Here is a 57671-nt window from a genome sequence, read left to right as displayed (position 1 = left end):
TAATTTATTAATTTTAATGGTGCGTACAGAGGATGATTTGTTATCAAAACGAATCGAGCATTTTCTGCATGCCTATCATTTTGAACAGGATTACGCCGTTCTTGAAAAGATGCTGTATTCCCTTCTCCGTTATATTGATCATGCCACAGAACTAACTTACGAAGATCAATTAGCCTTGCTCACATAAACAAATCCCGGCGTTCAGACGCCGGGATTTCCTGCTTTTGCGAACATGCTAAGTTCTTCGACAAGCTCCTTTATGCTGACCTTTATATTTTCCATCACTGCAGCATTTTCAACATCAATGTGCACCGGATCAAGCACGAGCTGCTTCGGAATGACATTGGCGTAAACACCCCGCATTACAGTTCTCATATTGTTCAGCGCGTTGATGCCGCCTTTTCCGCCTCCCGCCACTGCCAATAATGCTACAGGCTTATATTTGAATTGTTCGCTGCTTAGAAAATCCAGTGCATTTTTTAAAGCGCCGCTCATGCCGCTGTGATATTCAGGAGATAATAAGACAATCGCATCCGCTTTAGTGACGCGCTGCTTAAGCTCCTGTACCTGCAAAAGTTCGGATTGCTCCGCTTCACCGTTAAAAATCGGCAATATAAACTCGCTTAGATCAATTAGGTCTGTGTGATACAGCGCTGAAATATAGGATGCGGCAATTCTTGTTCTGCCATGTTTTCTGGGCGTACCATTTATGACTAACATATTCATTTTGTGATCTCTCCATTCAAGTTATATTTCACTGCGAAAAGCGCTGCTTGTGTGCGGTCGGCCACTTCAAGCTTTGCCAAAAGATTCGACACATGGGTTTTCACTGTTTTTTCTGAGATAAACAAGGCTGCCGCAATCTCTTTATTGCTTTTTCCGTTCGCAATTTCGTTCAGAACGTCCTTTTCCCTGCGTGTTAATTGATAAAATTTTTCTTTTTCCGGATCGTGCTGATTTCTCATATGTGTCAGCACATGGGGCATAATAGCTGAAGAAAGCCTGTATTCGCCGGCATGCACTTGTCTTAGTGTTTTCACCAATTCCTCGGGCTCTGTATCCTTTAATTGATACGCTTTCGCACCTGCCTGAAGCGCAGGGATGACATGCTCCTGATCGGAATAGCTCGTCAGCACAATGATATTGATCCCCGGAAAATGCTGTACTGCTTTTTTTATGGCTTGAATGCCGTCCATCTCAGGCATAGAAAGATCCATTAGCACAAGATCAGGTTTTGTCTCTTCGATGACACGAAGAGCTTCTGTTCCAGTTGCTGCCTCGCCGGCAACTTCAATGTCATCCTGGGTGGCAAAGAAAAAACGAAGCCCCTTTCTGACAACATGGTGGTCATCCGCAATTACAATTTTCATTGTACTGTCCTTCCTTTCTGATTGGTAAGCGGAAGCCTAATGGACAGCTTTGTTCCCGCTCCAAGCTCTGACTCAACCAAAAACTCCGCGCCGGCTTTTTCTGCCCGTTCTTTCATACCCATGATGCCGAGTGAAGGCAGGCCTTCATGCACTTCATAACAAAACCCTGCCCCATGATCGATTATATCCAGCTCCGCACAGCACGAAGAAGCCGTCAGACTGACATACGCCGTATCAGTTCCGGCGTGCTTTTTGCAGTTATTTAAAGCTTCCTGTACGACACGCCACAGCATATGCTCCTGCTCATCAGTAAAAACAGGACAGCCTTTTTGTGTAAAAATGACATTCAATCCAATGAGCGCGCCATAGCTTTTAATAGCTTCAGACAGCCCTTTTTCCAATCCTCCGGGGCGAAGCTGCCATATTAACGCTTTCATTTCTGCGAGCGCGTCCTGTGATAGATTTTGAATGAAATCAATCATCTGCTGCAGATTCTCATCTTTTGTTAGTGTCTTTGCCGCTCTAGCTGTTAAACTGACGGAAAAAAGCATTTGATTGACAGAATCGTGAAGCTCCTGAGCGAGGCGGTTACGTTCCATTAAAAGAGCATTTTTTTGTTTATATTCAGAAAGCTTCATGCGCTGGATCGCCGTTCCGATCTGAAAGGCGACAGATTCGAGTAAATGCAGCTCTTCCTCGTCAAACATGGTTTTTCCGGCCGCCGCTACATTTAACAATCCGAATCTCCTGTCCCCGTCTTCTAAAGGAACAGTTGCATGATGCGTAATCCCTTCTGTGTCAAAACAGTGCAGTTCCTCAGCTGATTCTATGCGCTTGCAGTTCATTATATTAGCCGCCCTTCTAAGCCCTCCGTTATTAAATTTCGTCAGGCAGTAGCACTCCCCTTCACACATCAATACTTTTTCCTTGCGGCATAAAGCTGGGGGAAGATAAGCGTCGGCCGCTAACGTATAGGACCCGTCTTCTTCGATCAGAAAAATCCAGCCGGATTGAAGGTTCGTCAGACTCAGCAATTCTTTTAAAACCTCATCCAGTGTTGCTTTGACATCGTGCCCTTGGTTTAAGGTTTCCGCAATCGTTTTCAGCGTTTTTAATTTTTCCATCCTCGTTTTGCTCACATTTCTCACTCCGGCATCGGTCTTGTTATTTAAGATTATACCAGTTTTTTGTATGTCGCTACTTCGCTTGAGGGAGGATTTTCTTTCAGACTTTTGGATGAGAAAAAGAAAAAAACCGGATCATTTATAATGATCCAGCTTAAACTCGAATTATTTTGCTGTAGCCTCTACAATGTCATCTACCGTCTTCATTACATCATCAGAAAGAGTGGAAAGACGCGTTTCACTGTCTTCTAAAGAGGTGCCTTTTACGGCGAAATAGAATTTGACCTTTGGCTCAGTTCCGGAAGGACGAAGGCAGAACCAAGACCCGTCTTCCAGGAAGTATTTCAGTACATTTGATTTTGGCAAGTCGATTGCTTCTTCTTTGTTTTCCGTCAGAAGCGTGCGTTTGCTTACAGCGTAATCTTCGGCTGTAACAACCTGTTTGCCGGCCATTTTTTGCGGCGGATTTTGTCTGAAGGAAGCAAGGATCGCTTCAATTTGCTCTGCTCCTTGTTTTCCTTTCAGCGTCAGGGATTTCAGCCCTTCACGGTAAAAACCGTACTCGTTAAAGAGATTGATGAGCGCTTCATACAATGACATTCCTTGTTTTTTATAGAACGCGCAAACTTCAACTGCCAAAAGCGCCGCCTGAATGGCGTCTTTGTCGCGGGCGAAGTCCCCAATTAAGTAACCGTAGCTCTCTTCATAACCGAATTGGAAGGTGTACTGGCCTGATGCCTCGTATTCCTTAATCTTTTCACCGATAAACTTAAAGCCTGTCAGCGTATCAATCGTATCAAGACCGAATGAAGAAGCGACGGCACGCCCGATTTCACTTGTGACGATTGTTTTAAGAACAACGCCATTATCAGGCAGGATGCCTTGTTTTTTCTTTTCAGAAAGCAAGTAATGAAGCAGCAGTGCACCAGTTTGGTTTCCTGTCAGCACTGTATATTTGCCTTGATCGTTTTTCACCGCAATGCCAAGGCGGTCAGCATCAGGGTCTGTTGCGATGAGAATATCTGCGTTCTGCTCCTCCCCAAGCTTAATGGCATATTCAAATGCCGCATGCTCTTCCGGGTTTGGAGAGCTAACAGTAGAGAAGTCTGAATCCGGCTGCTCCTGTTCTTTGACAACCGTTACATTTTTGTAGCCGAGTGCTTCAAGACCGCGTCTGACCGGTTTATTCGCAGTTCCATGCAGCGGTGTGAACACAACGTTTATATCTACTTCTCCAGATAATTCAGGATGAACGGAAATGGACGTCAATTTTTCTGTATAGACTTTATCAATGTCTTCACCGATGATCTTGATTAAGCCTTTTTCTTTTAACGCATTTTCATCGTCGACTGTGATCGTCAGCTCATTTTCAATCGCGTTTACCTGCTCAATGACAATGTCCGCTTCCTTTGGAGGCAGCTGGCCGCCGTCATCTCCGTATACTTTATAGCCGTTATATTCAGGCGGGTTATGGCTTGCCGTCACCACAATTCCCCCATAGGCGTTCAGCTGTCTGACAGCGAATGACAGCTCCGGCGTCGGGCGAAGCTCATCAAACACGTATGTTTGGATGCCTTGTGTCGCAAGTGTTTTAGCCGCTTCCATCGCGAACTCCGGCGATTTATGGCGGGAATCATAAGCAATGACAACGCCCCGCTTTTTCGCTTCCTCACCTTGCTGCGAGATATATGCCGCAAAACCTGCTGATGCTTTGCGAACAGTGTAAATATTCATCCGATTAGTCCCGGCGCCGATTTCTCCGCGCATTCCGCCGGTACCGAATTCAAGGTTTTTATAGAAGCAGTCCTCAAGAGCCTGTTCATTCCCCTCTAACTCAGTGAGGCGCTCTTTCAGTTCCGGATCTAAATTTTCAGTCTGTTTCCAGCGTTCATAGCTCTTTCTCCAAGTCATATTCGTCCTCCTATGTATCAGCTTATGCCATTATTTTATATGAAGCGGGTGCCTCTGTCACTTGATAACCTGAGGTCTGGCACTTTCGGCACGTAAAAAGAAATAACGGGCTGACAGACAGCCCGTTATGATTTATTGTTCGAGCGGTACAACCGCATCGTGTAAAAGCTTGTTGAGGTTTTCTGTATGTTTGTTTTTCGCTTGCTCATCCCATTGGAATCGCTCGCTCATAAAATCAATAACGGCATCTTTATATGTTCTTACCCAATTGATATCAAAAAATAAACGTCCCGTTCTGCGGACAAAGAAGTCAGCAGGTGTTGCCGTCATCTCTTCTTCTATACTGTATTCTGCCTCAGCAAGAATATGAACCGGAATGTGGCGTTTTGCGGCCTCATCTTTCAGCGCTTCCACTCGGTTATAGACTCGCTCTACGTTAGAGCCGTATCTGATCGCCAGCTGTTTTGCGTCTTTTTCTGATAAGCCGGCTGCGATTCCTTCTTTTGTTTTCGCAGTAACGAAGGACATAAGATTTTTAGAACCGCCGACGTGTCCTCCAGAGATTGGCATGTTTTTCGTTTTACATGGTCCGAAATCCTTTTCGCCTTCTTCTTTTAAGCGATCACGCACAAGATCGACGATGTGCTCTGCCATTTTTCTGTATCCGGTCAGTTTTCCGCCCGCGATGGTGATCAAGCCTGAGTCAGATGTCCAAATCTCGTCTTTCCGTGAAATTTCAGAAGGGTCTTTGCCTTCTTCATGAATCAGCGGACGCAGCCCCGCCCAGCTGGATTCGATGTCATTCGCAGTGATATTCAGTTCCGGGAACATGTAATTGATTGAATTGATGACATAATCACGATCCTCCGTTGTCATTCGAGGATGCTCCAGCGCCTCTTTGTAAACGGTGTCTGTTGTTCCCACGTATGTTTTGCCTTCTCGAGGAATCGCAAATACCATACGGCCGTCAGGTGTATCGAAATATACTGCCTGTTTCAGCGGAAAGACAGACTGGTCAAATACAAGGTGAATGCCTTTTGTATGCTGCAAATGCTTTCCGTTTTTGGAATGGTCTTTTTCTCTGAGCTGGTCTACCCAAGGGCCTGTCGCATTGACAATTTTTTTCGCGTACACTTTATATTCTTTTTTTGTCAGCATATCTTCAATTAATACGCCGACTGCTTTGCCTTTTTCGTAAAGGAGCTCCTTCACTTTGGAATAATTCACAGGCTCTGCACCGAATTTAACCGCTTCCTTCATGACCTCGATTGTCAGTCTTGCATCGTCAGTGCGGTACTCAACATAATAACCGCCGCCTTTTAAGCCGTCTTTTTTCACCAAAGGCTCTTTTTGCAGCGTTTCTTTTGCTGAAAGCATGCTTCTTCGTTCTGATTTTTTCACACCTGCTAAGAAGTCATAAACTCTTAAACCGATAGAAGTTGTGAATGAACCGAATGTGCCGCCTTTATGAAACGGAAGGAGCATCCATTCCGGTGTAGTAACATGCGGACCGTTTTCATAAACGATTGCCCGCTCTTTTCCTACTTCAGCGACCATTTTCACTTCAAATTGTTTTAAATAGCGCAAACCGCCATGCACAAGCTTCGTTGATCGGCTTGATGTTCCCGCCGCGAAATCCTGCATTTCGCTGAGCGCGACCTTCATTCCCCTTGATGCCGCGTCAAGAGCTGTTCCTGCTCCTGTAATTCCTCCTCCGATAATAAATAGATCATATGTTTTTTTCGTCATGTCTGTCAGCATGCGATCTCTTTCAAGACTTGAAAATTGATGTTTCATTATTGCTCCTCCTTGTTGTCACGGTGTGTAAATAGAAAAAGAGACCACAACAGCCAAAGTGCATGTTTACACTTTGGTGCTGTGGTCTCTCCTCATCTCAGGACCGTTCTTATTAACTTGTAACTATTATATCATACTTTTACTTTATTTAAAAGCCATAGCTGCTTTCACGGCTTTTTGCCAGCCTGTATACAGCTCATTTCGTTTTTCTTCTTCTAATTTCGGTTCAAACCGTTTATCCAGATTCCACTGGTTCGCGATTTCAGAACGGTCCTTCCAGAATCCCACAGCAATACCTGCCAAATAGGCCGCGCCAAGCGCAGTTGTTTCATTAATTTCAGGTCGTTCCACAGGAACATTCAGCAAATCGCCTTGGAACTGCATCAAGAAATTATTTTTCACAACTCCTCCGTCTACACGAAGCGTTTTTAATGAAATGTTTGAATCAGCTTCCATTGCGTCAAGCACATCTTTTGTCTGATAAGCCAATGACTCCAGTGTCGCACGGATAAAATGTTCTTTTGTTGTGCCTCTTGTCAAGCCGAAAACCGAACCGCGCACATCGCTGTCCCAGTAAGGTGTTCCTAAGCCGACAAATGCGGGAACAACGTATACGCCGTCAGTTGAATCCACTTTCTCCGCGTAAGATTCGCTTAGCGAGGAATCCTGGAACAATCTCAATCCGTCTCTGAGCCATTGGATGGCGGAGCCTGCGACAAAAATACTTCCTTCTAAAGCATATTCAACTTTTCCGTCAATGCCCCAAGCGATTGTCGTCAACAGCCCGTGTTCGGACTTAATTGCTTTTTCCCCTGTATTCATCAGCATGAAACATCCTGTGCCGTACGTGTTTTTTCCCATGCCTTCTTCAAAGCATGCCTGACCGAACAGTGCGGACTGCTGATCGCCTGCCGCTCCCGCAATCGGGATATTTTTTCCGAAGAAGTGGTAATCAACAGTTTCAGCATACACATGGGAAGATGGCTTCACCTCAGGCAGCATGGATTTCGGTACGCCTAAAATCTCAAGCAGTTCATCGTCCCATTTTAAATCATAAATATTAAACATCAGCGTTCTGGAGGCATTGGAGTAATCAGTCACATGCGCTTTTCCGCCTGACATTTTCCAGATGAGCCATGTATCAATCGTTCCAAACAGCAGCTCGCCTTTTTCCGCTTTTTCTCTCGCACCTTCCACATTGTCTAAAATCCATTTCACCTTCGTGCCGGAGAAATATGGATCGATTAATAGTCCTGTTTTTTCTCTGAATAGATCATTATGTCCTTTTTCACGAAGCTCCTCACAAACGCCAGACGTCTGTCTGGACTGCCAAACGATCGCATTATAGACAGGCTTTCCTGTATCCTTATCCCACACAACCGTCGTCTCGCGCTGGTTCGTGATACCGATGCCGGCAATTTGTGAAGCACTGATCCCAGATTCAGAAATGACTGATGCGATAACAGCGAGAACAGAACCCCAAATTTCATTCGCATTATGCTCAACCCAACCTGGATGCGGGAAGTATTGTGTAAATTCCTTTTGAGCGGAGTGAACAATTTTGCCTTCTTTATTAAACAGAATCGCTCTTGAACTTGTCGTCCCCTGATCTAAGGATAAAATGTACGTTTCCATAAGATGTCTCCCCTTTGATTAAATATATTTTGAATTTGATAATGTTTTAGCTGAATGTGATTTCGTATAAACATAGAGCCCTAACAATACCACAACCAATATAACGCTTACAATCCAGAAACTGCTCGTGATCTGCCCTTTAAATGCGGCGTTGTAAAATACGCCGCCAAACGATCCGCCCAAAATCGGGCCGACTACCGGAACCCATGCATATTTCCAGTTTGACGATCCCTTGCCCGGAATCGGAAGAAAAGCGTGCGCAATCCGCGGACCTAAGTCGCGGGCCGGATTAATCGCATAGCCTGTGGTGCCCCCAAGAGAGATACCGATCGCTACAATAAGAAAACCGACGATTAAAGGATTAAGCCCTTCTGTAAATTGATTTGCCCCAATGGCCAAGATTCCAAGCACAAGGACAAATGTCCCGATCACTTCACTTAAAACGTTTGCAAATATATGCGGAATGCTGGGACCTGTTGAGAAAACACCCAGCTTGGCAGCGGGATCATCCGTTGCCTTCCAATGCGGAAGGTAATGCAGATAGATAATCACTGCACCGATGATGGCTCCAATCATTTGCGCCGCAATATAAGCCGGAACCTCTTCCCATGGAAAATCTCCTACAAATGCAAGCGCTATTGTTAGCGCCGGATTCAAATGGGCTCCGCTGATGCCGCCAACTGCATAAGCCGCCATGGCAACACCCAATCCCCATCCAAATACAATAACAATCCAGCCAGACTGGAATGAAAGCGATTTCTTTAAATTGACACCTGCACAAACACCTGCCCCAAAAATAACAAGCAGCATCGTACCGATGACTTCTCCCCAAAATGCTGTCATAGCACATTCCTCCTAAAGTCACGATTAAGAAGTATGATAGAGAAGAAGGGTATAAAAAAACCACAACAAACCGCTTTACGGGTGCATAAACATTTACCGTAAAGAGCTGCTGTGGTCTCCGAGTTCTCCATCACAATGTATTAACCTAGTGCAATTGTATCAGTGGATGAAAGCGGTGTCAATCATTTTCCGTCAAAAAGTTTTCATATTTCTTCCATAATTTGGTATTTGACGTTGTGACAGCAACAGCCCCCGCTTTCAATGCCTGTTCCACATCCTCTTCCGTACGGATGAAACCGCCAGCAAAGATGGGAATCCCTGTTTTCTCTTTTATTTCCCGAATAAGTGACGGGACGATGCCAGGCAGCACTTCAATGAAGTCAGGTTTATGCTTGCCGACAAACTCCATGCTTTTCTCCATTGCGCTTGTATCAAGAAGAAACAGGCGCTGAATCGCATAAATTTTCTTTTGCTTCGCTTTGGCAATCACGTTCGATCTTGTTGAAATAATCCCGGCTGGCTTGATGTCCTGGCAAATAAACTCCGCTCCGTATTCATCATGCTTGATCCCTTGAATCAGATCGACGTGCACCATCATGTTCTTTCCGTGCTTTTGCGCTTCTCTGATCACGCCCTTTAGCTGGCCGAGATGAATATCAAGAATAACACCGTAGGAAAATGAACTGTTCAAAAACTCATCAAATTGCTTCATATTGCGAATAGCCGGTAAAATGGGCTGTTTGTGAAAACTCATCGTGTGCTCCTTTAACAAATCACTTTTATATTAAATCGTCTTAAAGCTATCTTTCACCGTTTTCACGATAAAGGAAAGGTCCTCTTCTGTCAGGCAAAATGGCGGTGCGAGCTGGATAACGTTGTTGTAGCCGGCGACTGTATCGCCGTTTTTGCCGATGATCAGGCCTTTTTCTTTGCACGCCGCAACCACTCGGTTTACTTTGTCGGCATCAGCTGGCTCTTTTGTCAATTTATCTTTGACGAGCTCGATTCCGATCAGCAGCCCTTTACCCCTCACATCTCCGACTGCCGGGTGTTCTCTTAAAGCCTGAAGCTCACCCAAAAGCGTTGCCCCAAGGTCGCGGGATCGCTGAATCAGCTGTTCGTCCTCCATAATTTGCAGGTTTTTCAACGCCAATGCACAGGCCGCCGGGCTTCCGCCGAACGTGTTCACGTGGCGAAAACGGTCATAAGGCGCTTCACCCTGGTACGCTTCGAAAATATCCCGTTTAACAGCAGTCGCTGACAATGGCAGATACGCGCTTGTGATTCCCTTTGCCATCGTAATGATATCAGGCTTCACGCCGTAATGCATAAACCCGAACGGCTCGCCTGTCCGTCCAAACCCGCAGATGACTTCATCGCAAATCAAAAGAGCTCCGTGGCGGCGGCAAATGTCCTCCACCTTCTTCATATATCCGTCCGGCGGCATTAAGATGCCTCCGCCTGTAATGATGGGCTCCATGATGACCCCGGCAATCGTTTCGCTTAACTCCCATGTCATGATGCGGTCAATTTCGGTTGCGCTCTCAAGCGTGTCGGCATCCTCAGGATTCCGGTATACATCTGGCGGAGCTGCATGCAGGAACCCTTGGCTTAAAGGCTCATATTTATATTTCCGCTGTGCCTGTCCGGTAGCTGAGAGCGCTCCCAATGTGTTGCCGTGGTATGCTCTGTATCTTGAGATGAATTTATAACGGCTGTGGTCACCGTTTTGCAGATGGTACTGGCGAGCGATTTTAAAAGCGGTTTCGTTTGCTTCCGATCCGCTGTTGGAAAAAAAGATGACATAATCGCCGCCAAGCCATTCATTCAGCTTTTCCGCCAGTTGAATCGCCGGTGCGTGACTTTGCGTTAACGGGTAGTAAGGCAGCTCCTTTAATTGCTCATAGGCAGCCTCCGCAAGCTCCTTTCTGCCGTAACCAATATTGACACACCACAAACCGGACATCGCATCCAAATAGCGTCGTCCGTCTATGTCGGTCACCCAGGCCCCTTCAGCCTTTTGGGCAATCAGGCTGTCAGCTTGATGCGCTCCCTTCATGGCATGCCACACAAATTGCTCATCTTTTTGCTTTAATCCCTGATTTTGCTGAATGTTTTCCATCCCCATCATCTCCATTTCATTAGCGTTCACTAAAGTGCCAATTCAATTGAAACAGACCTTCTTCTCTTATGTGATGTCTTGGTGATGATTTCCCTGCCTTCAATATAAAGCCAGACGGGGCTAGAGTCAATAAAGCCCGGAAATAATAAAACATCCTCTTTCTCAAGACGAAAGAGGATGCAGCATCCAAAGCAGAACAGGCAAGGTGACAATGCTCAGCATCGTGCTGATAAAGGTCGCGCTCGAAACGACTTCCGGTCTTGTATTAAACTGGACAGCCATTAAAGTCGTGTTGGCAGCGGTCGGCATAGCGGCCACGAGAATCATAATTTGTTTTGTCATGTCATCCACCGGCAATATCATTGTGAAGCCTAGCGCAATCATCGGAGATACCATCAGCTTCAAAAGCAATGAATAAGAAATTTTTCTATATTCAATATTTTTGAAAGAAATCAATGCAAGCTGCATGCCAAGAATGATCATAATCGTAGGAATGGCCGCATTTCCGACCAGCTCAATTCCCGTCATTAACTCTTTAGGGATTGAAATATCCATAAGCTGAAGTATTGCACCGAAAAGTGCCCCGTACGCAACAGGCATACGAATAACCCGGGTCATGACCATTGTAAATCCGCCTTCCTCCGAACCTCCTTTTGCCGCATAATACATGCCGATCGTACTCATGATTAATTACTGCAGCACCATTAACACAACGGCCGTGTCCAGTCCGGCTGTCCCAAACACCAGCAGAACAACAGGCGTGCCGTAATTGCCGTTATTCATAAAAGCGGATGACAGGATTATTGCACAGCGATCTTGGTTCGGGTACTTATGAAAAAAAGATAAAAAGTAGACAAATAGAACAAGGACCAGGCAAAGCCCCAGCACAAAAATAGAGAGATAGACATAATCCATCGTCAGCTTGTTAGTATAGAACGTATCAAATGCAAGAAAAGGAGACATTAAGTATAAGGACATTTTGGACAGTGTTTGAATATCAAAGCCGAGCGTTTTCTGTCCGATATAACCGATTGCGAAAATTCCGAAAACGGGGACTAAAACAAGCAGAAATTCCATAGGGCACCTTCTTTTCCGATATACAATTTACTTTTATTTTAAAGAAAGCGCGTAATCGTTTCAATTCCGTTTTTGATCAAAAAACCCGCCAATATCGGGCGGGTTTCGGGATTATTTTTTATATTGAATATGATAAACATCACGCCGTCTGTCCTTTAGCTGACGCACTGTACCATTTTGGCGCTGTCTTCTGAGTATTTCCAGGTCAACATCGCCGATAACGACCATTTCAATATTCGGGTTTGTTTCACCGACAATGCCGTCTCTTGCGAATTCAAAATCAGATGGTGCAAAGATGCCTGACTGAGCATATTGGATATCCATATTTTCCGTTTGCGGAAGGTTTCCAACCGTTCCTGAGATAACCGTATAAATTTGATTTTCAACCGCTCTTGCCTGCGAACAGTATCTGACGCGCAAATAGCCTTGGCGGTCTTCTGTACAAAATGGCGTAAAAATGATTTTTGCGCCTTTGTCCGCCGCAATCCGGGCAAGCTCAGGAAATTCAATGTCGTAACAGATCTGAATCGCGATTTTTCCGCAGTCCGTATCGAACACGCGAACCTGATCTCCGGCGCTGATTCCCCACCATTTGCGTTCATTCGGCGTAATATGGAGTTTATATTGCTTCTCGATCGTTCCGTCCCGTCTGAACAGGTAAGCGATATTATAAATCTTGCCTTCCTCTTCGACGAAATGAGATCCGCCGATAATGTTGACGTTGTACTTCACGGCCAAATCAGTAAATAGACTGATGTAATCTTCTGTATACTCAGTAATTCTCTGTACCGCCAAGCTCGGTGACCGTTCCTCAAGGAAAGACATCAGCTGGGTTGTGAAAATTTCCGGGAACACCGCAAAATCAGATCTTGCGTCAGAAGCGACATCGACATAGTATTCTACTTGATTCGCAAATTCATCAAAGGAATAAATTTTCTTCATTTCGTATTGAATCACACAAATTCTCACAGGGAACGCCGATTTATAATAGCGTTTTGTCTGCTGCGGAAGATAATCGACATTATTCCATTCCATCAGCGTCGCATACTTGATCGAAGCCGTATCATCAGGGAGATAATTCGGGTTAATCCGCATAAGGGTAAAGCCGTTCATCAACTGAAAAGATAGGACCGGATCGTAAATTTGGTGGCGAGTCACCTGTTCAACATACTCTCTCGCCGTCATTTCGTCTGCATATTTATGATAGTTTGGGATCCGTCCGCCTATAATGATGCTTTTCAGATTTAAGCGTCTGGCCAAGTCCTTTCTCGCCTCGTACAAACGGTGGCCGATCTTCATTCGTCTGTATTTCGGATGCACCATGACCTCAATTCCGTACATATTCAAGCCGTCCGGATTATGGTTGGTGATATAACCGTCATCTGTAATGTCCTGCCACGTATGGCGGTCATCATATTCATCAAAATTAATCAGGAGACTTGAGCACGAACCGATAATTTCACCTTCGAATTCTGCACAAAACTGCCCTTCGGGAAAATGCTCCAAATGGCTGATTAAATGCTCCCGCTTCCAAGGCTCCATCCCCGGAAAGCAATCCTTTTGAAGATCGATAATCTTATCGATGTCTTTCTCTTCGATATTGCGAATGACCATTTTCTTTTCAAAACGGGTCAAATCTAATTTCTCAGACAATCTACTCGCTCCTTTCTAGCGTTGTTTATTCAGATGATCAAGCAATAGGGCGAGCTCCATCTCCGCCATTGATTCAAGCCTGTGATCATAGTCTTCAAACATCAAGGTGCCCGTGACTTTATTCGGGACAATGACACACTTCATGCCCGCTCTTTTCGCAGCAATCGAACCGTTGACAGAATCCTCAAACGCGAGACATTCCGATGGCGATACACCAAGATTCTTTGCCGCTAATAAATACAGTTCAGGATTCGGCTTCACCTCTTCCACATCATCCGCCGTTTGAATGACCTCAAAATCATCAAACAAGCCGATTTGCTTCAAATGGCCAGACACCCACTTATAATCAGAGCTGGAGGCAAGGCCTACTTTTAAGCCTAAATCCTTTGCCGCATTCAGATACGCTTCGACACCCGGTCTCGCTTTTTCTGTTTCCATGCGTTTGGCAAACCGCTCTCTTCTCAGTTTTGTCAGCTCTTCATGGTTCAGCTTTTTGCCGATCTGCTCTTCTAAATAATCAAAAGGCCGAAATCCTGCGGCTGTTCCAATTACCTCTCCCCAGACAGACAGCGGCAGGACTGAGCCGTGTTCCTCAAATATTTCCTGAAGGACTTCATATTCATGTGTTTCTGTATCTAGAATCAGTCCGTCAAAATCAAAAATTAACGCTTTAATCACTGCGTACAACTCCTTTAGTCCGAATTGAGACATATGTATACACTCACTATACCCCGAAACATGACTGCTTTCAAAAAGTAAGGTTTATGTGAAGAAAGAGCCTGCACACCGCAAGCTCTTTCTTATTAATGAATGTTTTGATGAGAAATGTTTGTCAGCGCTTCTCCTGCAGACTCGTTCGACATCTGATTGACTGCCAGGTCTCCAAGCGCAACGATCCCGACTAGATTGTTTTGATCTACAATAGGAAGGCGGCGGATTTGGTGCTGGGCCATCAGCTGCGACGCGTCTCCCAGACTCATATTAGGATTTCCTGATACGAGGTCTGTTGACATCACTTCTGAAACGGGTGTCTGGCCATCTCGGCCCTGAGCTGTAGTTCTTAATGCAATGTCACGGTCAGTCAGCATTCCTTTTAAAACACCTTGCTCTACAACGGGAATTGCCCCGACGTTATGCTGTTTCATGAGAGAAGCCGCTTCCTGAATCGTTTGATTCGGAGAAACGGTTGCCACCTGCGTTGTCATTGTATTTCTTACTGAACTCATTGTCAGCACCCCTTTCAATCATTAGTATGTTCAGACACGTGCCGATTAAAAAGGGAGTTAGAGGAAAGGTTTTATGATATGATTTCTCTGATGCAAAAAAGAGCTTTTCTGAAAATGGAAAAGCTCTTGCTGCCTAGTTATATCAGCCTTCTATGACCGAAAAAGGCTTTGTTAGTCTTCGTTTGAAAGTCAGAAAAAGAAAATGGAAAATAAATTCCAAAATCATTCAGCATCTTGCTGTTTTTTTCAAAAATCGCCTGATCACTCAAATCTGTGTGCGGCGAAGGCTTAGTCAGGATAATATGTATCATTTGCAGACAAGCCATGATTTGAAATGCTTCTTTTAATGTTCCTTGGTAATAATGGTTATTTAAAGACAAAACGCCTTTCTTTTTAAAGCGCTGAATGTCCAGTTCGGAGAAATAAAGAGGAAATACATCATGGATCAGCTCCATTGACAGCTCCTTGATAAAGCTCTCCTGTTCTGCAGTTGCTGCGTTCACAATTCTCACGTCAATCACCTTTCTTGCCATCGAATATCCTAAGTCTTAATCAAGAATAGCACAGAAAAAAACACGAAAGCTAAGGTAAGTGTTTCCTATGAGAAACAGCAGCCTTCCGCTTCGAAAAGGAGCCATTTGACATGAAACAAAAAGGCAGAGGGCTTGAGTTCCTCATCAATGAAAAACAAGATGGCCAATGGCTGTTTTCTGTACTGAAAACAGCGCTCAAAGCCTCTAAACCCGTGATTCAAGACTGGATGTCCCATCATCAGATAAAGGTCAATCACGAAGCCATCATAAACAATGTTATCGTAAAAAAAGGAGACCGTGTGTTCATTGATCTTCAGGAAAGTGAAGAATCCTCCGTCATACCACATTATGGAGAGCTTGACATTTTATTTGAGGACAATCACATGCTTATCGTCAATAAACCTGCGGGCATAGCGACGCATCCGAATGAGGATGGCCAAACTGGCACACTGGCTAATTTGATTGCATACCATTATCAGGTAAATGGGGAAATATGCAAGGTGCGCCACGTCCATCGTCTTGATCAGGATACCTCCGGCGCAATCGTTTTTGCCAAGCATCGTTTGGCACATGCCATTTTAGATCAGCAGTTAGAGAAAAAGACGCTGAAGCGTACGTATACTGCCATCGCTGAAGGAAAGCTAAAGACGAAAAAAGGGACAATTGATTCACCGATCGGCAGAGACCGATCACACCCGACAAGACGCCGGGTTTCACTAGGCGGGCAAGCAGCCGTCACTCATTTCAAGTTGATTGCCAGCAATGCGAAAGAGCGGCTGTCGCTCGTTGAATTAGAGCTGGAAACAGGCAGAACACACCAAATTCGTGTTCATATGGCGAGCATCGGCCACCCGCTGACAGGAGACTTGCTTTACGGAGGCGGGAGCAAGCTGCTAAACAGACAGGCGCTCCACGCCAAAAAGGTACAAGCCATTCACCCGATAACCGGCGAGCTGATTGTTGCCGAAGCGCCTTTCCCGACTGATATAGAAAACCTTTGCCACACTTATTTTTCATGAAGAAAAGCCGCAGGAATGGCCTGCGGCTTTTTAAGTGACTCGTTTTCCGTATATAATATAGCGCTTCGGGGCGTTTCCGACATATGAAAACGGATAACAGGTCGTAATAATAAGCTCTTCCTTTTCATGCTGGAGCGTAATAATGGATGTGTCATCCTTATCGACAATTTTTGTTTTTACAATTTCATATGTGAAATCACCATATGACAGGAGTATACGGAGCTGATCCCCCTTTTCCAGCTCTCCCGTCCGGCGAAACACGGTATCCCGATGTCCTGACAACACAATTTGCCCGTTTTCATCAGGATAATAGCTGTCCTTGTAATGCCCGACACCTTTTTCTAAATCATCTGCATCAGTGCCCTCCACGATCGGAAGCTCTGCGTTGATTTTCGGTATTTCTAAGATGCCGCTCGCTTGGCCGGTCTCAGGCTTAAATGATGCTTTGTTCCCTGCTTGACCTGCGCTTTGTTTCGTGTCCGAAGCTTCCTGCGGCTTTTCAGCCGCCAGTTTTGCTTCTTTTAATGTCTGTTCGGTCTTCATATTCGTATCGATCAATTTAAGGCCTCCATAGCCTGTGATCAAAAGACCGACCGCAATAATGACGAGTGGAATAATCTTTTTCACGTTCTGGAGGCGCTCCTTTTTCTTCTGACATATAGATAAGTTCCTGACAGTGTCACCGCCGCGCCGATTACCATAAAGTTATAGTGGCCCGCTGATGTATCCGGAAGCTGATGATCAGACCCGCCTTTCGAAGTTCCGTTTTGTAAAGGCAATGTGCTGATCTTGCCGGCTGTGTCAGCATTTTTTTCAACGCTCGGCATTTCACCTAATCTCAAAATGTCTGAAGGCGTCAGCTGATGAACCGGCACAGTGCCTGGAGTCTCTTTTATATCTGTCTGGTCTTCCCCAGGTGCTGGGTCCTCTTTAACCGGCTGCTCCGTTCCCGGGGCATCTCCCGGCTCTTCCGTAACTGGATCTTCTGTTACAGGGTCTTCAATGCCGCCGGCTTCAGCTAGTTTAATTCTTCCCTCTTTTGTATACACAATAGGCTCATCAAAGCTTTTTACGTACTCAACTGTCGCGTCCAAATCCTCAGGCCCTGTTACCAGATTTTTCCCAAGCAGTCCGATTGGCTGATATTTGGTTCCTGTTGCTGTCGCCATAAAATTGTTGACGGTCAATGTATATGTGGTATCGGGCTGAATCTCGGTGCCATCTGCCATTTTCATATCGACAGCTTTTCCGGTTTCTTTGTCCCACGTATACGTAAACCCGCTGATGCTGTAGTCAGGCCCAAAAACCGGCGAGATTTGCGCATTGATAATCTCTCTTAAATCTTTTCCTTTGATCTCAAGCTTCGTTAACACATTTCCGAACGGCTGGATATTGTAAAGATCTCCCCACGTAATGGGTCCCTTCTTCAGCGCTTCACGTACTCCGCCGCCATTCATTAGGGCAAAATCTGTTTTCATGGCCGCTCGCATGCCATCCGCAATCAGGTTTCCAAGAGGCGTATCACCGTCATTCGAATACCCCCCTTCCATATCAACAGCCGCTTCGCCGACGACCTCGCTGATAATCGGCTCAGCAAGTGTTTGATATTTCTTTAAAATGGCTGACGCGCTGGCATCCGGTTCTATTTTACTTTGATCAACATATAGGATTTCCGCCGACTTTTTGACAATGTCTTTTGTCGTTTTATCGAGCTCTACATCAACAACACTTATGGCTTTTCCATATTCAAACGCCTGAACAATCAGTTTTCCATTCACTTCACCGTTAACAACCTTATGATTATGCGCTGCAAAAATCACGTCGATTTCAGAATCTGTTTTGTTTGCAAGATCAGCAGATTCACCGGTAATTGCGGTGCCATTCTGTTCGGCTGACATATGCGCGAGAACCGCGATGGCCTTTACGCCTTTTTTCTTCAGCTCTTCTGCCGCCTCATTCACCGCTGTTACTTCATCTGTAAACTCGATGTTTTTTATTCCGTCAGGCATGACCATGCCCGCGGCCGACTGTGTGACAACCCCGATAAAAGCAACGGGTATGCCCTCCACATTTATGATGTCATATGCCGGCAAAAAGGGCTCTCCTGTAGATTTCATTTTACAATTGGCGCATACAAGGGGAAAGTTCTGTCCATCATATCCGCTTGTGCCTTTCGGGTGGTCTCCGCCATTTAAGATCCTCAGCAGTTCATCCGTGCCTTCATCGAACTCGTGATTGCCGACAGTTCCGACATCAAATCCGATGTCCTCCATCAGCTCTACAGTCGGTTCATCTTGAAGAAGAGATGAAACTGGAGAGCTGCCTCCAATCATATCTCCCGCGTGCACAATCAGCGTGTTTTTCTTTTCGGCCTTTTTCTCCTTCAAATATGCGGCGGCATAGTCCATGCGTCCAAATGTGCCGTCTGCAGCTCCGTTCCCATCGAGATCAAGCTCATATTGCTGATCGATCTTGCCATGCAAATCATTCATGCCGAGAATTCTAAGCGGTATATTTTCTTGAGGTGCCGTTTGCCTCTTTTTATATCCTGCGTTCTCCGCTTCACTTGCTGAGGCGAAGAAAATTCTGTTTTCCACAGCTACCTGCTTCCAGTCGGCCGGCTGCACATACGTTTTATTTGACGAATCTCCCACATATCTTGTCAGGCCTTTTCCTTGCTCTCTAGCTCTAAATTCAAACGGCATTTCCAAGAGGGGATCGTCTTCATTCCAAATTCCTTTTTGCTCTTTTTTCGCGGCAGCAACGGCAGCCTGAAACTGCTGATAATCCTCTTCATTGTCAACCGGCCAAATAAAATACGTCGGAGCATAGCCATTTTTCACAAGCTCTAAGTTCACGTTTGAACCCGATTCGGTTATGACCTGCCCAAGAAGTCTGCCATAGCTGTCCTTGGCTTCACTTCCGACCTTAACCGTAATTTTATCTCCTGAGGACAGAACCGTTTTTAGATAGTCAGATGCTTTTTTGCCAAATCTTAATTGATTTTCGTCTGCTTCATTTTTGGGTGTGTGATACGTTTCAGGTGTATCTACATTTACAAAACGGATTTTTGTCGTTCCAAGTACCGGAGATTTAAGATGGATGGTATCGCCGTCAACAACCCGGTCAACAATACCTTCATATTCACCCTCCACAGCTGGAGGTGCGGGCTGTTCTTCTAGCAGCTTCACGTCAGACGCTTTTCGCGGAAGTAGCTGAAGGGATTGGTATCTGCTTAATACACCGGTAAATTCATACCATTTACCCTCATCAAGTTCGTCTATCACCCCTGTATCATTCATAACCCGGAGCGTAATAGCATGGTGGTCTTCATCAATCATCGTTACATTGTAACCGCCGCCGGCAGGAGAATTTGGAATTGAGGAAACAAACGCTTTTAGTGTTACAAGGCGGCCTTCAAACTGATCACCCAGACTGCTGTTAACCAGTTCATCGATTGTTGAATGTTTAGGAGCGGGGAGAGATTGGTTTGACTGGTTGATTTTGATGCCTGATGATTTTGGAACAATTTCTTTCAGCCCTTGGTATGTTGTGATTTTCCCTGTCACCGTGATATCCATGCCTTCTTTTAATTCAGGAAATTGCCCCGGTACAGCCGAATAAATGTTAATGCCCCCGGTTTCATCCTGCATAAAGGTCGACAGCTTCCCGCCTCCGACCGCACTTTGATCAGCAGTGACGATCCCTTTTATCGTTACTTCTTCATTCAGCCGTCCCCGCGCTTCATGTATTGTGACTGGCTGTTCAGCCGGCGGAGTTTTCGTGTCATCAGTTACATCCATCGACTGAACATTCTTAAGTCCTGTCGTATTAAAGTAATCTTCAAGCTTTCCTTGAACAGTTATCTTTTTTCCTAGAAGAAGCGGATTGGTTTGCAGCCCAAATTGGCTTCTGAAGGCGGAGGGGATTTGCACAGGAAGGATGTGATCAGACGATGTCTCGTTTTTACTGTCTGCCAGCGCGACATTATAATCATTTGAAAAAGGGCTTGTCAGCTTATAATGCTGCGGGGAAACAGCCTGGCCGACAGCATATCCTTCAACAAGCGCCTGTCCTTCTTTTTGCTGTATCGCCTTATCAACCGTTAGCGGCTGTTGTGGCTCAGCTGCCTTTACAGCTTCGCACGTGTACATCACATTCAAGAACATCAATGCTGTGATCAAGACAATATGCAGAATACGCCTCATCATTTTTCCTCCCTTAATATACACATTATGACAACGACTTTGTCTGCTTATCATTTCGACAGACAGCATATAATTCCTTTCGGGCTTCTGCATAAAACGCGCCAGACTGACACATAATACAGCTGATCTGAAAAAAAAGGAGGAATTCGGTTTGGATCAGTTAAATCAGCAGCAGCAATCCCAAATGAATAAAGGTATTCCTGGCAAGCCGCATAAAAATCACGGCGGACATGAAATGTTTGATATGCACGAGGTGCTTTCCGGAACACTTACTGTGCTAGATCAGTTTATGATGCTGAGACAATTTTGTAAGGATCAAGAACTATTAAACATCCTTGATCGTCAACATCAATTCATTACGTCTCAATACAACTTAACTGCAGAATGCTTCAAAACAGGAAGCGAACCTTCACAAAAAACAGCAACTTACATGATGAAGGAAGACAACCAGACTGTTTACGGCATGCAGCCGTCACAACCTAAAAAACCTGTTCAATCTATGAATGATATTGATGACAGTATCATCAGCCGACAAATGCTTTGCGCGATTAAAGCACAGGCTTCTATGCTGACGATGGCTTCTCTGGAAATGACAAACCCAGCCGTCAGACGAGTACTGTCTGCGCAAATTCAGCAGTATGTTGAAATGGCTTTTGAAATTTTCCTATACCAAAACAAACACGGCTATTACCAAGTTCCTCAGCTAGATGCGCAAGATATGGAACAATTGAGAAATTCATTTGCTCCGGCACAAGGGCAAATGCCTCCAACTCAAGGCGGTATGGGACAGCAACAGCAAGGACTTCATTAAATAACAAAGGCATTGGATTGATACTATCCAATGCCTCACTGTTTTCTTCAAATGTTTTCTTAAAATCTTTTTCAAATTGATCAAGGCTTTCATTTGTTGCCGATTGAAACCCTTTTTTAAAGTCCCCTTTTTTTGCCGTTTCCTTTATCATTTCTGAAATAATGTCTTTCCCGTATTTGTCCGTCAGCTCATTGATCATATAAAAGCTTTGCAAATAGACATCAGTCTCAAATTCAGCTCGGGCTTTCTGCCAGTCTTGATCTGACTGTAAACGGTCAAAGGGCACAACAGAAAACGTGATCGGATCTATGAGCAATTCATAGTTCGCGATCCACTCGCTTAGCCCTTCATGAAACCATAGCGGAAACTTATCGGGATCTGCTTCAAGCTCCTTCAATTTCTGGTGAAAGGCATGGTGCGTGTATTCATGAATCAACAATCTCTGGTACAAATAAACCGCTACCTCGTCACCTTCTAACAATTTCTTTTTCTCTTCAGGCAACAATCCGATCAACTGCTCCCGCTCAGAATAAAAACCAACGACATCCAATAAACCGGAGTAAGCCTCCATCTGTTTTTCATTAGAAAAAAAAATAATATCAATAGGCTTTTGATTCGAATATCCAATCATAATCTGATTAATACTGACCGCATATTCAAGCGTATCTTTCGTCAATGGCAGTAAGGACTTTTCCTTAGAAGTGTAATAAATATCGGCCTGTTTAAATGACTCTTTCTTCATGTGCTTCGTCACTTGTTCTTTTGTTATACCAGATGCCTGCCCTGGCAAAGACAGTATATACATCGTGCTTGATACGATGGCCGAGCTTACAGCCAGCATCACAAGGACTCCGCACAGGAATAGAGCGGATGCCGCACGCTTTCCTATGCCATCCCGCAAACGTCTCCCTCCCTGAGCCGGTCCGTCTTGTACCTTTTATTTTTACTCTATGCAGCCTGCGTTTGCGGTGTGTCATTAACGCAAAGAAAAAGCCGCACAAATTATGCGGCTTTTTTCATTTATTCAGCTTGCGGGAATATACGCTGTACAGTTTCACTGAATTCATCGAAGAATCCTGCAACCGGATCGCCATTTTGTATCCGCTCGCCATATCCCTGCATTCGGTCTACAAAGTCTGGATTGGCAGAAACATAAACATTATCCATGTTTTTATCAGTGTCTCTTACTTTATCGGAAATTTTCTTTTTCAGATCTTTTCCAACTTCTTTATTTCCATTTGTTAATACAACAGCAACATATGCTTGATTTCCGGCAACGATTACATTTGCATGTTTTACTTCTTTCATATCTGTGATTTTATCAGCAGCATCGTCAGCAACTTCTAATTTGCGGTTATCATTACCGTTGTTGTTGTTGCCGTTATCGTTGACATTGCCAGTTAGATTATTATCGACATTGTCACGATTATTATTGGCATCGTTCATATTTCTTGTGCCATTATTGTTTACCGGGTTGCGGTAATTAACGTTTTCTGGATTTGCATTATCACGTCTGCCCTCACCCTGATTGGCCATACCGCAGCCAGTCATAAGCAAAGGGATAAGCAGCATGGACGCAAGGACTTGTTTTTTTCCAAGCATGTGAATTCCTCCTTTATCACTTTACTTATAGGTTTTTCTAAATGGTTTTAATTATGCATGTCATTCTGAAGGAAATGCTTTCCCGGGAAATAAAACGGTTAATTTGTCTAATGAGAGGGGAAAATATCAATACACTTATAAAGGAGGGATCACGTTGTTCAACCAGCGAAAAGGAATCAGTCCGACAGCCTTAGTTATTGGTTCAACTATGCTTATTGCTGCTTTATCACCACAGATCCGCCAAAGAATCAGCGGTTTTATTACAGGTCAAATGAACAAACAGAATTCTAAAAATAACATGTTTGGTGCTTCTAATGTAGGAAACATGGTCAAACAAGCACTTGGCGGCGGTAATCATCAGGAACGTTCGCAAAATCAAAGCCAACAGCAAAATGGCCGTCAGCATCAACACGCCGGAACGCAGCAAACCCAGCATCAGCATACACAGACTCAAACTAGGCAAACTGAGACAGCAGCGAAAAAAAGACAGCCGCATTATGCTGAACCCATTCAATTTGAACAAAGCGCAATGAATGTGATGGACGACAACACCATGATGGAAATGCTGGAGGACTTAGAACCCGGCCGTTAAAAAAAACGTGTAATCCAAGATGGATTACACGTTTTTATATGTTACGCTTCTTCAGCTTCAATCACTCTGGATTGATCATTAAATACCCCTGGATCAATTTCCTTCGTAACCTTACTCGTAATGAGACCAGATGTCATACTTCCGCTGACATTCAAAGCAGTACGCCCCATGTCAATTAACGGTTCGATTGAAATTAATAAACCGGCGAGCGCTACAGGCATATTTAATGATGATAAAACAAGAAGCGCCGCAAATGTCGCTCCGCCGCCAACTCCGGCAACACCGAAGGAGCTGATGGCAACGACAGCGATAACTGTGATGATAAATACCGGGTCAAACGGATTTTGGCCGATAGTCGGGGCAATCATCATCGCCAGCATCGCAGGATAAATGCCTGCGCAACCATTTTGACCGATTGAAAGACCGAACGAACCGGCAAAGTTTGCGATTCCTTCCGGCACACCCATGCTTCTCTGTGTTTTAATATTCAACGGCAAAGCACCAGCGCTTGACCGTGATGTAAACGCAAATACAAGTACAGGGAGCGCCTTTTTCAAATAAACAATCGGATTCAAGCCGCTGAGCGTCAGCAGCAGCAAATGAATGATAAACATTGTGATTAACGCGGCATACGAAGCAACCACAAACATTCCTAATTTTAGAATGCTGTCAATATCACTCGTGGCAATCGTTTTAGTCATAATGGCCAGCACCCCATAAGGCGTCAGTCTCAAAATGAGGGTGACCACACGCATGACAATGGCATAAACGGCATCAACCATTTTTTTAAATATTTCTGCCTGTTCCGGCTGTTTATGTTTCACGCCTAGGAATGCCATTCCAAGGAAAGCGGCAAAAATAACGACTGCGATTGTTGAAGTCGGTCTAGCTCCCGTAAAATCTAAAAATGGGTTTCCCGGCAGCAGTTCAACAATCTGCTGCGGCAGCGTTTTCGCTGTCATATCCTCTGATTTCTGCTGAAGCTCCTGTCCCCGTGAAAGCTCTGTACTTCCTTGGTCAACCTGAATCGCCTGCAGATCAAATGAAAGTGCGGACGCGATACCGACAGCTGCAGCAACAGCTGTTGTTGCTACTAAAATCCCGATAATCAAACCGCTGATTTTTCCAAGATTTTTTGTCAGCTTCAGCTTTGTAAATGCGCCGAGAATCGAAATAAAGACGAGCGGCATGACAACCATCTGAAGCAATTTGACATATCCGCCCCCGGCAATATTAAACCAATCGGCTGTTTGAATGACTATATTTGAAGTCGGGCCGTATATCAGCTGAAGCGCAAATCCGAATACAATCCCCAGCCCCAGCGCAGTAAATACACGTTTAGAGAAGGAAACATGTTTTTTCTGCATAACAAAAAGCCCAAAGATAAGTAAAAATAAAATAAATACATGTAATACGACTAGTAAAGTCTCCAAAGCAGGTAAACTCTCCCTTCAAATTTTCTTTTTTACTATATTACACTAATTCCGATGGGTCAAGTGTGAATTATTCCAACTGATGATTCAAGGTAAAAAAACCTTATATTATCCCTTTTTTGTCCTTTTCTTTCTCTTCCATCTTTAGTACCTTATATAAGGGTGATAATATTTGCTGAAAGAACTGTTTGTAAACTTGACGATTTTAATCACATTTAATTATCTCTTCACCCACCTGTTTAAAGAAAGGTTAGTACATAAAAAAGACAGCATATCCTTCCAAGCTGTTAAAGGACTGGCCTGCGGTTTGCTCGGGGTTATTCTGATGGTTTTTGGATTTACCTATCACAATTCAATCATTGATCTTCGAAATATCCCTATTATGATCGCCGCTCTTTATGGAGGCTGGGTTTCAACGGCAATGGCCTTGATTATGATTGCCGCAGGCCGCATGCTGATCACGGTCAACACATCTGCAATATACTCGGTTATTACAATTTGTATTGCTGCCATCCCGTCACTCATTGTTTCTAAAAGAAAAAAAATTCAATTTAAACATGCTTTCTATCTTTTAATGATCACAAATAGTCTGATCTCCTTTTCCTTTTATTTTCTTATAGATTTATATTCATATGAACTTTACTTATATTTTTGGATCATCTCAATAGCGGGCGGCATGCTCAGTTTATATATTATTGATCATGAAACAAATGCACATCTTCTTTTTAAACAATATAAGTTTCAGGCGCACTTTGACTTTTTAACGGGCATCTATAACCGAAGAAAGTTTGAAGAAATCACACAAGCTCTGTATCAACAGGCGGCTAATACCCCGCAATTTCAATTCGCACTAATTTATATAGATATTGACCATTTTAAAACCATCAATGATCAATACGGCCATCATGAAGGAGATCAGGTACTGAAAGAGCTGGGTTCACGCCTGAAGCAGAGCATCCGAAATACTGATCCTGCCGCACGGATTGGCGGTGAAGAACTTGCCGTGCTCCTGCCGAACTGTACGCTTGATAAAGCTGCCAAGATCGCGGAAAGGATCAGATGTGCTGTCAGTGACGCACCAATTAAATTAACAAATGGTGAGGAGCTGTCAGTGACAATATCACTAGGGGCTGCTCATTATCCCAATAATACGGAGCATCCAGAGTCTTTGCCGATTCTTGCCGATCAAATGCTGTACAAAGCCAAAGAAATGGGACGAAACAAAGTATGTTTTTCAGAAAAAAAAGAATGAATTCAATGTTCGAATTCATTCTTCCAATCTGAAAGACGTTTCAAAGGCAGAAAAGCCGGTACAAGGTCCCCCTGATACTCTTTTTCTATAAATGCTGCTGTATCATCAGCTTGATAGAGCTCAAGAATGGTTTGCAGTGCTTCCCGATCTTGATCCTCCGCTCTGACAACAATCAAATTCATCTCTTCCTTAGACATCAGTCCGCCGCTCTTTATGGTATGTTTTTTCGGATCAAGTCCCGCTTTTTTTGCTTCAGACGGCCTCATGACAAACACGTCGGCACTGCTGACTGCATCCTGTTGCCTGGCAGCTTTTAATTTCAAGTGTCTCGGATTTTCTTTAATCATATCGACTGAACCTGTCCCGTTAAATCCATTTTTCAACGTTAGCAAACCCGCCTGCTGAAGCACCGTAAGCGCCCTGCCAAAATCGAACGCTTTATCCGGAACAGAAACGACAGCTCCGTGCGGTATATCTTGGATTCGGTCATATCGTTTTGAATAAATGCCCATAGGCGTTATGTATGTTGTACCGAGCGGTGCCAGCTTAAGTTTGTATTTTTGAATGAATGACTGAAAATATGAAATGGTTTGAAAGGCGTTGGCATCAATTTCTTTGTTAGCAAGCGCGATATCAGACTCCGCATAATCAAAAAAAAGTACCAGCTGAATATCCAGCCCTGCTTCTGCAGCTTTTTGAGCAATATAGTTCCATATTGCCTCGTCAGACTCAGCAATTCCGATTTTTAATGTTTCATGTTCTGCTGACGGTGAGCATGCAGTAAATGAAACGAGAAGAACAACAACGAAACTGCATATAAGCCACTTTTTCATTGTGACCATACTCCTATCTATGTATTAGAGCATGCAAGCAATATCAGACATAAAAATCATACGCTCTCTTAGTTGATAAACGTTGTCATTTGTAATATTGATTAACTTTTACCTTACTCATATCCAATAAGGTTGTCAATTCCTATACATTGTCTTCTCGAAAAGAAGGAATATCTAAGGCAAACGTATGATCACATATCGAGAAAACAGATGAATTTCCGTAAATAAATATCAAATTGAAAAATAAATATGGTATTTTCCGAAAAAAATTTCATTTAGCAGTTGTTTTTTCCGAAGATTACTGGTAGAGTAAAGGTAATTATTTTTGTTCGAACTATCTTTAAGAAGAAAGTTTTGTAAGAGTTTTCGTCTTGAAAGTTTGTTAAGAGCAAGAATAGTGAATTTAAGCGTTATGATCGCTTTAGGAGGAAATTTCATGTTAGAAGGTAAAGTAAAATGGTTCAACTCTGAAAAAGGTTTCGGATTCATCGAAGTAGAAGGTCAAGACGATGTATTCGTTCATTTCTCTGCTATTCAAGGCGAAGGCTTCAAAACTTTAGAAGAAGGCCAAGCTGTTTCTTTTGAAATCGTTGAAGGAAACCGCGGACCACAAGCTGCTAACGTTACTAAAGAAGCGTAAGCATAAATTGATATGAAAAACTGCAGGTGCAAACCTGCAGTTTTTATTTCGATAAAAAAGCTGTTTTGCTTAAGCAAAACAGCTTTTTTTCATCAGTTCGCAATATCCCGTTTCATGAAGATTCCGAAAGCAAGCAGCAGGAAGACAACAAAATAAACTGCCAGCATGACAACGGAGAAAGTCATGGTCATCCCTTCCACTAACGGTGTCCCCTCTACATATTGCAGCAAATTCACATTGGCAAATAAAATATACTTGGCCCATTCAAATTTCGCTGCAATAAATGCAGTGGCTGTAGTGCCGGCTACCAACAAAAAGATGGAAAATCCTACTGCAAGAGAGCTGTTTCTAAATACAGCGGACAGCATAAATGCCATCGTCGCCACCATTAAAGCCGCGACGGATTCAGAAAGATACGTTGAAGCCAAATGTCCCATCATGTTTTGCTCAATGACATGGCCATCCTTATAGATTAAATGAATATTCGCGGCAGTGTCACCGCCTGTCCCGAAAAAGATCAGCCCCAGCAAAGTAGAACCCATAAATAAAACAAACAGTAATAAGAAACCAAACACGAGAACTGTAATATATTTGGAGAGCAAAATCTGAAAACGGCTAAGCGGCCGGATCATTAATAGCTTAATGGTTCCCCAATTAAATTCGTTCGCGACAATTCCGGCTGCGATAATAATGGTAAACAGTCCGGTAAGGATTGTAAAACCAGCTGAATCGGTTACATAAGACCACACAGTATAGCCTGTGTCACCGGGGATGTTATGCTCTATCCGATAGTTGTTAAGGGTGATTGTTTCTTCATATTCACCTTTCAGTGAAGGATTTTCTTTGATTTCTTTCTTCAGTACGGCGTTTTCCGCTTGGAGTTCTTGTTTCCAATGGGGATTTGAATCACCAGCAGAAAAATGATTCGCCAGAAATGCATATCCAACCATTGTTAATCCCAGAATCCCGATCATCACCCATGTTCCGGCACGGCTGAAAATTTTGATCCATTCATTGTAAATCAAATTAAACATGTTGAACCTCCTCTTTTGCTTCACCTGTCATTTCTAAGAAACGGTCCTCTAATGATTTTGTCATTACTTTGACTTCATAAATGCGGATTTGCTGCATCACCAGCAATTCAATGGCCGCAGGGACTTCTCCTTTAGCCAGTTTGACTTCTACACCATTTGTCTTCTTCACCAAATTGTACTCCTTCAAAACAGAAGCGGCTTCATTCGGCTGCTCAACTTGAAAGAAATATGTATCGTTCTCATCAGTGATTTCATCTCTCACATTTTGAATATCAATAAGCTTTCCTTTTTGCAAAATCGCAATTCGATCACACATTAGCTCCATTTCTGACAACAGGTGGCTTGAAACGATGACAGCCATTCCTTTTTCCCGTGTCAGCTTCTTTAGATGATCCCTGATTTCCCTGATCCCTGCCGGATCAAGGCCGTTTGTCGGTTCATCCAAAATCAGCACTTTCGGATCATGAAGAAGACATTGTGCCAAGCCAAGACGCTGTCTCATCCCAAGAGAATACGTTTTCACCTTGTCATGGATTCTGTCTGTTAAACCGACCAGTTCTACGACTTCATCTATTTTTTCCTTTGTGACGCCCTTGACCATTCTTGCGTATTGCTGGAGATTTTTATATCCGCTCAAAAATTTATACAGCTCTGGATTCTCTACTATAGCCCCAATATGTTTAATCGCCTTGGCATAATCTTTCGTAATTGATTGGCCGCAAATAAGCACATCACCTTTTGACAGCTTCATTAACCCCACCATCATCCGAATGGTTGTCGTTTTCCCTGCGCCGTTCGGTCCCAAAAAACCGAATACTTCGCCTTCACGAATCGAAAAACTCAGATGATCAATGATCGTTCGGCCTCTGATGTTCTTTGTTACATTTTTCAATTCCAAAACTGTTTTCATCGAATTCCTCCTCTAGCAAACTTCCATTTTTGATTTAAACCATTGCAATACAGACATGCCTTCCTGCTCACGAATATCCTCTACATCACGCTGCGCAACTTTTTCGCCATTTGCCAGTATGATTACTTCGTCTAGCAAAGTTTCAATTTCATCAATCTCATGCGTTGCGATCACGACAATCTGCTGCTCAAAGTCAATGTATGACACCAGACTGTTTACGATGGAGTCCCTGACCATCGGATCAAGCCCTGAAAAAGGTTCATCAAGCAAGGTGACAGATGCCCGTCTTGCTAAAGCAAGGACGATTTTCAGCCTTCCCCGATTTCCCTTTGATAGCTTTTTGATCTTTTTTTCCGGGTCAAGCTGCATCTCATTCAACAGCTTATAAGCTTGTTCTGTTTGAAAATCGGGAAATTGGGACTCATAAAAATTCACCATATCCTTTACAGTAAAATGCGGATAAAACATGTCAAGCTCTGTAAGATAAGCCGTTTGACGCACCATATCTCTCATAACCGGCTTTTCGTCCGCTTTCACGAATCCTGAAGTCGGAAAGAGAAGGCCAGCCATCATTTTTAAGATCGTTGACTTGCCGCTGCCATTAGGTCCGATCAGTCCATAAATCCGCCCGGATGATAAGGTGATCGACACATCATTGACGGCAATATGGCGGCCGTATTTTTTTGATACGTGTTCTAAGTTGATTTCCATTTTAGCCCCCCTCAGTGAATGTTTTAATCCTTTCTACCATTTCCTCTTTCGTTAGCCCTAGCTCTGTCATTTGTTTCACAAAGCCTTCCAGGACTTCACGTGTCAGCCTGTCCTTCAGCTCATCTACGATTTCTGCTTTCTCTGCAATAAATGTGCCTTGACCTCTTCTTGTCTCCACAATACCCAGCCTTTCCATCTCACTGTATGTTCTTTGAATTGTATTGGGATTTACCTTGGTTTGAATCGCCATTTCTCTAACAGAAGGAAGCTTGTCTCCTGGGAGCAGCTCCTTCCTGACCAGCCGATAAAAGACCTGATCTGCGATCTGCAGATAAATCGGTTTCGAGGATTGAAAGTGATTGTCCATATTCACACCTCTACTTTACGATCAAGCAGTTTTGAAGCCATGATGAGCAGCAAGATCGTGATGATTACAGCAATAGGAAACCCGAGAACAGACAGATGTATCGGTTTTAATTCCAATCTCCAAACGTCGCGGAAGTGAAAATCAAAATTACAATAGACTGTTACAGGCCAGAAATGCTTTTGAGATTCAACCAAAGGGCTTATGATGTATTCATCGAAGTAGAACCACACTGCGACCAACAGCCCCATCGCAGCCCATCGCATTCCGCGCCAATTCCTGAGAGAGTGAAAAACAGTCCAAAACACAATGACTGTTACTGACATATCTAACGAGGAAATAAGCCCGTACATATTCAGCAAAACCACTGTACTTGTTATATCAGTCTGATGCTCAAGGAGATTTTTTACAGTGAACATATGATACATCCAAATACCATAAGCCGTTAATGCCAATTGAATCAGAGATTGATAGAGCAAAGATGCTGCCAATTTAGAAGAAAACAGCCAGAAACCGCCATTTGAATTGTACAGCCAAAGCTGTGATTTCCCTTCTTTGCGAAGATGATAAAACACAAAAACAGGAGATAGGAAAAGCACAAAAAAAGCAACAGCAACAAAGAAACCAAACATGACAAGAGGTTCTTTTGTGCGAGAAGCTATGATATGACCTGTCACTAATAAGAAAATGATTCCGCATATCCATACGAGCAGCCACATTCTTGAAAGCTTTATATCTTTTTTTAACAAACCTAAAAAAGAATCCATGTCTTTACCTCCCGGAAGTCTCTTCGGTGTATGAGTAACATAGTACACTAGATCAAATCCAATTACAACATATTCCATGGATGTAATTGATAAAAAAACATACTTCATACATATAAACAGCAAAAAAGGCAAATCCGACATAAGTAAACGGATTTGCCTTTTTGATTACTTTTTCTTATTTTTCATGGAGAGCAGCGCATCACGATAGCTGCGGTCCTGCATTTTGTCACTTTCTTCAGTGACCTCTTCTTCTGTCTGATCTTCATCAGAATGCTTAAACTTTTGCAGCGCCTGCCTGTAAATATCATCACCCATTGTCTCACGTTTCTCTTTTGGAGAATCGCTTTTTACAACGGATGGCGTATGCTCAGCAGCCCTTGCTTCAGCAGGGTAATGCGCTTCGTTTTTTTCCTCTTCTGGAGGGGCGATTCTATCGGTTGCTTCTTGCTTCTCGGGTCCAGGTGAGGCGTTGCGGACGTTAAATGTAATAAGGGCCGCAATGACAATGACAGCAGCAATAATTGCTATAATAATGGCCATTTCAACCTCTCCTTACTGTCCTGCTGTTAGGTTTCCTGTGACTTGGCTGACGCGTCTTCCTAAGGCGCGGCCAAGCTGAATACCTTCCTCAGACATTAACTCATCACTGTCAACCGGACAAGTGACGCCTGCTCCGTAATAAGAGCCGTACAGTGCGTTTTCAGGCACGTTGCCAGGCAGACCGACAACGATCATGCCTTGGTGGAACATCGGCGTGATCAAGTTGTGCATTGTCATTTCCAAGCCGCCGTGTGTTGTTGCCGTTGTGCAGAAAACAGCGCCGACTTTGTTGATCAGCTCGCCTTCAGCCCACAAGTAGCCAAGTCTGTCGATCCAAGCTTTAAGACCGGAGCTGATGGTCCCGAAATGCCCCGGGCATCCCCAAATAATCGCATCCATATCTTTCAGCTTGCGGATATCTGCTTGATCGACATGGTCGATTAATACCTCAGCCGCCTCGTTTTCTCTCGCGCCTTCAGCAATCGCTTCTGCAAGAACCTTTGTATGTTCACCTTCACTGTCATACACTACATAAATTTTCATTCAGGAAACCCCCTGTACAGATTAAGATTCCTTAGCTTCTTTTGGAGCAGGAAGCAATGAAAGCTCCTCTTTTTTCTTCTTACGCAATTTATCTTTTCTGACGTCACGCAGGAAGATACTTAAAATCAAACCTGCTACACAGAATAAGGTTGCCCACATAAAGGCATCATTTATCCCCATGACATTGGAATCAAGGGACGCGTGTTTATAAATATGTGTGTAAACATATGTTTTTGCCGTATCATAAGACACATTCATGTTCACCATTAAATTCGAAACTGCATTTTGGAACGCATGAAGGAAGTTCGGGTCCGCCGTGCTTGTTTTATCTGCAATTTGTGAATAATGGAATGTCGTCCGGTTTGTATAAATCGTCGTAATTAAACTTGTTCCGATTGATCCGCTGATTTGGCGAAGCGTGTTGCTCATCGCCGTTCCGTGACTGTTCAGACGGGCTGGAAGCTGGTTCATCCCGGCTGTCATGACTGGCATCATTAAGAGAGACATACCAAATGCACGAATTGAATAGATCAGCATGATGTGCGTATATGGTGTATCAATTGTTAATTGCGTGTATTGATATGTTGTTACCACTGTCACGAGAAGCCCGATAATCGCAAGCGGTCTCGGACCGAATTTATCAAACAAAATACCTGAGATCGGTGACATAATCAGCATGACGATCGCACCTGGAAGCAGAAGCAGACCGGATTGAAGCGCCGTAAAGCCGACCAGATTTTGCAGATAGATCGGTAACAGGAACATACCCGTGTAAAGTGCCACTGTAATAATGATATTGATTACACTTGAGAGTGAGAAAATGTCATATTTAAACACCCTGAAATCAAGCATCGGATCATCATGACGCAATTGCTGAACAACGAAAGCAACAATTGCAATGGCTCCGATAATAACTGTAGACAGTACAATCGGGTCGGTCCAGCCATCAGATCCGGCTTCACTGACTCCGTATAATAAGGATGCGAATCCGACAATCGAGAGGATCGCTCCAAGTGTGTCGAGTTTGATTTTTTGCGGCTCCACCATATTTTTAAAGATGAAGAAAGCCACAATAATAACAATTGCGCCGACCGGCACAAGTCCGTAAAACATAATGCGCCATGTATAATGCTCAATAATCCATCCGGAAAGAGTCGGGCCGACCGCTGGAGCAAACATCATCGCAAGCCCGAAAATCCCCATTCCTTTCCCCCTGCTTTCAGGCGGGAAGATTAACAGAATGGTTGTCATAACGAGCGGCTGCAAGATACCTCCGCCCACGGCCTGAATCAAACGTCCGATCAGCATTGTAGAGAAGTTCGGCGCGATACCGCAGACTAACGTTCCAAGCGTGAAACAGAACATCGCGACGAGAAAGAGACTCCGTTGGCCGAATCGTGTAATCAGGAAGGCAGATAACGGAATCAATACGCCGTTAACAAGCATGTAACCTGTTGTCAGCCACTGAATCGTCGTTGCACTTACACCAAATTCAGTCATTAAGTGCGGCATTGCAACGTTAAGAAGTGTTTGGTTTAGAATTGCCAAAAATAAACCCGCCATTAGCACAATCAGCAATGACATTGGGCTTTTTGCATTATTTTCTTTGCCTGTAGCCATCTAAGACAACCTCCTTTCATGGTTTGATGACTGATCTGTTTTACTCAGAAATCTTAACAGATGCATTCATACCAGGAAGCACCTTATCAGATGGGTTTTTGATTGAAATTTTAACAGGAATTTTTTGCGTTACTTTTGTGTAGTTTCCGCTAGAATTTGTAGATGGCAGCATATCAAAAGTTGAGTTAGTCGCATAGCCAATTTCTTCTACAGTACCATCAAATGTTGTATCAGGGTCTCCGTCAACTACTACGTCTACACTATTTCCTACTTCAATATCCGCAATATCTGTTTCTTTAATATTTGCAGTGATGTATAGGTTATCCATGTCAATGGTTTGCGCAATTGTTGTACCAGCTTGTACGGTTTGTCCGTTTTTCACTTCGTTTTTCACAATTGTTCCATCCATTATGGATTTTACGTCAACAGTTTGTTCACCTTTGATTTTTGCAACTGTGTCGCCTTTTTTCACTTTTTTTCCTTCTTCAAGATCCCAGTCGGATACTTTACCTGCTGCTGGAGCTGTAATAGCAGCCATATCGCCGGCTACTTTTGCTTCATCAGTTTTTACATAGTTTGTGCTTTGATAATAGTAGTAAGCACCTCCGCCTATAATTGCAAGAACAACAATCAAACCGATAATGTTGGTCAGAATTAAACGTCCTCTGTTCATTTTGTTTTCTCCTTTCGTTTCATCCTCTATCATTTTGTGGAAAACTGGTGAAAATATGTGAGAAGTTTTTAATTACCGCTTTTTTCTGAACAGCCTTCAGCAAGCTTCGTTAGGCTTCCGGCAAGCTTGCGCAAATATTGAAACTGAGATGTGTCGAGCTTCTGATAAAGGCCCGCACCCATTTTTGCATACTGTACAGCGGCTTTTTCTATCAGTTCTTCCCCCTCTTCGGTTAACTGAATCATGACGATACGGCGGTCATCCGGACTGTCATATCGATTCATCAATTGGCGCTTATACAGAATATCTGTCATCCGAGTCACAGAAGCAGGCTTAAGATCAAGCGACATTGCCAGCTTACTTAACGGAGTGCTTCCGCTTTGATGAATTTTAAACATCAGCAAATATTGAAGGACTGTAATATCATAAGGCTCAAGCACAATCTCCAATATCTTCTTCTGCTTTTTATAGATAGCCCGAGACGTATCGAAGAGCTGTTCAAAAGTGAGCAAAGCACGTTCTGATTCAGTCAACTCCTTTTCACCTCATTCCTCAATAATAGTTCACAAGATAAAATATTAATAAATGAAAGAAGATTTGTCAAAGGAAAAACTTCTTTTTTGTCCGTATTTTTTTCGCAACCGTTTTCTTACTATTATTAAATAAAAAAAAGCCCTGAGATGGGCTTTTTTTTACGAAAATTGATGGCTTACGCCAGACTCTTCATTTCTGAAAAAGTTCTTCAGCGCCTGAAAAACATCAGATTTCTGTTTTAAAATATAGTACTTAAATTTCTCGTCTTTCACATTTTTGTATGCAGACATTAACGTTGAATGCCTGTTGTACTGATTGACCTCACCGTAGCAGAAAAGATTTGCTTTCTTCATAATATCATTAACCAGTTTCACACAACGCGCATTGTCAGATGTCAGGTTGTCACCATCAGAAAAATGAAACGGGTAAATGTTATAGCGGGCGGGATTGTACTTTTCGTCAATAAGCTCAAGCGACTTCCGATATACGGAAGAACAGATTGTTCCGCCGCTTTCTCCTTTTGAAAAGAAGTCCTCCTCCGACACGACTCTTGCTTCTGTATGATGGGCAATAAATTCAATTTCCACAGTCTCATATTTCGTCCGCAAAAAACGGGTCATCCAGAAAAAGAAGCTTCTGGCCATGTATTTTTCCCAAACACCCATACTGCCGCTTGTATCCATCATTGCTAATACGACGGCTTTTGATTCGGGCTTTGTTATGTCATTCCACGTCTTATACTTCAGGTCCTCCGGGTAGATCGGATAGAAAGACGGCTTCCCTGACATCGCGTTTCGTTTAAAAGCTGACATCATTGTTCTTTTCTTATCAATATTACCGGTTAACCCTGTTTTACGGATATCATTAAATTCAATATCTGTATGAATGATATTGTCCCGCTCTTTTTGCTGGAGATTCGGAAGTTCTAATTCTTTAAAAAGCGCTTCTTCTAAATCCATTAATGAAACTTCTGCTTCATAATAATCTTCGCCTGCCTGATCACCGGCGCCCTGCCCTTTTCCAGGTCCCTGTTTTTTGTCTGATCCATCCCGGGCTACAACATCTCCAACCTGGCTGTCGCCTTCTCCTTGCCCTACGTGTTTATTTTTATCATAGTTATAACGGATTTTATACTCATCCAGTGAACGGATTGGGATCTTCACTACATCTTTTCCATTAGACATAATAATGCTTTCCTCAGTTACGAGGTCCGGAAGATTGTTTTTGATCGCTTCCTGCACTTTTTTCTGGTGGCGCTGCTGGTCATCGAAGCCTTTGCGATGGAGGGACCAGTTTTCCTCAGAAATCAAAAAATGGCCGCTGTCATTTTGGGACATGAATTCCCCTCCTTAACCATTTGTGGTCGTTATACATACGTATTCCGGCTTGTGCCAGATTATGAAACAAGTCTTTCGAAAAGATTTATATTCATCATATGCACAAAAGTACGGTTAATTGACAAACTATTTAGAAAATGGGACAAAATAACCCGCCCTATTCGGACGGGTCACGTTGCTTATCGGTTCAGCAGGCTGCCTACATATTTCAGCAGCTCATTGGCGCTCGTCGAGTTGTAGCCGTGCTCATCAATTAAACGGGCCACGACTTCATTTACCTTTTTCAGCTGCTGCTCATCCGGCGTTTTTGTTGAAGTCGTAATTTTAACGACATCCTTCAGATCAGCAAACAACTTTTTCTGAATGGCTTCACGCAGTCTTTCATGTGAATTATAATCAAACCGTTTACCTTTTCTCGCATAGGCCGAGATGCGGATTAAGATTTCTTCGCGGAACGCTTTTTTGGCGTTTTCCGAAATGCCGATCTGCTCTTCGATTGATCGCATCAGCTTTTCGTCAGGGTTCATTTCTTCTCCTGTCAAAGGATCACGAAGCTTGTTTTTATTGCAATAGGCCTCTACGTTATCGAGGTAATTGTCCATAAGTGTTTTAGCTGATTCTTCATATGAATACACAAACGCTTTTTGAACTTCCTTTTTCGCAATGTCATCATATTCCTTGCGGGCGGCAGAAATAAAATTCAAATACCGCTCCCTGTCCTCGCTTGAAATAGAAGGATGCTGATCTAGACCCTCTTTTAAAGAGCGAAGAACATCAAGTGAATTAATCGATTCCATATTTTTTCTGATAATCGTTGAAGAAATCCGGTTGATCACGTACCGCGGATCAATGCCGCTCATGCCTTCATCATTATATTCCTTTTTCATATCCTCAACGTCGACAGAATTATAACCTTCCACACTTTCTCCATCATACAATCTCATTTTCTTGACCAGATCAATATCCGACCGCTTCGGTTCTTTTAATCGGGTAAGAATCGAGAACATCGCAGCGACCTTCAACGTATGGGGGGCAATGTGAACATCCGACACATCGCTCTCCGCGATCATTTTTTCATATATTCTCTCTTCCTCAGACACTTTTAAATTATAAGGGACCGGCATCACAATAATTCTCGAGTGCAGGGCTTCATTCTTCTTATTAGAAATAAATGAGCGATACTCCGTTTCATTCGTGTGAGCCACGATCAGCTCATCAGCAGAAATTAACGCAAACCGCCCCGCTTTAAAATTCCCTTCCTGTGTCAATGAAAGCAAATGCCAGAGAAATTTCTCATCACACTTCAGCATCTCCTGAAACTCCATCATCCCGCGGTTCGCTTTATTCAACTCTCCGTCAAACCGGTATGCGCGCGGATCTGATTCTGAACCGTATTCAGCAATTGTTGAGAAATCAATACTCCCTGTCAAATCGGCAATATCCTGAGATTTCGGATCAGACGGGCTGAATGTTCCAATTCCCGTACGCTTATCTTCGGAAAAGAAGATGCGCTCAACCTTCACATCCTCAATTCTTCCTCCGTACTCTTCCTCCAGCCTCATGACATTTAAAGGAGAAAGACTTCCTTCTATTCTAATGCCGTATTCTCTGTAAAAGTCATCACGCAAATGATGGGGAATTAAATGTAGAGGGTCCTCGTGCATCGGGCAGCCTTTAATCGCGTATACAGCTCCATTATCCGTCAGGGTGTACGCTTCGAGACCTTTTTTTAGCATCGTAACCAGCGTGGATTTACCTCCGCTTACTGGTCCCATAAGCAATAGAATCCGCTTTCTGACGTCAAGACGTTTCGCGGCCGGATGAAAATACTCTTCCACAAGACGCTCCAAAGATTCCTCAAGCCCGAACAGCTCCCGGTCAAAAAAGCTGTACTTCTTACGTCCGTCAATCTCCTCTATCCCGCTGTCTTTTATCATATTAAAAACACGAGAATGAGCAGATTGCGCGACCATTGGATTTTCTTTAATAATCTCCAAATAATCGGCGAATGTTCCTTCCCATTTCAGCCGCTGCTCTTCCTCTCTGTACTGTTCAATTTTCTTTAATATATCCATAAGGACCTCCTCCATCATGTTTGATGCGCTATGCAAATAAGGTACTTTGATACAATCTATGCCGCCATCCCGTGATACATGCTTTGCTTTCTTAAAAATAAAGATACTTATACGGCGTTGACAAGGCAGACCGCGTCCGTTCATAATAAAGGAAAATACAGAATCATCCAGACTCGGACATCTCGGAAAAATTGAAGAGGGGGAGAGACGGTGAAAACAATCATCATGATGGGTGTCATTGTCACTTTTTTAGTATCAATTTTTACTGCAGGGTACGAAAGCAAGCCGGGAAAACAATAAAAAAGGGTGCTCCTCATAAGAGCACCTTTTTGTATAACAGAACATTGTTTTACAGTTTTATACTTTCTTTTATCTTTGAATGATGATCGCATTGGTATTTGTTTTTGTACTCAATTGTTCCGATGCTGCAGCCCGGCCCAACGACCACTTCTTTTCCCCTGACAACTGCCGCCTCGGTGTTCTCCAAATAAACCTGATCTCCTTCTATGACGTCGGCAATCAATTTTACTTTCTTCCGGTTAAAAAAGCTCGCGCGTCTTTTCACTGTAATGGTTGTTCCGCCGATTTCCCGCACATGGCTTACATCATGGCATAATTCAAGCTTGATATCACCCGCATTTAATAAACCTGATACATCAACGCAGCCTGTGACATGGAACATTTCCGTTTCACAATCACCTTTAACGCTTAGCTTCCCTTTCACACCGCATGATTCTCCAGTCACATTCCCGCAAATTTCAGTCAGGCCTTTCAGATTGAATCGATCAAATTGAAGTGAGCCGCTGACTTTTATTGTACCGTAAATATTGATTCTTCCGGCTGTCAGGTTGCCTTTAAACTCACTTTCTCCGTGCACACGCAGCCGCTCAGTCTCTGCTTTCCCGAGAAAAAGGCCTGTTCCGAATATGCGGCAGCCCGCAGCAGACAGCCCTTCACCAATCACACCTTCACCTTTGATGCTGACATGATGGTATGCGCCGCCTGCAGCGTGTCCGGCGCCATATAATTTTAAATTTCCCAGTTTTGTTGTCTCCATTACGATCCTCCTCACATCTTCGTGCAGGTTACTACCGATGCGCTCGGATCACAAGTATAGTCCCCGCTGTATTCAACAGTTTCAATCTGGCAATCCGGACCGATTTTCACTTTATTTCCTCGTACGGTTTTCGCCTTTGTATTTGTCAGTTCAATTACATCACCTTCGATCAGTTCAGCCGTTAAAACAGGCTGCGGCATCAGTCTAAGCAATGTCAGCATTCCTTTTCTGCCGGTTACTTGAAGATGGCGGCATCCGATTTCCCGCACATAACTTTCCCCGGCAGAAAGCTTAATGGTCACCTCGTCAGCGTTCAAAAGCCCGCTGACTTTGCATTTCCCTTCTGATTGAAAGGTTTCCGTTTCACAATCGGCTTCCATGACCGCTTTTCCGCTAATGACAATGCCATCAGCCTTGACTGTGCCGCCAAATGTTGATGATCCAGCGATTTTCAATTGTTTTGAGGATACCTCTCCTTGGAAAAAACCTGTTCCGTTAATCCGAATAGATTCTGCTTCAACGTCTCCATGTATCTTTCCTGAACCGCTGATGGTTACCGTTTTCGCTTTGACGCTGCCGTCAGCTTTTCCGGTTCCATTAAAAGAAAAAGTGTCACACTCTACGTCTCCGGCCACTGTTCCGCTGCCGTTAATTTCAACTGATTGAAATGTTCCTCCCTTTGAACTTCCTGATCCGTTTATCACCAGCTTTTCCATTACATCCATTGATGGCCCTCCTGCATATATGTTGTTTTTAATTCCTCTGACGCCTTTACTAAATCTACCCGTTCCACAACCTTAACGGATGATTCAAACAGAATGCTGTCCGCTGCAGCCGCTATAAAACAGGTTGTAACACCGAGCTTACGCAGCACAATCAGCTCCGTCTGTTTCTTGAGCTCTTCAGTATCATACTGCTTTAACACCTCTGCAGCCATTTTCGCTTCTGCCAGACTGACATTTCCAGACTGCAGCAGCCCTTCAAGCACATACAGCGAAAGCAGATCTCGCGAAGAAAAAACCGAATTCCCGCCGCCTTCTGAAAAGACATCAAGAGCAGTCCTTGAAATCAAACCTTTATGAATCAAATCATCAGCGGTCATGCTGACATCCTTCATTTTCGGCGACAGCATTTCCCTCATTTCATCCAGTGACAAATTTTCCTTCATCTTTTGAATCATTGAAATGCGTTTTAAAATATCCTCTCTCGGAAAAAACGTCTCTTGCCCTGTAAATGTGGACTTGCGAATAAACCATTCCTCAGGAATTAAGTTCTTCCGCTTCCACCGATACAGCTGACCGTAAGAAATCGATGTTTTTTCAAGTAATTCTTTTTTAGAGATTAATTGTTCTTCCATAAGTCCAGCTCCTTCGATGGATACATTGTAACATAACACTGTTACGTTGTTAAGCCCAAAAACAAAACACAGCATCTCAAATCACATAAAAAAAATCCGCCCATCATTGATGAGCGGATTTTTTTGCTATTTTAAATCACGGTAATTTTGCTGGCGCAGCGCTTCATAAACGAGAATCGCCGCAGTGTTGGACAGGTTTAACGATCTAACGTGCTCTGTCATCGGGAGACGCAGGCAGCGGTCCATGTTATTTTGAATTAAATCCTTTGGCAAACCACTTGTTTCTCTTCCGAATACGAAGAAATAATCCTCGTTAAGATCAGTGTAATCAAACGATGTATGAGGCTGCTGGCCGAATTTCGTGATAAAGAAAAACTGGCCTTTTTGATATTCCTCAAACAATTCCTCTAAAGAATCATGATACACAACGTTAACAAACTCCCAATAATCGAGTCCGGCACGCTTCAGCATTTTATCATCCGTAGAAAAGCCGAGCGGACGAATCAGATGGAGCGTTGTATTAGTTGCTGCACAAGTACGTGCAATATTCCCTGTATTGGCGGGAATTTCTGGTTGATATAAAACGACATGTAATGCCACAATGTTCACCTCTGTTTTTCTTATCCGCCCATCATTATATCATTAATTACTCTTTTGTCGTATCATCAACGATATGAAAAAATGCATATCGTATAGACGGCGTATATGCCGTAGAATCCTCGTATGACCAATACCTCATCCGGCTGTCATAGGACTGGGCGTTGACAAGCGGCATATTGCCTTTGTCCTTCGCCACAACAATCGTTGTATGATTAAACCTGCCGTCTCCTTCAAAGTCATAGCAAATCACATCGCCAGGCCTCAGCTCTTCCGCGGATTTCACCCGCACCGCACGCAGGCCGGCCTTTGAATTCGACAAATACATTTTCATAGAATGAGCCACCGTCCAGCTGTAACTCCATGAGTTTTGTTTCATCCACCAGCCTGACCCTCTGTTCGGATGGCCTCGCATCGGTGCGCCTCCCGCATGAAGACACTGAGAAATAAAATTCGTGCAGTTATCGCTGAAATTTTTATAAGCCGGGTTGCGCTTGTTCCAAAATTTCTCGGCATATTGCACAGCGCCGAGACGATCGTATTGAAAGGCCCTGCCAAACTCTTCCCTTTCCTCTTGAGAATAGTCAATAATACTGGTCCCTTCATGAAATCCAGCCGGCTTTTTCGTAATTTCCTGGTCACTAATCAAAATATGATCATAAAGGAAAGCCATCCGCTCCTCTATGTGCTCTTCCATATACAAGCTGTCGTCCCGTTCCTTACACACGTATTCATAATGGATGGTATACGTAAGGCAAGTCGTTCCGTCATCCTCAATCCGCACATGACCGATGACGGCCTTTGCTTTCGCTTTTATGATGTCAATTTTACGTTTATCCAGAAGCTTCTTCTTTCGCTCCATGACTTCAAGGTCTCCGACTTCAGATTCCTGTCTCATAGCATGCCCGTTAACCAGATAGCTCAGCCGCTCCTCCGCTAATTGTTCTAAAATGTGCTTCAAGCTCACCCCACCCGCCATACTTTTTTATAAAGAAAAAACACTTGGATACATCTCAAGTGTTTTTTCCTACTGTTCTATACGTATGTCAGGACAGGCCTTGTTTAGTCATGCCTGAAGCTTTTAGCAAATCAATTCCTTTTTCAATTTCCAGCTTTGCCTCTTCATCCTTCTCTTTTTCCAACGCTTTTTCAAGCTCTTCCGCGTATGCGGGGTCTCCGATTTTACCGATCGCCCATGCAGCTGTTCCCCTGATAACAGGACGCGGGTCCTTATGCATCAGATCCGTCAATTCAGGCAGTGCGGAAGCATCCTTAAAGTGGGCAAGGGCGAGAATGGCGTTACGCTGAATCGGCTTCTTCCCGCGCCAGGAACCTGAGACATGTCCGAATTTCTCCTTAAATTCACGGTTGCTGATGGTCAAGAGCGGCTTCAATAACGGTTTGGCTATCTCAGGGTCAGGCTCCATTTCCGGATGAAGATGAAAGTCCTTCCCTTTATTGAGAGGACACACCGTTTGACACGTGTCGCACCCATACAGGCGGTTTCCAATCTTTGTCCGGAATTCATCAGGCAAAAATCCTTTCGTCTGGGTCAGAAAAGAGATGCAGCGCTGTGCATTCAGCTGCCCCGGATTAACAAGTGCTCCCGTCGGACAGGCGTCCAGACATTTCGTGCAGGACCCACACATATCTTCAATCGGCACATCAGGCTCAAAAGGTATATTTGTAATCATTTCTGCCAAATACACATAAGAGCCGTACTCAGGCGTTGTAATCATACAGTTTTTCGCACTGAAGCCGATGCCGGCCCGCTCTGCAACTGCCCGATCAGACAATTCGCCTGTATCAACCATTGACTTTGTTCTGATATCCTCATGCTTGCTTCTCAGAAATTCCTCCAGCAGATCGAGCTTTTCCCTCAGCACATCGTGATAGTCTTTGCCCCAGGAGGCTCTGCAAAAAATGCCTCTGCGCTCAGTTCTCGTGCTTCTCGGCGCATCCTTCATTCTCGAAGGATATGCGAGAGCAATCGCCACAATTGATTTCGCTTTTGGCAAAAGCAGCTTCGGCGTCACCCTTTTCTCAATATCTGGCTCTTCAAAGCCGGAGAGATAGCCGAGTGATTCTTGAAGAATCAAACGGTCTTTTAAACTGTCAAAAGTATCAGCGGTCGTAAAACCAATCTTGTCCACGCCAATGCTTTTCGCGTATTCAATTAATTCTTCTTTGAGCTGATAAACGTTCATGTTTTGCACAGCCTCCTTTCTTTGTGATAAAACGATACAGCGTTTATAATAGGTTGATATCCCGTAATGGAGTGATTGCTAATGAATATCAAACTTGATTCTGTAATTACCGAACGCGCAGCCGGCTTACATGCGGCGGCTGTGATTTATAAGAATATCGAAGTCGGCTCCTCTCCACAAATGCTGAAAGGCAGGCTTCGCCTATTTCAAGAATCCCTGTTTTTCGATTATGCTGACGGCGGAATATCCGATGAATCCTTCGTCAAGGAATGGCGGGAACTCTTTAAACAGCTTAACCCTTCATTTGAGGGAGAAACAACCCCAATGGAGGACATGCTGATCCCGATATCCAAAGAACAATTTATGGAAAGCAAGGATTCAGCCCATGACACCATCGATTTTTTCGCATTAAAATATTCTCTGCCCATTATGATTTATGATGCCGGCAAGCTTCATGAGCCAGTCCGAATCTCATTGGGAGAAAAAGAAAACATCCTGCTTTTCTCTGATGATAACGGCATATTTGGCGATTTAAAAAACAACATCAATCGCTATCCCGTTTCAAACGAGACCAAGAACATGCTGCAAATCATTTTTTTTCCGCCATCCATTGAAAAAAGCAGCGCTGTTAAACTCTTATCATCATTAACGAAAATGTTTGAACAAATTCACGGCGGAGCCCATACAGTACATTGGCTTACGTAAAAGAACACGAGTGACGTGTTCTTTTTCACATAAAAAAACGCAATACTTCGTTTATCTAAGAAACGAAACACTGCGTTAATAACGTATGTATGGAGCGGGTGATGAGAATCGAACTCACGACATCAGCTTGGAAGGCTGAGGTTTTACCACTAAACTACACCCGCATTTGTGTTTTGTCAGTAACATTACCGCTCTGACTTGTCTAATATTACACGTTTATTATTTTTTCGTCAAGGGAATATAAAAATTTTGTCGAAAAAAAGTTTTCTTTTTGTAAAGATGTTAAGTCACATTTACATAATGTTAAGTATAGTATACAATATAATTAATCGAGAATGTGAAGGGGACAGACGTCATGATGAAAAATAAAGTAAAAGAGCTAAGGGCACGCTTCGGCTATTCTCAGGAAAAACTCGGAGAAACGGTCGGCGCCACAAGACAGACTGTGGCAGCTATCGAAAAAGGTGATTATGTTCCCTCACTGTTGTTAGCACTGAAAATCTGCAAAGCCTTCTCCATGAAAATGGAGGATGTCTTTTGGTTAGAGGAGGAAAACTAAGATGAGCATGAAAACAAAAGCAGCTTTTCAACTTGTTTTATTTGGCCTTGCATGCTGGACGTTAATTGCATACTTTGAAGCTTCAGAAGGCATTGCATCCTTTTTCCGCACAAAGAGCGGCGAGATGGTGTTTGAATTAAACCTCACTCCCTTTATTCTGTTTGTTGCGGCGTCTGCGGTTTATTTGTACTTACAGAAGAAAAGCCGCCCTGCTTCAAAAAAGCTTCTTCTGCCTGATGAGTTTGAAGAGCAGGATGAAAGAGAGCAGATGATGACGGCAAAAGCATGCCGCGCATCATATATCGCCGTCTACTTCTCGCTACCTGCCGCAGCGGTTCTTCTCATTTTTTATCCGCTGTTTCAGTCCCGTGTTCCATTTTTCCCTATTATTATTGTGTTTGTCATCATGATCATCCAGCACCTATCCTACGTCATCTCTTTCAAGAAAAACGAAAAAAACTCCGGCGCGCTATAAGCGGCCGGAGTTTTTCTTACCAGCTTGCTTTTTTGACACCGGGAATCTGGCCTTTATGTGCCAGCTCCCTAAAAGCGATTCTGGACATTTTAAATTTCCTCATATATCCTCTCGGGCGCCCCGTTACCATGCAGCGATTATGGAGCCTTCCCGGTGCAGAATCTCTCGGCAGCTTGCTGAGTGCCTCGTAATCTCCTTTTTCTTTTAACTCGCGTCTAATAGCAGCGTATTGTTCAACAAGCTGTTGGCGTTTTAACTCTTTTGCCACTTTTGATTTTTTAGCCAAGACGTAGCCTCCTTTTTTTAAATCGAAATTATTACGATTTAAAATGTATCATTCACCATACATAAAAGCAAGCATAACGCTTTGTAAAACAACTGCCTGAAGCTGCCCATTTCTAATGATGCAATTCTACATCATAGGGTAAGGTATCATAATGCTTAATAAGCTCTTTTTTATATTCAGATGGGGTGCACGGGCTCGCCCGTCCCTTTTATACTGCTGCCGATCAAAACAGGTCTCTAGAAAAAGTCGGTTCCGCGATGAAATATTCTGAGTCATTTCCTCTGTTGCGCTATCATTACGTTTCACCGATGAACTGGCCGCGCATTTCCCTGTTTATCCGCAATGCCAAAATGAACAGTGTTGCGTTTATTCTTTCCGTCTCCCTCTTCATTTCAAAATAAACAAATTGTTATGTATCGGGTTTTTCCTCTGAATAATCTGCACTTACCGGACCAATCTCTAACAAGCTCTCCATTTTGATAATGTTCCCAGCTGGAGAAATACCTTCACTGATATTATCAGCAGTGAATCCTGTGAAGCTGCAACAGTCATTCTGTTTTTTCAAAACCTGATATGTCCGCCCGCTTTGATTTCCGTCTGCTTTGAATATCCGCATGCTCACAGCATAGCTAACAGGCAAATGACTGATGGCTTATCAATGTGTTCAGAATAACAGCCCCCTTTTTTGAATACCATGTTCGGGGGCTGTATTTTACTTAGACCGACTCATTTTTTTCTTTGACAAAATAAGTGTTCCCGACGGCTTCACCCCTTTTGTTCTGAAGCTTTCTCGTCCGTTCATTTTCAAAAGGCAAAAGCGGAAACACAAGCTCTGCAAAATAATACGCTTCTTCTAAATGCGGATAGCCTGAGAAAATAAACGATTCTATACCGAGTGCCTGGTACTCCGCTATCCTGTCGGCAATCGTCTGCGGATCACCGACAAGAGCTGTTCCTGCTCCGCCTCTTACCAGGCCGATCCCCGCCCACAGATTCGGACTGATTTCAAGCTTCGACCGATCGCCTTGATGAAGGACGGCCATCCGCTGCTGGCCTGAAGAATCGTAACGGCTCAAAGCTGCCTGTGCTTTGGCAATGGTGTCATCATCTAAGTGGCTGATCAAGCGTTCAGCCGCTTCCCAAGCCTCTTGTTCGGTTTCACGGGCAATGACATGCAGCCTAATGCCGAATCGAACGGATCTCCCCTCTTTTTCCGCCTGCTTTTTGACTCTCTCAATCTTTTCTTTTACTTGTTCAGGCGGCTCGCCCCATGTTAAATACACATCAGTATGCTTTGCCGCAGCTTCAATCCCTGCCTGTGACGATCCTCCGAAATAGATAGGCGGATGCGGCGCTTGCTGCGGCGGGAAGAGCAGATTGCTGTTTTCCACTTTTATATGATTTCCTTCATAGGAAACCGTTTCTCCCTGCAAAAGTCTCCGCCAAACGGTTAAAAACTCGTCTGTCGCTTCATAGCGTTCATCATGGCTGATAAACAGGCCATCTCCAGCCAATTCGTACGGATCGCCTCCTGCCACAACATTGATCAGCAGCCGGCCGTCTGAAATGCGGTCTAAGGTGGACGTCATTCTGGCTGCTAAAGAAGGCTGCATTAAACCGGGTCTTACTGCGATTAAAAACTTTAAGTCCTTTGTTTCTCCTGCCAAAGCCGATGCTGTAAGCCACGGATCCTCGCACGATCTTCCCGTGGGCAGAAGAACACCCGTATACCCCAGCCTGTCAGCCGCCTGCGCCACTTGTTTAAAATAAAGATGATCCGCAGTCCGTCCATTGCTTTCAGATCCTAAATATCTCGCGTCTCCATGAGTCGGTATAAACCAAAGAATTTCCATTTCCATCTCCCTTTCACGTATATTACCCTTCGTAACTGTTTCTCCACTTTAATAGTTTTCGTTCAAGCAGCCTGACAAAGGAATCCGTCAGCTTTCCAACCACTGCAAAAATGATAATCCCAGCAAACACTTTGTTCGTTTGTGAAAACTGTCTAGCATCCATGATCATATAACCGACTCCTGAGCTTGAGCCCATCAGCTCTGCTACAACAAGTCCGAGCCATGCAATGCCGAGCGATAAGCGAATGCCGAGCAGTATATTCGGCAGGGATGCCGGCAATATCACTTTGGAAATCTGCTGATGCCATTTAAATTCAAGCACCCGGGCGACTTCAAACAGCTTCGCGTCAACCCCGCGGATGCCGTTAAATGTATTGATATAGACAGGAAAGAAAGCGCCGAGCGCAATCAGCAAAATTTTAGATACCTCATCAAAACCGAACCATAAAATAAACAGCGGCGTGACCGCCAGATGGGGAACGGTTCTGAGCATTTGCAATGACGGATCAAGATAAAGCTCCGTCCGTTTGGAGAATCCGGCCAAAATCCCGATCATCAAGCCAAGCCCCGCGCCAAGCAAAAAACCAAGCGCCGCACGATAGATACTGATTTGCAGATGGCCGAACAGCTCACCGGACAAAATAAGCTCTTTAAACGTCAGGACGATTGCAACGGGTGTGGGCAGCACTGTAGCGGACATAATTCCAAGGCCGCCAATGATCTGCCAAATGGCGATGATGACAGCGGGCAGCAAAAGTCCCTTCATCCAGCCGTATTTTATCCTTCCGGGCTTTTTTCGCACCGCTTCCGCATTCGTCTTCGGCAGCGAGCCTGCAGCCTCTGCTTTCATCATTGATCACCTCCGGAGGAATTTTCCTTTAATGCTTTTTTAATAAATGTGTTATCTACAACCTCTTTCACATCAATCTTCTTGTCTATCGCCTTCGTTCGATATTGAAAATCTGCTGTCTCCTGCTGCGCTTTCACAATGTCGTCACTGATGACCTCATTCAGAGGCTCAGTATTTTTCAGCACATTTTCGACGACCTTTTTATCGAGATCTTTAATGTCTGCATACAAGTCAGCGGATTCATCCAGATGTTCCTTTTGCCACACAACAGCCTTATTAAAGACCTTCAGAAAACGGACCACTTCGTCCGGGTGCTCTTCCGCAAACTTTGTTCTTACTAAAGTAAATCCGGGTGAATATAAATCTGTGCTTTCCCCGTTCACAAGGATTTTTGCTCCGTGTTTGATTGTTTCTAAAGACAAGTACGGCTCCCAAATGGACCAGGCATCAACAGATCCGTTTTCAAACGCGGAGGCCGCTTCATCAGGCTGAAGCTGAATGATCGTCACATCATTAGCTGTCAATCCCGCTTGATCAAGTGCTTTATACAGAAAATCAAAACCGCTGCTGCCTTTGGCGACTGCAATTTTTTTTCCCATTAAGTCCTTGACGTCCTGAATGCCGCTGTCTGGATTCACAAGGATGCCGTTCGCTTTCAAACCGTCCTGAGATAAACCGATTTCTTTAAAATCAATGCCTGCCGCCTGTCCTGAGATCACAGGCGAATTGCCGACTTGAGAAAAATCAAGTTTGTCTGCCGCAAGGCCTTCAAATTGGGGCGGACCGCTTTGAAACTCCACCCATTTCACTTTGATGCCTTCTTTTTCAAATGCATCTTCAAACCAGCCTTTCTCCTTCGCAATCAAAAGCGGGCTTAAGCTTTGCTGAATACCGATTCGAATTTCTTTCAATTGTTTATTGTCACCGCTGGCTCCATTTGCTCCGCAGCCTGCCAGCAGAAAAAAAACGGTAACCAATACAATGAGTCTTTTTTTCATTTCTGCTTCCGCCCTTTCTATATCCCTGATCCTTCAGCGTGCTCTAGATCTTCTGTTTTCTCGAATTCAGACAGTACTTTCTGTCTGATCGCTTGGAAATCCGGAGTCGTCCGGTTTCGCGGATATGCCAGATGAATGGGCATCAGCTTATGGATGTTCCCCGGTTTGGCTTTAAGGATCGCAAGCTCATTTCCTAAATAAACAGATTCATCTATATCATGAGTAACGAGAATCATCGTTGTTTTTTTCCTCCGCCATATATCCAGCAGCACGTCCTGCAGGTGTTTTCTAGTAAAAGCGTCCAGCGCACCAAACGGTTCATCTAAAAGCAGCACCTCAGGCTCCCGCAAAAGAGCACGTGCGATAGCGACTCTTTGTGACATACCGCCTGACAGCTCGCGCGGATATGCTTTCTCCGATCCCTTCAATCTGACAATCTCGATCAGTTCATCTACCTTTTGTTTGACTGTTGGATCTTTCAAGTTCAAATCGGCGGCAATATTCTGCTCAACCGTCAGCCAGGGAAAGAGGCGGTGCTCCTGAAAAATAAATCCTTGCTGAATCCCCGGAGCTGTTACACTGCGTCCGTTAACTTCAACACTCCCGTCATAATCTGAATCAAGTCCTGCAATAATCTTTAACAGAGTGCTTTTTCCGCACCCGCTCGGTCCGATGAGTGTTAGAAATTCACCTGGTGCGATTGATAATTGAATATTCTCCAAGACCGTTGTTTTGCGGCCCTCTTGAACAAAAGTCTTTTCTTTGATGCTGATGGTCACAGCCACTTTTATCCCTCTCTTTCTGCCAACCCCGCCTTCTAAAAAACAAAAAGGCCCCCATCTCTGTTCTTTGTAGAGACGAGAGCCTTCGGCGGTCCGATCAGCTGCCCAATTGTTTTTTTGTTTGAATATCATGTTAATTCAAATTATTCCGATATGTCAACTCTTTTTAAACGAGATTTTTAACATCCTTGTTTATCACTTACTCAGCTTGTTTCGCAAATAGAGAGGAAGAAATTATTCTTCAAAAAGCTTTATTCTCCCTTAATGGCTGTTATAACAAGGTTTATCAACATTTTTAATACTAGATATCGCTTAATAGAGATAACTATTTTATAATAATTATAAAATAATATTGACTTTTTACTTAGAGATGATATTATGTTTTTATAAATTCCAAGAGGTGATCACATGAGTTCAAATAAACTGACAACTAGCTGGGGCGCTCCAGTTGGAGATAATCAAAATTCGATGACTGCCGGTTCTCGCGGACCAACTTTAATCCAAGATGTACATTTACTCGAAAAATTGGCCCATTTCAACAGAGAACGTGTTCCAGAACGTGTCGTTCACGCCAAGGGTGCAGGCGCACACGGATATTTTGAAGTGACAAACGATGTAACCAAATACACGAAAGCCGCTTTCCTATCTGAAGTCGGCAAACGCACACCGTTGTTCATTCGTTTCTCAACAGTTGCCGGTGAACTTGGCTCGGCTGACACAGTTCGCGACCCGCGCGGATTTGCTGTTAAATTTTATACTGAAGAAGGAAACTACGACATCGTCGGTAACAATACACCGGTATTCTTCATCCGCGATGCAATTAAGTTCCCTGATTTCATCCATACACAAAAAAGAGATCCAAAAACACACTTGAAAAACCCTACAGCTGTATGGGATTTCTGGTCACTTTCACCAGAATCACTGCACCAAGTGACAATTCTGATGTCAGACCGCGGAATTCCCGCGACACTTCGCCACATGCACGGCTTCGGAAGCCATACATTCAAATGGACAAATGCCGAAGGCGAAGGCGTATGGATTAAATATCACTTTAAAACAGAACAAGGCGTGAAAAACCTTGATGTCAATACGGCTGCTAAAATTGCCGGTGAAAACCCTGATTACCATACAGAGGATCTATTCAACGCGATCGAAAACGGTGATTTCCCTGCATGGAAACTATATGTGCAAATCATGCCTTTAGAAGATGCAAATACGTATCGCTTCGATCCGTTTGATGTCACAAAAGTTTGGTCTCAAAAAGACTATCCGTTAATCGAAGTCGGACGCATGGTTCTAGACAGAAATCCAGAAAACTACTTTGCAGAAGTAGAACAAGCGACATTCTCACCTGGAACACTTGTGCCTGGTATTGATGTTTCTCCTGATAAAATGCTTCAAGGCCGGCTGTTTGCTTATCATGATGCACACCGCTACCGTGTCGGTGCAAACCATCAAGCGCTGCCAATCAACCGTGCACGCAACGAAGTGAACAATTATCAGCGTGACGGACAAATGCGCTTTGACAATAATGGCGGAGGATCTGTGTATTACGAGCCTAACAGCTTCGGCGGTCCGAAAGAGTCACCAGAGGATAAACAAGCCGCATATCCGATACAAGGAATCGCTGACAGCGTAAGCTACGATCACAACGACCACTACACACAAGCCGGTGACCTCTATCGTTTAATGAGCGAGGATGAGCGTGCCCGCCTTGTTGAAAATATCGTTAACGCCATGAAACCGGTAGAAAAAGAAGAAATCAAACTTCGCCAAATCGAGCATTTCTACAAAGCAGATCCTGAATACGGAAAACGCGTAGCAGAAGGCCTTGGATTACCGATTAAAAAAGATGAATAATAAAAAAGCAAAACCCGCTTTTAATTAGCGGGTTTTTTTATATTTTGTACGCACTGCCGTATGCTTCTCATCAATCTTTATATAAATTTCCTCCATAAGCTCCGCGCTGTTCATAATCTCTCGTTTGTTTTTTTTAATCAGAATCTCAAGCGGCAAAATCTGATTCCCGTATGTTTTTCGCTTCCTGAATCGTTTTCTCCCCTTCTCTTTTTTGATTCCCATCTATGATCCCTCCTTTTTCATACAAAAAAGGCCCTTATCTAAAAGATAAGAGCCTTCGGTGTCCCGATCAGCAAATACTGGAAATGTATATTGACTATATTAAAACGTATTCCATTTTGCCTGTCAATCTATTATTTATACAGCTGGCTGCCTTGATTCACAAATTCTTCGGCTTTTTCTTTCATCCCCTCTTGAATGGCATCCCATTCACTAAGATCTTTGTCCTTCGCATAATCCCGAATATCCTGGGAAATTCTCATGCTGCAAAACTTCGGTCCGCACATTGAACAGAAATGAGCGGTTTTTGCTCCTTCAGCCGGCAGGGTTTCATCATGATATTCAAGCGCTCTTTCCGGGTCAAGGGATAGATTAAACTGATCTCGCCAGCGGAATTCAAAGCGGGCTTTCGATAACGCATCATCCCGTATTTGTGCTCCGGGATGCCCTTTGGCAAGGTCTGCCGCGTGCGCAGCAATTTTATATGTAATGACCCCTTCACGAACATCATCACGGTTTGGCAGTCCCAAATGCTCCTTGGGCGTTACATAACAAAGCATTGCTGTTCCATACCAGCCGATCATCGCCGCTCCAATCGCTGAAGTAATATGGTCATAGCCCGGCGCAATATCTGTCGTCAGCGGCCCCAAGGTGTAAAAAGGCGCTTCTTTACAAATGTCCATTTGTTTATCGACGTTCTCTTTGATTTTATGCATCGGCACATGCCCCGGTCCCTCAATCATTACCTGAACATCATGCTTCCAGGCAATTTGCGTCAGCTCTCCAAGCGTCTCTAATTCAGCAAACTGCGCTTCGTCATTGGCATCAGCGATTGATCCGGGACGCAGACCATCCCCAAGAGAAAAAGCAATATCATACGTTTTCATGATTTCGCAGATTTCTTCAAAATGTGTATACAGAAAGCTTTCCTGATGATGAGCCAGACACCACTGCGCCATAATCGCTCCCCCGCGTGACACGATTCCAGTTGTCCGTTTGGCAGTCAGCGGCACATACCGAAGCAAAACACCAGCGTGTATCGTAAAATAATCCACTCCCTGCTCTGCCTGCTCGATCAGTGTATCACGATAAATCTCCCACGTTAAATCCTCCGCTACACCGTTTACTTTTTCAAGCGCCTGATAAATCGGAACAGTTCCAACAGGCACAGGGCAATTGCGGATAATCCATTCACGCGTCGTATGAATGTCTTTTCCGGTAGAAAGATCCATCATTGTATCCGCTCCCCAGCGGATGGCCCACGTCATTTTTTCCACTTCTTCTTCAATGGATGACGTAACCGCTGAATTCCCGATATTCGCATTAATCTTCACATGGAAATTCCGGCCGATAATCATTGGTTCACTTTCAGGGTGATTAATATTTGAAGGAATGATCGCCCGGCCGCTTGCTACCTCATCTCTGACAAATTCAGGAGACACATGCTCGCGAATTGCGATAAACTCCATCTCAGGTGTAATCATCCCCTTTTTGGCATAATGCATTTGAGTGACATTTTGGCCAGCTTTCGCCCTCAGCGGTTTCCGCTTTAGTCCTGGGTAGCTTACGTTTGGATTTGCTTTTTTATAACCGTTATCTTCTGGTTTTATCGCCCGTCCTTCATATTCTTCGACATCGCCGCGCTCTGTGATCCATTTTTGGCGGAGAGGCTTTAATCCTTCTTGAATATTGATGGTCACCTCAGGATCCGTATACGGTCCGCTTGTATCATAAACACGCACAGGCGCGTTTTCCTCTTCGCCGAACGACCCAGTCGTCGGACTTAATGCAATTTCCCTCATCGGCACTTGAATGTCCGAAGAAGAACCCTCCACATACACTTTCTTGCTCCCCGAAAAACTCGACATAATGGAAATGTTGGCTTGCTGCACTGAATCGTTTTGCATCACTGATCCTTCCCCTCTCTTCGTTTGAAAGGACAAAATCAAGCCCATAACCAGCACAAAAAACCGGATTCAAATAATGAACCCGGTTGCAGTCAGAAAGAAACATATTATTGCCCACACGACAATAATAAAAGCTATTCCTCTACTTCCCCACGCTGGTACGAACCAGATCAGGTCCAAAGGGTTAAGAAGCTTACCTTCTCTCTCAGCCCGAAAGCGGGCACCCCCAGTAACTATTGATTTCGCACTCATCTTAACATAAAAACAATCTGAAAAAAAGAGAAATGTAGAAAATATTCAGCCAATTCACCCTAAATATCTGACGGGCAGCGGGGTTTCAGATATGTCATGTTCACCCTTCATCACCCGATATGCCTTTGCATCCTGTCTTGAACTCACTATCTGAAACAGCTGTTCATTTATGAAATGAAGAGCCGCTCCGTCGTCCGCCGCATAGCCATCGCACAAGAATTCGTTAGATATCAGCTGGTGGTATATCGGTCTCCGATCCTTTTCACCGTCATAATGAGGACAGAAGCTCCCTTGCAAAAAACCTAAACTTTTCATGCTTGTCAGCGGTCCGGCTGAATCTGTCACCCCTTCTTCAAACCAGCAGATCGCACCGGCACTTAATCCAGCTAAAATCACACCGTTCTTCCATGCCTCTCTAAGAATAAGATCCAGCCCCCACTCCTTCCACAGCACAAGCATGTTCCGCGTACTCCCCCCGCCAACATAAATCACGTCCTTTTCCATAACAAAAGAAGTTAAATCTGTTGACGGCGGCTTAAATAAGGATAAATGAGACGGCACACAATCCAGTGTTTGAAATGCATGATAAAATCGCTGAACATAATTTTGGGAATCACCGCTCGCCGTCGGCAAAAAACAAATGCGAGGCGGCTTCCGTTCCGATTGATTGATGATGTATTGATCGAGGGCCAAATTTTCCGGCTCCATCGAAAAACCCCGGCCATCCATTGCAATAATCTGTTTCATCATCCCACTCCCCGGAAAAATTTGTTACTCATTATAGCATTTTGTATAAATGCATGATACAAGGTTAAATACTTAATAGGAAAATCTAGGAGATAAAATCCCTGACATAACAGGAGGTGAAGCCATTGAACGATTTCTTAGTCTCTACCAGACCTATAATGATTCTTGTTTGCTTAACAACAATAAAAACCAGCATTAAAAAGTACATGGTCGCAATAACAGAAACAACTAACCCCGACCTCAGAACAGCGTTGTATGATCAATTAGATGCAGCTGTTCATCTGCATAGAGAACTATCTGACCTCCTGATGGAAAAAGGCTGGCTACTGGATAAACCATTTCAAATCGATTCACTTTATCTTGCAGAGAACTGTAACAAAGTCATACAAAAAAGACGGTATCTCTGAGATCCCGTCTCTTCATTTTATTGCTCCACTCTTCTTAAAGCCTCGTTTACAGTTTCTTTTATAAACGCGTCTTCACCGCTTAATCGGTCTAAACTGAGATCTCCGTTTCTCAACCTTTCGGAAATATTGTTTATATCCTCCTCTACCGTGATTTGCAGCTCACCAGCCAAAAACATTCTGTGTAATTCATCAGCAACCATACTTTCTTTATCCATTTCAATCCGCTCCTTTGTTTTCAATATTATTCTTAGTCTGTCCCTAGGCCGGACGAATAATAGGTAAAAAGTACGAATCAAACGAATCTTTTTTCTCTTTCTTACGTATATCTGTTGAGAAAAAGAAAAAGGGGAAGATCTAACATGTCATTTTTTAAGAAGCTTGCGGCAAGTGCTGGTATCGGTGCTGCAAAAGTGGATACAATTATAGAGAAAGACGCATATTATCCAGGAGAAGAAGTACGGGGGACTGTCCATGTCAAAGGCGGAAAAATCGCTCAGGACGTCCGCTATATTGATTTACAGCTTAATACTCGGTACGTCATTGTAAAAGACGATGAAGAGCATCGGAAATATGCTACAATTCATTCTTTACGGGTTGCTGATTCATTCACCATTCAGCCTGGAAAAGAGCATCAATTTCCGTTCTCATTCACCCTTCCTCTTGATACACCGATCACTGTAGGGAAAGTAGAGGTCGCTGTGGTAATAGACCTTGATATCGAAGGCGGTATCGATAAGTCCGACCATGACCGCATTTTCGTTGAAGCGCATCCTTGGATTGAAAGTGTGCTGGAAGCAATCGAAAACCTGGGCTTCCGTCTTAACGAAGCAGACTGTGAACAAGCGCCTTACTTTCAACGCCGCCTTCCGTTTGTTCAAGAATTTGAGTTCATTCCGACATCAGGCTACTATCGTCAGATGCTCGATGAGTTAGAGCTTATTTTCCTTTTAGACGAAAACGGTTTAGACATTATTTTCGAAGTCGACCGCAGGGCAAGAGGACTGCGAGGATGGCTGGAAGAGATGTATAATGACGGAGAACAGCTCGTACGCGTCCGCTTTAGCCAATCAGAGCTTGAAGATGCAGAAGGGCTTGAAGAGGTGTTAGAAGAGATCATAGACCAATACGCTGATTGAATGATAAAAAGGAGCCTCAATTAAGGTAGGCTCCTTTCTATGATATAAAAAATAAAAACCCGTTTCTTCATAAGAAACGGGTTTTTCAGTATACCGGTGGTCGGGGTCGAACCGACACTCCAGAAGGAACACGATTTTGAGTCGTGCGCGTCTGCCAATTCCGCCACACCGGCAAGTTTTACGTCGTATCTAACCGACGAATATAAATATATCATGGATTTTATAAAGTGTCAACGTATATCAAAAAAGTTTTTTTGGAAATATAAAATAAAAAAGTATTAAGAGACTTAGCTAAACATAAAGGCTCAAGCAGCTTTATGATCATGTATCGGAACTTAGCTGCTTATGATAAATCAAAGCAATAAAAAAATGATCTACACAAGTAGATCATTAATATGATTAGTTATAGTTTAAACGAACAAACACCAATTCAACTTAACCTGTAAGTAAAATTGGTGCCGAGGGCCGGACTTGAACCGGCACGGTAGTCACCTACCGCAGGATTTTAAGTCCTGTGTGTCTGCCAATTCCACCACCCCGGCAAAAGAAAGGCGACACCCGGATTCGAACCGGGGATAAAGGTTTTGCAGACCTCTGCCTTACCACTTGGCTATGCCGCCGTAATTGG

Annotated in this window: 57 protein-coding genes, 5 tRNA genes, 3 pseudogenes and 1 riboswitch (2 of these 66 only partly in view); of the genes and pseudogenes, 12 read left to right on the top strand and 53 right to left on the bottom strand. The window is 43.7% G+C overall.

Translation table 11 applies throughout. The features are described from left to right. Nucleotides 1–187: the 3' portion of a YhdB family protein gene (locus M0696_RS05285; RefSeq protein ID WP_003224139.1), read on the top strand. 56 nt of this gene lie to the left of the window's left edge; 187 of the gene's 243 nt are visible here — the last part of the coding sequence; the start codon falls outside the window, past its left edge; it ends in the stop codon at nucleotides 185–187. A gap of 14 nt (nucleotides 188–201) precedes the next feature. On the opposite strand, the gene yhdA is transcribed toward M0696_RS05285, so the two are convergent. From yhdA to M0696_RS05215, 14 genes and pseudogenes are all read right to left on the bottom strand, one after another. Then, nucleotides 202–726, bottom strand: coding sequence for an FMN-dependent NADPH-azoreductase (yhdA, locus tag M0696_RS05280; RefSeq protein ID WP_222142496.1), 525 nt, complete (start codon nucleotides 724–726; stop codon nucleotides 202–204). Then, a complete protein-coding gene (locus tag M0696_RS05275; protein ID WP_222142495.1) occupies nucleotides 723–1370 on the bottom strand; it encodes a response regulator in 648 nt (215 codons plus the stop codon). The genes yhdA and M0696_RS05275 overlap by 4 nt, the downstream gene beginning before the upstream one ends. After that, nucleotides 1367–2509 (bottom strand): GAF domain-containing sensor histidine kinase, encoded by a 1143-nt coding sequence (locus tag M0696_RS05270; protein WP_222142494.1) that lies wholly within the window; start codon nucleotides 2507–2509, stop codon nucleotides 1367–1369. Before M0696_RS05270 ends, M0696_RS05275 begins: the two co-directional genes overlap by 4 nt. Before the next feature lie 150 nt (nucleotides 2510–2659). Beyond that, nucleotides 2660–4405 (bottom strand): phospho-sugar mutase, encoded by a 1746-nt coding sequence (locus M0696_RS05265; RefSeq protein WP_166853801.1) that lies wholly within the window; start codon nucleotides 4403–4405, stop codon nucleotides 2660–2662. A 132-nt stretch (nucleotides 4406–4537) separates the two neighbouring features. Further along, a complete protein-coding gene (gene glpD, locus M0696_RS05260; RefSeq protein ID WP_248602759.1) occupies nucleotides 4538–6205 on the bottom strand; it encodes a glycerol-3-phosphate dehydrogenase in 1668 nt (555 codons plus the stop codon). A gap of 141 nt (nucleotides 6206–6346) precedes the next feature. Beyond that, complete coding sequence (glpK, locus tag M0696_RS05255; RefSeq protein WP_222142493.1) at nucleotides 6347–7837, bottom strand: glycerol kinase GlpK; 1491 nt, start codon at nucleotides 7835–7837, stop codon at nucleotides 6347–6349. 18 nt (nucleotides 7838–7855) lie between these two features. Further along, on the bottom strand, nucleotides 7856–8680 hold the full coding sequence (glpF, locus tag M0696_RS05250) for a glycerol uptake facilitator protein GlpF (RefSeq protein WP_222142492.1): 825 nt from the start codon (nucleotides 8678–8680) through the stop codon (nucleotides 7856–7858). Between the two features lie 178 nt (nucleotides 8681–8858). Further along, nucleotides 8859–9434 (bottom strand): glycerol uptake operon antiterminator GlpP, encoded by a 576-nt coding sequence (gene glpP, locus M0696_RS05245; RefSeq protein WP_166853804.1) that lies wholly within the window; start codon nucleotides 9432–9434, stop codon nucleotides 8859–8861. A 30-nt stretch (nucleotides 9435–9464) separates the two neighbouring features. Beyond that, nucleotides 9465–10817: an aspartate aminotransferase family protein gene (locus tag M0696_RS05240; protein WP_248602758.1), complete on the bottom strand. Its 1353-nt coding sequence runs from the start codon at nucleotides 10815–10817 to the stop codon at nucleotides 9465–9467. Between the two features lie 147 nt (nucleotides 10818–10964). Continuing rightward, nucleotides 10965–11879: pseudogene (locus M0696_RS05235) on the bottom strand (AEC family transporter). Nucleotides 11880–11990: 111 nt separating this feature from the next. Beyond that, nucleotides 11991–13532, bottom strand: a complete 1542-nt coding sequence (locus M0696_RS05230) for a bifunctional GNAT family N-acetyltransferase/carbon-nitrogen hydrolase family protein (RefSeq protein WP_222142490.1) — start codon at nucleotides 13530–13532, stop codon at nucleotides 11991–11993. A 15-nt stretch (nucleotides 13533–13547) separates the two neighbouring features. Further along, nucleotides 13548–14210 (bottom strand): HAD family hydrolase, encoded by a 663-nt coding sequence (locus tag M0696_RS05225; RefSeq protein WP_166853807.1) that lies wholly within the window; start codon nucleotides 14208–14210, stop codon nucleotides 13548–13550. Between the two features lie 125 nt (nucleotides 14211–14335). After that, nucleotides 14336–14758, bottom strand: coding sequence for a CBS domain-containing protein (locus tag M0696_RS05220; protein ID WP_166853808.1), 423 nt, complete (start codon nucleotides 14756–14758; stop codon nucleotides 14336–14338). Nucleotides 14759–14895: 137 nt separating this feature from the next. Next, the gene (locus M0696_RS05215) at nucleotides 14896–15291 is read right to left on the bottom strand and encodes a YhcU family protein (RefSeq protein ID WP_166853809.1); all 396 of its coding nucleotides are present in this window, start codon (nucleotides 15289–15291) and stop codon (nucleotides 14896–14898) included. 110 nt (nucleotides 15292–15401) lie between these two features. On the opposite strand from M0696_RS05215, the gene M0696_RS05210 reads away from it, so the two are divergent. Beyond that, nucleotides 15402–16310: an RluA family pseudouridine synthase gene (locus M0696_RS05210; RefSeq protein WP_248602571.1), complete on the top strand. Its 909-nt coding sequence runs from the start codon at nucleotides 15402–15404 to the stop codon at nucleotides 16308–16310. Between the two features lie 30 nt (nucleotides 16311–16340). Here the strand turns inward: M0696_RS05210 and srtA are convergent, their stop codons facing one another. Together srtA and yhcR are read right to left on the bottom strand one after the other, a co-directional pair. Next, nucleotides 16341–16937, bottom strand: coding sequence for a sortase SrtA (gene srtA, locus M0696_RS05205; protein ID WP_248602570.1), 597 nt, complete (start codon nucleotides 16935–16937; stop codon nucleotides 16341–16343). Beyond that, nucleotides 16934–20518: a sortase-dependent nonspecific endonuclease YhcR gene (gene yhcR / locus M0696_RS05200; RefSeq protein WP_487046757.1), complete on the bottom strand. Its 3585-nt coding sequence runs from the start codon at nucleotides 20516–20518 to the stop codon at nucleotides 16934–16936. The genes srtA and yhcR overlap by 4 nt, the downstream gene beginning before the upstream one ends. 151 nt (nucleotides 20519–20669) lie before the next feature. Here yhcR and M0696_RS05195 point away from each other — a divergent pair, with 151 nt between their 5' ends. Next, the gene (locus M0696_RS05195; protein WP_166853813.1) at nucleotides 20670–21329 is read left to right on the top strand and encodes a spore coat protein; all 660 of its coding nucleotides are present in this window, start codon (nucleotides 20670–20672) and stop codon (nucleotides 21327–21329) included. Here M0696_RS05195 and M0696_RS05190 read toward each other — a convergent pair. Both M0696_RS05190 and M0696_RS05185 read right to left on the bottom strand, forming a co-directional pair. After that, a pseudogene (locus tag M0696_RS05190) lies at nucleotides 21255–22230 on the bottom strand (gluzincin family metallopeptidase). The gene M0696_RS05195 and the pseudogene M0696_RS05190 sit on opposite strands and share 75 nt — an antisense overlap. A 119-nt stretch (nucleotides 22231–22349) precedes the next feature. Continuing rightward, nucleotides 22350–22931 carry a YhcN/YlaJ family sporulation lipoprotein gene (locus M0696_RS05185; protein ID WP_248602568.1) on the bottom strand — a complete coding sequence of 194 codons (582 nt, stop codon included), beginning with the start codon at nucleotides 22929–22931 and terminating at the stop codon, nucleotides 22350–22352. Nucleotides 22932–23139: 208 nt separating this feature from the next. Between M0696_RS05185 and M0696_RS05180 the strand changes: the two genes are divergently transcribed. After that, nucleotides 23140–23523: a hypothetical protein gene (locus M0696_RS05180; RefSeq protein WP_166854701.1), complete on the top strand. Its 384-nt coding sequence runs from the start codon at nucleotides 23140–23142 to the stop codon at nucleotides 23521–23523. 41 nt (nucleotides 23524–23564) lie between these two features. Here M0696_RS05180 and tcyP read toward each other — a convergent pair whose 3' ends face one another. Further along, nucleotides 23565–24956 (bottom strand): L-cystine transporter TcyP, encoded by a 1392-nt coding sequence (tcyP, locus tag M0696_RS05175; RefSeq protein WP_222142484.1) that lies wholly within the window; start codon nucleotides 24954–24956, stop codon nucleotides 23565–23567. A gap of 172 nt (nucleotides 24957–25128) precedes the next feature. Between tcyP and dgcK the strand changes: the two genes are divergently transcribed. Next, complete coding sequence (gene dgcK / locus M0696_RS05170; RefSeq protein WP_222142483.1) at nucleotides 25129–26208, top strand: diguanylate cyclase DgcK; 1080 nt, start codon at nucleotides 25129–25131, stop codon at nucleotides 26206–26208. A 2-nt stretch (nucleotides 26209–26210) separates the two neighbouring features. Here dgcK and M0696_RS05165 read toward each other — a convergent pair whose 3' ends face one another. Beyond that, nucleotides 26211–27041 (bottom strand): MetQ/NlpA family ABC transporter substrate-binding protein, encoded by an 831-nt coding sequence (locus tag M0696_RS05165; protein ID WP_222142482.1) that lies wholly within the window; start codon nucleotides 27039–27041, stop codon nucleotides 26211–26213. A gap of 436 nt (nucleotides 27042–27477) precedes the next feature. On the opposite strand from M0696_RS05165, the gene cspB reads away from it, so the two are divergent. After that, entirely contained in the window at nucleotides 27478–27681 is a 204-nt protein-coding gene (gene cspB / locus M0696_RS05160; protein WP_003224086.1) for a cold shock-like protein CspB, read from the top strand. A 92-nt stretch (nucleotides 27682–27773) separates the two neighbouring features. Here the strand turns inward: cspB and M0696_RS05155 are convergent, their stop codons facing one another. From M0696_RS05155 to queG, 18 genes are all read right to left on the bottom strand, one after another. Then, nucleotides 27774–28715, bottom strand: a complete 942-nt coding sequence (locus tag M0696_RS05155; RefSeq protein ID WP_166853822.1) for an ABC transporter permease — start codon at nucleotides 28713–28715, stop codon at nucleotides 27774–27776. After that, nucleotides 28708–29625: an ABC transporter ATP-binding protein gene (locus tag M0696_RS05150; RefSeq protein ID WP_166853823.1), complete on the bottom strand. Its 918-nt coding sequence runs from the start codon at nucleotides 29623–29625 to the stop codon at nucleotides 28708–28710. The genes M0696_RS05155 and M0696_RS05150 overlap by 8 nt, the downstream gene beginning before the upstream one ends. Before the next feature lie 12 nt (nucleotides 29626–29637). Beyond that, nucleotides 29638–30336: an ABC transporter ATP-binding protein gene (locus tag M0696_RS05145; RefSeq protein WP_248602567.1), complete on the bottom strand. Its 699-nt coding sequence runs from the start codon at nucleotides 30334–30336 to the stop codon at nucleotides 29638–29640. A gap of 1 nt (nucleotide 30337) precedes the next feature. Next, nucleotides 30338–30703: a GntR family transcriptional regulator gene (locus M0696_RS05140; protein ID WP_166853825.1), complete on the bottom strand. Its 366-nt coding sequence runs from the start codon at nucleotides 30701–30703 to the stop codon at nucleotides 30338–30340. A gap of 2 nt (nucleotides 30704–30705) precedes the next feature. After that, nucleotides 30706–31467 carry a hypothetical protein gene (locus tag M0696_RS05135; RefSeq protein ID WP_166853826.1) on the bottom strand — a complete coding sequence of 254 codons (762 nt, stop codon included), beginning with the start codon at nucleotides 31465–31467 and terminating at the stop codon, nucleotides 30706–30708. A gap of 165 nt (nucleotides 31468–31632) precedes the next feature. After that, entirely contained in the window at nucleotides 31633–32007 is a 375-nt protein-coding gene (locus tag M0696_RS05130) for a hypothetical protein (RefSeq protein ID WP_166853827.1), read from the bottom strand. A gap of 12 nt (nucleotides 32008–32019) precedes the next feature. Then, nucleotides 32020–32550, bottom strand: a complete 531-nt coding sequence (locus M0696_RS05125) for an NAD(P)H-dependent oxidoreductase (RefSeq protein WP_014113147.1) — start codon at nucleotides 32548–32550, stop codon at nucleotides 32020–32022. A 21-nt stretch (nucleotides 32551–32571) separates the two neighbouring features. Further along, nucleotides 32572–34170 carry an MFS transporter gene (locus M0696_RS05120; protein WP_166853829.1) on the bottom strand — a complete coding sequence of 533 codons (1599 nt, stop codon included), beginning with the start codon at nucleotides 34168–34170 and terminating at the stop codon, nucleotides 32572–32574. A gap of 40 nt (nucleotides 34171–34210) precedes the next feature. Further along, complete coding sequence (locus M0696_RS05115) at nucleotides 34211–34876, bottom strand: biotin/lipoyl-containing protein (protein WP_166853830.1); 666 nt, start codon at nucleotides 34874–34876, stop codon at nucleotides 34211–34213. Nucleotides 34877–34911: 35 nt separating this feature from the next. Then, complete coding sequence (locus M0696_RS05110) at nucleotides 34912–35376, bottom strand: MarR family transcriptional regulator (protein WP_166853831.1); 465 nt, start codon at nucleotides 35374–35376, stop codon at nucleotides 34912–34914. Nucleotides 35377–35535: 159 nt separating this feature from the next. Beyond that, entirely contained in the window at nucleotides 35536–36714 is a 1179-nt protein-coding gene (gene yhbH / locus M0696_RS05105; protein ID WP_003224054.1) for a sporulation protein YhbH, read from the bottom strand. 179 nt (nucleotides 36715–36893) lie between these two features. Further along, a complete protein-coding gene (prkA, locus tag M0696_RS05100; RefSeq protein WP_003224051.1) occupies nucleotides 36894–38789 on the bottom strand; it encodes a serine/threonine protein kinase PrkA in 1896 nt (631 codons plus the stop codon). Nucleotides 38790–39138: 349 nt separating this feature from the next. After that, on the bottom strand, nucleotides 39139–39846 hold the full coding sequence (locus tag M0696_RS05095; RefSeq protein WP_248602566.1) for a hypothetical protein: 708 nt from the start codon (nucleotides 39844–39846) through the stop codon (nucleotides 39139–39141). Nucleotides 39847–39857: 11 nt separating this feature from the next. After that, entirely contained in the window at nucleotides 39858–40571 is a 714-nt protein-coding gene (locus M0696_RS05090; protein WP_248602565.1) for a bactofilin family protein, read from the bottom strand. Continuing rightward, nucleotides 40562–41203: a YhbD family protein gene (locus M0696_RS05085; protein WP_248602564.1), complete on the bottom strand. Its 642-nt coding sequence runs from the start codon at nucleotides 41201–41203 to the stop codon at nucleotides 40562–40564. The genes M0696_RS05090 and M0696_RS05085 overlap by 10 nt, the downstream gene beginning before the upstream one ends. Before the next feature lie 126 nt (nucleotides 41204–41329). Further along, a complete protein-coding gene (trmL, locus tag M0696_RS05080) occupies nucleotides 41330–41812 on the bottom strand; it encodes a tRNA (uridine(34)/cytosine(34)/5-carboxymethylaminomethyluridine(34)-2'-O)-methyltransferase TrmL (RefSeq protein ID WP_166853836.1) in 483 nt (160 codons plus the stop codon). A gap of 37 nt (nucleotides 41813–41849) precedes the next feature. Beyond that, nucleotides 41850–42779 carry an amidase domain-containing protein gene (locus M0696_RS05075; protein ID WP_248602563.1) on the bottom strand — a complete coding sequence of 310 codons (930 nt, stop codon included), beginning with the start codon at nucleotides 42777–42779 and terminating at the stop codon, nucleotides 41850–41852. 67 nt (nucleotides 42780–42846) lie between these two features. Continuing rightward, a complete protein-coding gene (queG, locus tag M0696_RS05070; RefSeq protein WP_166853838.1) occupies nucleotides 42847–44007 on the bottom strand; it encodes a tRNA epoxyqueuosine(34) reductase QueG in 1161 nt (386 codons plus the stop codon). 81 nt (nucleotides 44008–44088) lie between these two features. Here queG and M0696_RS05065 point away from each other — a divergent pair, with 81 nt between their 5' ends. Beyond that, on the top strand, nucleotides 44089–44712 hold the full coding sequence (locus M0696_RS05065) for a B3/B4 domain-containing protein (RefSeq protein WP_248602562.1): 624 nt from the start codon (nucleotides 44089–44091) through the stop codon (nucleotides 44710–44712). A gap of 90 nt (nucleotides 44713–44802) precedes the next feature. Here M0696_RS05065 and M0696_RS05060 read toward each other — a convergent pair. Next, nucleotides 44803–44876: transfer RNA gene (locus tag M0696_RS05060), tRNA-Gly, on the bottom strand. A 194-nt stretch (nucleotides 44877–45070) separates the two neighbouring features. On the opposite strand from M0696_RS05060, the gene M0696_RS05055 reads away from it, so the two are divergent. Beyond that, nucleotides 45071–45271 (top strand): helix-turn-helix transcriptional regulator, encoded by a 201-nt coding sequence (locus M0696_RS05055; RefSeq protein ID WP_166854703.1) that lies wholly within the window; start codon nucleotides 45071–45073, stop codon nucleotides 45269–45271. Nucleotide 45272: 1 nt separating this feature from the next. Beyond that, complete coding sequence (locus M0696_RS05050) at nucleotides 45273–45746, top strand: hypothetical protein (RefSeq protein WP_166853840.1); 474 nt, start codon at nucleotides 45273–45275, stop codon at nucleotides 45744–45746. 16 nt (nucleotides 45747–45762) lie between these two features. Here M0696_RS05050 and rpsN read toward each other — a convergent pair whose 3' ends face one another. The 6 genes and pseudogenes from rpsN to M0696_RS05020 all read right to left on the bottom strand — a co-directional run bounded on the left by rpsN (nucleotide 45763) and on the right by M0696_RS05020 (nucleotide 50518). Beyond that, on the bottom strand, nucleotides 45763–46032 hold the full coding sequence (gene rpsN / locus M0696_RS05045; protein WP_019257859.1) for a 30S ribosomal protein S14: 270 nt from the start codon (nucleotides 46030–46032) through the stop codon (nucleotides 45763–45765). 112 nt (nucleotides 46033–46144) lie between these two features. Continuing rightward, a pseudogene (locus tag M0696_RS05040) lies at nucleotides 46145–46623 on the bottom strand (hypothetical protein). Between the two features lie 125 nt (nucleotides 46624–46748). Then, nucleotides 46749–47885 (bottom strand): FMNH2-dependent alkanesulfonate monooxygenase, encoded by a 1137-nt coding sequence (gene ssuD / locus M0696_RS05035; RefSeq protein WP_222142478.1) that lies wholly within the window; start codon nucleotides 47883–47885, stop codon nucleotides 46749–46751. 22 nt (nucleotides 47886–47907) lie between these two features. Beyond that, nucleotides 47908–48738 (bottom strand): ABC transporter permease, encoded by an 831-nt coding sequence (locus M0696_RS05030; protein ID WP_222142477.1) that lies wholly within the window; start codon nucleotides 48736–48738, stop codon nucleotides 47908–47910. Further along, nucleotides 48735–49733 (bottom strand): aliphatic sulfonate ABC transporter substrate-binding protein, encoded by a 999-nt coding sequence (locus tag M0696_RS05025; RefSeq protein WP_222142476.1) that lies wholly within the window; start codon nucleotides 49731–49733, stop codon nucleotides 48735–48737. Before M0696_RS05025 ends, M0696_RS05030 begins: the two co-directional genes overlap by 4 nt. Before the next feature lie 17 nt (nucleotides 49734–49750). After that, entirely contained in the window at nucleotides 49751–50518 is a 768-nt protein-coding gene (locus tag M0696_RS05020; RefSeq protein WP_222142475.1) for an ABC transporter ATP-binding protein, read from the bottom strand. Nucleotides 50519–50923: 405 nt separating this feature from the next. Between M0696_RS05020 and katA the strand changes: the two genes are divergently transcribed. After that, a complete protein-coding gene (gene katA, locus M0696_RS05015; RefSeq protein ID WP_222142474.1) occupies nucleotides 50924–52375 on the top strand; it encodes a catalase KatA in 1452 nt (483 codons plus the stop codon). Between the two features lie 24 nt (nucleotides 52376–52399). Here katA and M0696_RS05010 read toward each other — a convergent pair whose 3' ends face one another. The 3 genes from M0696_RS05010 to M0696_RS05000 form a co-directional block, all read right to left on the bottom strand. Further along, nucleotides 52400–52597 (bottom strand): FbpB family small basic protein, encoded by a 198-nt coding sequence (locus M0696_RS05010; protein WP_222142473.1) that lies wholly within the window; start codon nucleotides 52595–52597, stop codon nucleotides 52400–52402. 131 nt (nucleotides 52598–52728) lie between these two features. Further along, entirely contained in the window at nucleotides 52729–54501 is a 1773-nt protein-coding gene (thiC, locus tag M0696_RS05005) for a phosphomethylpyrimidine synthase ThiC (protein WP_248602757.1), read from the bottom strand. Between the two features lie 130 nt (nucleotides 54502–54631). Continuing rightward, nucleotides 54632–54739: riboswitch (TPP riboswitch) on the bottom strand. 68 nt (nucleotides 54740–54807) lie between these two features. Next, nucleotides 54808–55500, bottom strand: coding sequence for a Type 1 glutamine amidotransferase-like domain-containing protein (locus tag M0696_RS05000; protein WP_248602756.1), 693 nt, complete (start codon nucleotides 55498–55500; stop codon nucleotides 54808–54810). A 125-nt stretch (nucleotides 55501–55625) separates the two neighbouring features. On the opposite strand from M0696_RS05000, the gene M0696_RS04995 reads away from it, so the two are divergent. Continuing rightward, nucleotides 55626–55907, top strand: a complete 282-nt coding sequence (locus tag M0696_RS04995; RefSeq protein ID WP_248602561.1) for a spore coat protein — start codon at nucleotides 55626–55628, stop codon at nucleotides 55905–55907. Nucleotides 55908–55924: 17 nt separating this feature from the next. Here M0696_RS04995 and M0696_RS04990 read toward each other — a convergent pair whose 3' ends face one another. Further along, nucleotides 55925–56128: a hypothetical protein gene (locus tag M0696_RS04990; protein WP_072566821.1), complete on the bottom strand. Its 204-nt coding sequence runs from the start codon at nucleotides 56126–56128 to the stop codon at nucleotides 55925–55927. Between the two features lie 138 nt (nucleotides 56129–56266). Here M0696_RS04990 and M0696_RS04985 point away from each other — a divergent pair, with 138 nt between their 5' ends. Beyond that, nucleotides 56267–57043: a sporulation protein gene (locus M0696_RS04985; RefSeq protein WP_248602560.1), complete on the top strand. Its 777-nt coding sequence runs from the start codon at nucleotides 56267–56269 to the stop codon at nucleotides 57041–57043. 91 nt (nucleotides 57044–57134) lie between these two features. Here the strand turns inward: M0696_RS04985 and M0696_RS04980 are convergent. The 4 genes from M0696_RS04980 to M0696_RS04965 all read right to left on the bottom strand — a co-directional run. After that, nucleotides 57135–57216, bottom strand: a tRNA-Leu gene (locus M0696_RS04980). Nucleotides 57217–57496: 280 nt separating this feature from the next. Next, nucleotides 57497–57585: transfer RNA gene (locus tag M0696_RS04975), tRNA-Leu, on the bottom strand. Nucleotides 57586–57592: 7 nt separating this feature from the next. Next, a tRNA-Cys gene (locus M0696_RS04970) sits at nucleotides 57593–57663 on the bottom strand. Between the two features lie 5 nt (nucleotides 57664–57668). Then, a tRNA-Gly gene (locus tag M0696_RS04965) sits at nucleotides 57669–57671 on the bottom strand (it continues 72 nt past the right edge of the window).

Origin of the sequence: Bacillus rugosus (assembly GCF_023238245.1) — a bacterium.
GTDB lineage: Bacteria > Bacillota > Bacilli > Bacillales > Bacillaceae > Bacillus > Bacillus rugosus.
The sequence above is the reverse complement of the archived record's forward strand: the minus strand, read 5'-3'. Positions and strand labels throughout refer to the sequence as shown.

Coding starts and splice junctions, on each gene's coding strand:
- yhdA (WP_222142496.1), bottom strand. CDS start 726: ATGAATATGTTAGTCATAAATGGTACGCCCAGAAAACATGGCAGAACA.
- M0696_RS05275 (WP_222142495.1), bottom strand. CDS start 1,370: ATGAAAATTGTAATTGCGGATGACCACCATGTTGTCAGAAAGGGGCTT.
- M0696_RS05265 (WP_166853801.1), bottom strand. CDS start 4,405: ATGACTTGGAGAAAGAGCTATGAACGCTGGAAACAGACTGAAAATTTA.
- glpK (WP_222142493.1), bottom strand. CDS start 7,837: ATGGAAACGTACATTTTATCCTTAGATCAGGGGACGACAAGTTCAAGA.
- glpF (WP_222142492.1), bottom strand. CDS start 8,680: ATGACAGCATTTTGGGGAGAAGTCATCGGTACGATGCTGCTTGTTATT.
- glpP (WP_166853804.1), bottom strand. CDS start 9,434: ATGAGTTTTCACAAACAGCCCATTTTACCGGCTATTCGCAATATGAAG.
- M0696_RS05240 (WP_248602758.1), bottom strand. CDS start 10,817: ATGGAGATGATGGGGATGGAAAACATTCAGCAAAATCAGGGATTAAAG.
- M0696_RS05220 (WP_166853808.1), bottom strand. CDS start 14,758: ATGAGTTCAGTAAGAAATACAATGACAACGCAGGTGGCAACCGTTTCT.
- M0696_RS05215 (WP_166853809.1), bottom strand. CDS start 15,291: ATGGCAAGAAAGGTGATTGACGTGAGAATTGTGAACGCAGCAACTGCA.
- M0696_RS05210 (WP_248602571.1), top strand. CDS start 15,402: ATGAAACAAAAAGGCAGAGGGCTTGAGTTCCTCATCAATGAAAAACAA.
- yhcR (WP_487046757.1), bottom strand. CDS start 20,518: ATGAGGCGTATTCTGCATATTGTCTTGATCACAGCATTGATGTTCTTG.
- M0696_RS05185 (WP_248602568.1), bottom strand. CDS start 22,931: ATGCTTGGAAAAAAACAAGTCCTTGCGTCCATGCTGCTTATCCCTTTG.
- M0696_RS05180 (WP_166854701.1), top strand. CDS start 23,140: ATGCTTATTGCTGCTTTATCACCACAGATCCGCCAAAGAATCAGCGGT.
- M0696_RS05165 (WP_222142482.1), bottom strand. CDS start 27,041: ATGAAAAAGTGGCTTATATGCAGTTTCGTTGTTGTTCTTCTCGTTTCA.
- cspB (WP_003224086.1), top strand. CDS start 27,478: ATGTTAGAAGGTAAAGTAAAATGGTTCAACTCTGAAAAAGGTTTCGGA.
- M0696_RS05155 (WP_166853822.1), bottom strand. CDS start 28,715: ATGTTTAATTTGATTTACAATGAATGGATCAAAATTTTCAGCCGTGCC.
- M0696_RS05150 (WP_166853823.1), bottom strand. CDS start 29,625: ATGAAAACAGTTTTGGAATTGAAAAATGTAACAAAGAACATCAGAGGC.
- M0696_RS05145 (WP_248602567.1), bottom strand. CDS start 30,336: ATGGAAATCAACTTAGAACACGTATCAAAAAAATACGGCCGCCATATT.
- M0696_RS05140 (WP_166853825.1), bottom strand. CDS start 30,703: ATGGACAATCACTTTCAATCCTCGAAACCGATTTATCTGCAGATCGCA.
- M0696_RS05135 (WP_166853826.1), bottom strand. CDS start 31,467: ATGGATTCTTTTTTAGGTTTGTTAAAAAAAGATATAAAGCTTTCAAGA.
- M0696_RS05130 (WP_166853827.1), bottom strand. CDS start 32,007: ATGGCCATTATTATAGCAATTATTGCTGCTGTCATTGTCATTGCGGCC.
- M0696_RS05125 (WP_014113147.1), bottom strand. CDS start 32,550: ATGAAAATTTATGTAGTGTATGACAGTGAAGGTGAACATACAAAGGTT.
- M0696_RS05120 (WP_166853829.1), bottom strand. CDS start 34,170: ATGGCTACAGGCAAAGAAAATAATGCAAAAAGCCCAATGTCATTGCTG.
- M0696_RS05115 (WP_166853830.1), bottom strand. CDS start 34,876: ATGATAGAGGATGAAACGAAAGGAGAAAACAAAATGAACAGAGGACGT.
- yhbH (WP_003224054.1), bottom strand. CDS start 36,714: ATGTCCCAAAATGACAGCGGCCATTTTTTGATTTCTGAGGAAAACTGG.
- prkA (WP_003224051.1), bottom strand. CDS start 38,789: ATGGATATATTAAAGAAAATTGAACAGTACAGAGAGGAAGAGCAGCGG.
- M0696_RS05095 (WP_248602566.1), bottom strand. CDS start 39,846: ATGGAGACAACAAAACTGGGAAATTTAAAATTATATGGCGCCGGACAC.
- M0696_RS05090 (WP_248602565.1), bottom strand. CDS start 40,571: ATGGATGTAATGGAAAAGCTGGTGATAAACGGATCAGGAAGTTCAAAG.
- M0696_RS05085 (WP_248602564.1), bottom strand. CDS start 41,203: ATGGAAGAACAATTAATCTCTAAAAAAGAATTACTTGAAAAAACATCG.
- M0696_RS05075 (WP_248602563.1), bottom strand. CDS start 42,779: ATGGCGGGTGGGGTGAGCTTGAAGCACATTTTAGAACAATTAGCGGAG.
- queG (WP_166853838.1), bottom strand. CDS start 44,007: ATGAACGTTTATCAGCTCAAAGAAGAATTAATTGAATACGCGAAAAGC.
- M0696_RS05065 (WP_248602562.1), top strand. CDS start 44,089: ATGAATATCAAACTTGATTCTGTAATTACCGAACGCGCAGCCGGCTTA.
- M0696_RS05055 (WP_166854703.1), top strand. CDS start 45,071: ATGAAAAATAAAGTAAAAGAGCTAAGGGCACGCTTCGGCTATTCTCAG.
- M0696_RS05050 (WP_166853840.1), top strand. CDS start 45,273: ATGAGCATGAAAACAAAAGCAGCTTTTCAACTTGTTTTATTTGGCCTT.
- ssuD (WP_222142478.1), bottom strand. CDS start 47,885: ATGGAAATTCTTTGGTTTATACCGACTCATGGAGACGCGAGATATTTA.
- M0696_RS05030 (WP_222142477.1), bottom strand. CDS start 48,738: ATGATGAAAGCAGAGGCTGCAGGCTCGCTGCCGAAGACGAATGCGGAA.
- M0696_RS05025 (WP_222142476.1), bottom strand. CDS start 49,733: ATGAAAAAAAGACTCATTGTATTGGTTACCGTTTTTTTTCTGCTGGCA.
- katA (WP_222142474.1), top strand. CDS start 50,924: ATGAGTTCAAATAAACTGACAACTAGCTGGGGCGCTCCAGTTGGAGAT.
- M0696_RS05010 (WP_222142473.1), bottom strand. CDS start 52,597: ATGGGAATCAAAAAAGAGAAGGGGAGAAAACGATTCAGGAAGCGAAAA.
- thiC (WP_248602757.1), bottom strand. CDS start 54,501: ATGCAAAACGATTCAGTGCAGCAAGCCAACATTTCCATTATGTCGAGT.
- M0696_RS05000 (WP_248602756.1), bottom strand. CDS start 55,500: ATGAAACAGATTATTGCAATGGATGGCCGGGGTTTTTCGATGGAGCCG.
- M0696_RS04985 (WP_248602560.1), top strand. CDS start 56,267: ATGTCATTTTTTAAGAAGCTTGCGGCAAGTGCTGGTATCGGTGCTGCA.